The following is a 57,671-nucleotide window of genomic DNA, read 5'->3' on the forward strand; positions in this document are numbered from 1 at the left end:
AGCCTCTGATTTCGGCGCGTCGGTTATTGAAGCACTTTCCGGTCAAATCACGCGGGCTTTTTCAACCGAAAAAAGTCGTGCGCGCCGTTGATGGTGTCGATTTCGACATTCTCAAGGGCGAAACCCTTGGCGTGGTGGGCGAAAGCGGATGCGGCAAATCCACCACGGCACGGTTGTTGATGCAGTTGATCAAGCCCGACCAAGGCGAACTGCTGTTTGACGGTGAAACGGTTGGTGGCACCCTGCCACTGACGGACTATCGCCGCCAGGTCCAGATGGTGTTTCAGGACAGTTACGCGTCACTAAATCCGCGCCTCACCATGGAGGAATCCATAGCGTTCGGTCCTCGAGTTCACGGCGTACCGATCAACAAGGCCCTGGCGCGTGCCCATGACCTGCTACACCGCGTCGGACTTGAGCCCAGCCGTTTTGCAGGACGGTATCCGCATGAATTGTCAGGCGGTCAGCGCCAGCGTGTCAACATTGCCCGCGCCCTAGCTCTGGAACCGCGTCTGGTCATTCTCGATGAAGCCGTGTCCGCGCTGGATAAATCAGTCGAAGCGCAGGTCCTCAATCTTCTGCTCGATCTGAAACGTGATTTCGGCCTGACCTACCTGTTCATCTCCCACGACCTGAACGTCGTACGCTTCATGTGCGACAGGGTCATGGTCATGTATCTGGGTAAGGTTGCTGAAATCGGCAGCCGCGACGCGATTTTCGACAATACCAGACACCCTTATTCTGCCGCCCTTTTGGCATCCATGCCCAAGATGGACCCCGCAGAACGAACAATGGAGACACCACTGGCGGGTGATCCGCCAAACCCGATCGACCCACCGTCAGGCTGTCGTTTTCATACACGCTGCTCCCTCGCTGAAGAGATCTGCAGTAAATCCGTTCCGCCGCTCGCAAATGTATCTGCGCAACAACAGGCCGCCTGCCTCATGTCCCTTTCGGGATCGGGACACAGCAAGGCCCACGCCATGATGGAGGCATGAGATGGTTAGTCCGATGATCGATATCAGCAATCTCTCGGTGACGTTCAATCGCGGTCGCCGGCCGGTGAAAGCGGTGAGCGGCGTCAGTCTTTCGGTGCAATCCGGCGAAGTCGTCGCACTGCTGGGTGAATCCGGCTCTGGCAAAAGCGTAACGATGCGGTCGCTTTTGCGGCTACATCCTAAAGGCACAACCATGGAAGGCTCTATGGTCGTCGGCGGCCGTGACATCACCTGCCTTTCAAAACGGGAGTTGGGCAATTTTCGTGGCGCGGTCGTTTCCATGGTGTTTCAGGAACCCCGCCTGGCTCTGGACCCGGTCTACACACTTGGTCACCAGATAGAGGAAACCATCATGCGCCACGAGCGAGTTTCCAGAAAGGAGGCTGCAGAGCGTGCGCTCGCCCTGTTTCAGAAGGTAAAAATCCCTTCGCCTGAACGCCGCCTGCAAAACTATCCGCATGAAATGTCGGGCGGAATGTTACAACGATCAATGATTGCCATGGCGCTGGCCTGCAATCCGAAGGTTCTTCTGGCCGATGAGCCAACCACCGCGCTGGATGCAACCGTGCAGATACAGATCCTGCTGCTGATCCGCGAGTTGCAGAAGGAATATGGACTGTCGGTCATTTTCGTGACCCATGATATCGGCGTTGCCGCAGAGGTCGCAGACCGGATCGCCGTCATGTATGCGGGTCGCATTGTTGAAGAAGGCACCGTCAGCGAGATTATCAAGAACCCTCGACATCCCTATACCAAGGGGCTGCTTGGCGCACGCGTTGAGCTTGCCCATGGCCGCGACCGCCTGATCACCATTCCCGGATCACCGCCGGACCTCGCTAATATGCCACCCGGCTGCTCCTTTGCACCACGCTGCTCGCAGGCGGTGCAAAGCTGCCATTCGACGGTGCCCAGTTTGGTTGGCACTGACGCCAACGGGCAGGTTGCCTGCCTTCAATACACCTAGCGTTTGCCTTATCGTGTTCCAAAAATAAAAATGAACAAGGGAGGTGGGCGTCCCTGTACCGGGCGCCCCTAATGACATGACACATATAACCCTCATCAACCCCAATACATCAAAGCACACGACGGCAATGATGACGGAGATTGCCCGTGGCCAGTTACCACCTGGTGTGACGATTGATGGCGTCACCGCAGAGCGTGGTGTGCCGATGATCATCAATGATCGGCAACTTGCCGCATCCGTCGCCGGCGTGGTGGAAATGGGGCTCGCCGCGGCCTCCCACTCGGACGGCATAATCATCAGTGCCTTTGGTGATCCCGGTATCGACCAGTTGCGGCCATTGGTCGATATTCCCGTGGTTGGCATTTGCGAAGCGGGCATGCTGGAAGCGTCGAAGGGCGGACGCCGCTTTGGTATTGCCACCGTTACACCTGATCTGGTGGCGAGTTTTTCCAGCAAGGCAACCGGTCTTGGCCTTGGCCATCTTTACACTGGCACCCGTCTGACTCCTGAAGACCCGCTTGAACTTGCGTCCAATGCCACCGCCCTTGAAGACGCACTGGCGATAACCGTGCAGCAGTCTCTCGAGCTGGATGGCGCTGAGGCCGTAATTATTGGCGGCGGCCCCTTGGGTCAGGCGGCTGTCGGGCTTGCCCCTCGCTTCAAGATACCGGTTATTGCACCGATCAGTACTGCCGTTGAACAGTTGTTACGTCACATGGCAGACAGATCGGGCAACATGTGCGAGGCATGCTCGTGAGAGCCCCCTCCCACCGCCATTCATCATCCAGAAGCATTTTGGTTGCTAATACCGCCACGCCTGTCAAAACTGCGACAGCAGATAATCTGGTGGAGTTAGGTGTGCCGAAAGAAAAGTCGTTTCTGTTTCGCGTAAGACAGGCGCTTCCCGACCTTCACCCCGCAGAACGCCGGCTTGGTGAGTTTGTTTGCGATTTTCCCGGAGAATTGGCCAGCTATTCTGCACAGGAGCTTGCGGCGTTGGCCCATGTCTCGAAAGCTACTGTTTCGCGTTTTGTGCAGCGGTTAGGCTACGACAATTACGAGGAAGCCCGCCGGCATGCACGCACCGAAAAACAGACGGGATCGCGGCTGTTTTTGACAACTTCGACGGATGCATCATCCACCCAGTCGGTCAAAGCACATGTGGCTCAAGGCATCGTCAACATCGAGGCAACATTTCTGTCGATCACCGACCATCAGATCGATGATATTGCCGAGGCAACATTGGCGGCAAGAAAGGTCTGGGTCATCGGCTTTCGCAGCAGCCAGCCGTTCGCAGCCTATATGCAGTGGCAACTGACTCAGGTGATCGAAAACATCGTCGCCATCCCGGGGCCCGGACAAACGCTGGGAGAGCATCTCGTCAGTTTCCGACCCGATGACGTGGTCATTCTGTTTGGTCTTCGCCGTCGTGTCGCAACCATGGACACGCTGCTGGAACAAATTGCAAAATCAAAGGCAAAGCTCGTCTACATCACTGATGAAGGCGCTCCGCTGCTGACCACGGCAGCCTGGCATCTTCACTGCCAGACGTTAGCGCCCGGTCCCTTGTTCAACCACACATCGGTCCTCGCGCTTTGCCACTTACTGATTACCAGATGCCTGGAAAAAGCAGATATCACAGGCCGCGCCAGACTGCGCAGCATCGAGGCATTGAACGACAGTCTGGACGAGCTTTAACCGGACAGCACTTCAGCAAGTCCGCCCGGTATCATTTCGATGGCTAGGCCGAGCGGTCGATCATCTTGATCCATTCGGCGGCACGCCGTGCCGCATTCGCAAGCACCGGCTTTGGTGCCTTGTACCACTCATCTTCCGGCAACTCGCGGCGCGCGCGCACATGGTCGATTGCCGCTTCCAGTGTCGGAAACTCATCCGGTAGAGTCAGGTGTAGAAACAGCGAAACCACGGCAACCGAACGGGATCGGCCACCGCGGCAGTTTACCAGCACGCTGCCACGTTCCCGACGGGGATAAGAGGGTTTGTCTGGAAGTATCTGCTCCAACGCCGCCCGGAAGATATAATGAGCCGCCACCATCTGCGTGTCCGGATTGCCATCGCCATCGATTAAGCCAATCTTGTAATAACGGATTTCGCCCGGCCCATAGACGCTGCCTTCGTGGTCCGACACGACCTGCGGCTGACGGACATAGTTGAAGTCGAGATTTACAGCGCAATTGACGACGGTGGTAATACCGTTGCGACGCAAAAGATCGAGATCGCTTGCACCTTCCTTGCCCGAAATAAACAGATCGATCCCGTAGGTCGGGTGACGTTCATAGATCATGCTGAGTTTCGGCAGTTCACGGCTTTCCGGTATCTGCGGTTTTCTGGTTTCAACGTGCTGCATATTGTCCTCCGCAAATGACGGCTTTCCTTTTTCGCTTTAACCCGATTATCCGACCCGGGTCGATGTCTGTATCTGGCCAGCCTTGGCGACGCGGGTCTCCGAGATGGAACGGGCAATACGCTCAAGCGCCGGATAATTCGCGCCCTCGCCCGTGGCAATGTAACCGGGGCACAGAAAATCGAGTGAGCCAGACGCCACCTTGCCCAGCGTCAGCGGCTCATACCGGCCACCGGCATTTTTCAGAATAAGCGTGGCCGCTGCCACGTCCCAGGCATTGACCCCAAACCCGGTGGCGGCGTCAGCCCAACCGGCTGCGACATGGGCGATACTAAGGGCCGCACTGCCCGGACGGCGCAGCGTCGAAAAGGTCTCGACCAGCACCCCAAAATTGGCGAGAGCTACCTCCTTACCATCGAGACGGAAGTCGCGCGAAACCGGATATCCGGTAATCAGGGTTGCCTTGGCCTCATCGGCAACCGAACGGGAACGGATCGCCTCATCATTGAGATAGGCAAATTCAAGATCGGCGGCAAACATCAGATCCGCCACCGGGTCCAGTATCGCGCCGGCAACCACCTCACCGTCAATGACTGCAGCAATCGATACGCACCAGAATGCCAGACCGCGGGCAAAATTTGCGGTGCCATCAATCGGGTCGACATACCACTGGATGTCGCCTGAACCGATCTGGCCACCTTCCTCACCCATGATAGCCGAATTCGGCTCACGCTCCAGAATGAAGGCACGGATCGTCGCCTCGGCCCTTTTGTCATGGACAGTAACAATGTCATGCAGATCGACTTTGTAATCGACCGTCATGTTCGACCGAAAAGCCTCCAGCAGCGGCGCGCGAACTGCAAGCGCCGCTGATTTCGCAAGCGCCATCAACCGTCGGGATCGGGCAAGTGCGTCCTCTGAAGCAGACTGCGGGCTGGTCGAATTATTGTCGGTCGGCATGTATGTTTTACCTCTTTGCGATGGAAAAGCCGGCGCGGCCAAAACCGCGCCGGGCCATGTTATTTCTTGTAATTGACCCGCCAGAAGTCCTGCCACTCTTCACGACGATCAAAGTCGTCGAGGCCGGTTGCCGAACGATAGCCGAGAAGCTTATCGGCGACCTTTGCAAGACCCGATGGCTCATCATCCGGCACCTTGATGTCGGTATTGGTCGGCATTTTCCCGTCCTTCATCTGCGGTGTAATGCCTTCTTCCGTCAGAATGTAATGGACAAAAAGTTTTGCGGTGTTGGGACTTTTCGTTTTGGAGGCAATGAGACCAAGCTTGATGTAGGTCCAGCCCACCCAGGGATCGAGGTCGGCACACACGCCGAGCTTATAACCCTTGTCTCCATTATCGCGGAACTTGGCGGAGCTTAGCAGCCCAATGAATGGTTCTTTCTGGCCAGCGGCGCCGACGGCTTCAGCCACCGGGTCGTCACCATCTGTCGCAAGTGGCGCATTTTGTGCCAGTGCCTTGATCCATGCGGCAGCGGCACTTTTCTCAGACGTTTCCAGATCCTTGCCAAAATGTGCCTTGTAGGCAGCTGCAACCTTGTCGTTGCCGTGTGTTTCAAGCTGGTTGAACCAATCGGTATAGGTGCCCTTGGTAAGCGGATCGACCAGAGCAACCTTGCCTTTCCACTTGGTCTCCGTCAGTTCCCAGATATTGCTGACCGGGCACTTGTCGTAAGCTTCGGTATTATAGGCCCAGACGTTGGCATTGGTCGAAATGGCCAATGGGTCCTGAAACTCCTTAGGAATTTTTGACGCCATATCGCCGGGCAGATAATTCTCGACAAAACCTTCCGGCAAAAGCTGCGCAAGGGCAGCCGGTGCGTCGGTGATCAGCACCACATCGCCCTGCACATTGCTGGACTGGCTTTCACGAATGATCATTTCGAGCTGGCTGTTGGCAGAAACCTTCATGCCGGTCACTTTCAGCCCGTATTTGTTGCTGAAGTTCTCGGCCATCTCGACGATCTTGCCTGTACTGTCGTAGATGTTGATCGGTTTTTCCTGCTTGGCCGCAGCAACCAGGGCATCGAGATCAAAGGCTTCTTCGGCCCGCGAAGATCCCGCTGAGACCCCGGCCAAAAGGCTGGTGGCCAACAGCACCCGCATGATATGCTTTCCACTGCGCATGACTTCCCCTCCCAAGGAAAATAGGGCAGGCCTCCCGCCTGCCCCGTGCTTCATTTTTTGTAGTTGACCCGCCAGAAATCCTGCCAGCTTTCACGCTTGTCCAGGTCCTCAGCGGCAGTGCTCGCATCAAACGCCATCAGTTCGTCGAGATGCTTGGCGATACCCGATGGCTCATCTGCTGGCAGGCCAATCTTCGAGTTGCCCGATACCTTGCCGTCGGCGATTTGCGGAGCGATGCCTTCTTCAGTCATCAGGTAGCGAACGAAGAGTTTTGCGGCATTCGGGCTCTTCGTCTGGCCTGCAATCAGGCCAAAGCCTGGATACAGAAAGCCGGTGAAGGGCTGTACGCCAGTGCAAAGACCAAGCTTCAGGCCCTTGGATTCATTGTCACGGTATTTTGCCGTGGACGTGATCACGAAGAAAGGTTCGGCCTGTCCCGGCGCCCCGGCAGCTTCTGCCACGGTCGAAGAATCCGACAATAGCGGCGCATTTTCCGCAAATGCCTTCACCCAGGACGCCGTCGCCGTCTGATTGGTCGTATCAAGCGGTTTGCCGTAAAGCGCTTCATAGGCCTTGGCGACATCCTCATCGTGATGGGTCTCAATCTGGTTGAACCAATCGGCATAAAGCGGCTTGTCGAAGAGGTCGAGCATAGCAAGCTTGCCCTTCCACTGCGGTTCCGTCAGTTGCCAGATATTGCTGACCGGGCACTTGTCGTATTTTTCGGTGTTGTAGGTCCACACATGCGGGTCGGAAACGACAACGAGCGGATCACGCAGCTTTTCGGAAATGTCGTTCGTCAAATCCGGTGGCGCCCAGCTGCTGACGATACCCTGCGGCAGCAACTCGCCCATGGCGGAGGCTACATCGGTGGCGACACTGACGTCACCAACGATATTACCGGCCTGGTGCTCGCGGATCATCAGTTCGATCTGCGTTGCTTCGTTCACCTTTTTACCGCTGGCCTGAACACCATACTTTTCGGTGAAAGACTTCGCGGTATCAACGATTTTGCCGGTGACGGCATAAACGGTGATCGGTGGTTCCTTTTTAGCCGCATCGATCAGCGCATCGAGATTAAAGGCATCTTCAGCATGGGCCGCGCCACTGAGAGCTGCCGCGAAAATTAGGGCAACTGCAGAAACAGTCGATTTGCGCCGATCAAGCTTGGTTCGTTTGGTTTGGGTCATGATATCAACTCCACATCCGCCATTCATTTTCGGTAATTCATCCGCCAGAAGTCCTGCCAGTCCTCGCGCGCATCCCAATCTTCGAGAGCGCTTGCCATGCTGTACGGCAGCACCTGATCAAGAACCGCACCAATGCCGGACGGCTCGTCCGAAGGCAGGCTGACGTCACGGTTGGTGGACATCTTTCCGTCGATTGCCTGCGGCGCGATGCCTTCAGCAGTCATCACGTAATGCATGAAGAGCTTGGCGGCGTTCGGACTGTCCGTGCCCTTGGTGATCAGACCGACGCCAGGATAAAGCCAGCCGAGCCAGGGTTTCAAATCCTTGCAGAGGCCAAGTTTCATGTCCTTGTCGGCGTTGTCGCGGAACTTGGCAGAGCTGATCAGCCCCATGAATGGCTCAGACTGGCCCGGTGCACCCACCGCATCTGCAGCCGCCGCATCGGCATCGGTCAGAAGCGGAGCATTTGCTGCGAGCGCCTTGATCCACGCTGCGGTTGCCGTTTCGTCGCCCTTTTCCAGGTCCTTGCCGTAGAACTCCTTATAAGCGGCTGCGACCTTGTCATCGCCGTGTTTGGCCATCTGGTTGAACCAGTCGACATAGGACGCCTTGCCGAGCGGGTCCTGCATGGCGACCTTGCCCTTCCACTTTGGCTCGGTCAGTTCCCAGATGTTGGTGACAGGGCATTTGTCGAACAGTTCAGTGTTGTAGGCCCATACATTGGCGCTGTTCACCACGGTCAACGGCGACTGGTATTCTGCCGGGATCTTGTCTGCGAGATCCGGTGGCAGCCAGCTCTCCGCAAATCCTTGAGGTATCAGCTGCGCCATGGCGGCTGGAGCATCGCTGATGATCGACACGTCGCCCTGAATATTGTTGGCGCGCGCCTCACGAATGATCATCTCAAGCTGTGCGGTTGCCTTGACCTTCGAACCCTCGGCGGAAAGTCCGTATTTTTTGGCAAAGTTTGCAGCCATTTCGACAATCTTGCCAGTGCTGTCATAGACAGTGATCGGCTTTTCTTTTTTTGCGGCCTCAACCAAGGCATCGAGGTTAAAAGGCTCCTCCGCCTTCACCACGCCCCCCAGCGTTGTCAAAACCGCGGCCGTTAACAAAAACCGGCCCATGCATCCCTTCACGTCACGCTTCATACTGCTTCTCCTCCAGCAAGCGCCCCAATGATCAGTGAATTTCAGTTGTAACTATTCTTCCGCAGCAACGTGTCTGCCTCGTTGACCCGACGCCCATCCCCGTTGAAGACATGCAAGGCTTCCGGCGGCGCGTGCACAAATACCCGCTCGCCGCTGTCGATCCGTGGCAGGGCATGCGTCGTCAAAAACAGCGTGTGGTTCTGGCTCTTCAATTCGAGGATCCAGCTGCCACCGGTTGGCAGTACGCCAGTAACGGTCATCTCCACACCGAAATTGTTTTCCGGCACAGACTTCTGTTTTAAGGTGTATTCCAGCGCTTCCGGTCGGATACCAACCGAACCGATACCCCGCAGTTTCGGGTAATTCTTCGCGAAATAGGCTTCGGCCTTGTCGGCAATGTCAGACACGCCCGGTTTGCCGAAGGTGAGAATATTAATTGGCGGACTGCCAACGAATTCGGCAACGAAACGGTTTGCCGGACGATCATAGATATCGTTTGGTGTACCCATCTGCTGCAATGTGCCTTCGTTCATCACAGCAATCGTCGTTGCCAGTGTCATCGCTTCCCACTGGTCATGGGTCACGAAAACAATCGTCGTCTTGAATTCGTTGTGCAGGCGTTTCAGCTCGGCACGCATTTCAAGACGCAGGCGCGCATCAAGGTTGGACAATGGCTCATCGAGCAAAAGCACGCCCGGATTGACCGCCAGCATACGGGCCAACGCAACACGTTGCTGCTGACCACCGGACAGCTGCGACGGATAACGATCACGATACTTGGCAATATCGAGAGCCTGCATGACACGCTCTACCCGCGCTTCGCGTTCGGCCTTCGGCAAGTTGCGCAGTCTCAGACCAAAATCGGTATTGCGCTCGATCGTCAGGTGCGGCCACAGCGCATAGCTCTGGAACACCAGACCCATTTCACGCTTTTCCGGTGGTACAAAGACACCCTGCTGTACGGAGTCGACCACCCGTTCGCCGACCCTGATCTCGCCGCCCGACAGGTTTTCCAGCCCCGCAATCATGCGAAGGGTCGTGGTCTTGCCGCAGCCAGAAGGACCGAGCAGGCACATGAATTCGCCGTCGCGGATTTCCAGATCAAGATCGGCAACCGCGTTTGCGGAGTTCACACCATAGTTTTTCTGCGCGCCGCGCAGGTTGATTGTAGGCATTAGCTTCCAAGTCCTTCTGCAAGATTTGTGCGTGTCAGCTTCTGGGCCAACAGCGTGCCGAAATAGGCAATTGCGGCAATGATCAGCACCACGGCATTGGCTGCCTGTGTGTAATGGTAGTCGACCAGTCGCAGGGAAAAGGTGGTCAGAACATCAGTGCTCGGTACCGCCAGGATCACGAAGAGGCTGAGGCCCTTGATGCCCGAAATGAAAGGCAGCAGCACGCCGGTGACCAGTGAACCCTTCTGGATCGGGATCACGATGGAGATCATGCGGCGGAACCAGCCGGCACCAGCAACCTGTGCCGCCTCTTCCGGATCCTTGCCCAGCTGCGTCATGGCGGAAATACCGGCACGCGACGCATAAGGCATCTGATCGGCAATCAGCGCCAGTATCAGGATGGTCACAGTGCCATAAAGCGCAGGCATGGGACCACGCGGTACCGCAAACAGCGACAGATATGCTGCCGCGAAGGCAATGCCCGGCACCAGGTACGGCAGGAAGGTTACCTGACGCAAATAGACCGAAAGGCTGCGCACTGGTGTACGGATAACCACGTAACCGACCAGCAGACCAAGAACACCTGAAGTCAGTGATGCGAAACCAACGATCATCATGGTGTTTTTGGCAGCTGCCCACAGATCAGGGCTCAACAGCACGCCTGTTTGCAGCGCAACGGTATGCAGGTTGGTGCCGATCCAGTAATCGAGGGTGAAGTTGTCGAAGGTGAAACGCGCAGGCACCTTCATAATTGTCGACAGAACCAACGTGAGCAGCGGCATGCCAACGCTCAAGATAAAGACGGCCGCAGCAAAACCGGTTGCCGGAAGGCGAAGTTTGCCGAGGCGGTTCTGGCGGTTCATTGATCCCTTGGAACCGATTGTCACGAAACGACGTGCTTCACGCACCAGCCGTGCATCGATCATCAGCGTTATGATACCGATTAGCATGATCGAAGCTGCAACCACACCGGCAACGCCCGTCTGGCGCGAGGCGATGCTGCGGAACAACGACGTTGACAGCACTTCGAACTTCACAGGCAGACCCAGAACGTAGGGCACACCAAACTCGCCAAGGCACTTTGCAAAAATCAGCACCATCGATGACAAAAGCGCCGGGCGCATCAGCGGCATGATGATCTGGATGGCAACCTGATAACGACGCGCACCGAGAATACGGGCCGAGTCTTCAAGCTGCGAGTCAAACCGGCGCAAGGCAGAGCCAAACAACAAGATCACAAATGGCGTGTAATGAAGCGCCAGAATGATGGTAATTGGAAAACGCCCATAGGCAACCCAGTCTGGCGGGGTCAGGCCCATGGCCTCAAACCAGCCCGGCTGGCCACCAACCGTGCGGTTTTTGAACAGAGTTGTCCAGGCCAGCGCAAATGTCCATGCAGGCAGCATGTAAGGCACGATCAGCGCAGTCGCGAACCAGCGCCGGCCAAACATATCGGTGCGGCTGATCAGCCAGGCCAGCACGGTGCCAATCACCAACGACAGGGAAATTGCGCCTAGCGCCACTGTCAGCGTGTTGGCAAGCGGCCGCCAGAACAGGTCCGTTGCGACCGGCGAAAAAAACGCCCGGTCGAGATAATACATCGTGAGATCGCCGACATCCTTGCCGAGCCGACGCTCATGACCGAACTGCACCCGCACAGAATCCAGCACGATCGATATGATCGGCACGACAATGAGATAGGTGAACAGCAAGGCGGTCAAAACGCCGATCAATGTCGTCGGCTCTCGCAGCGCGATCTTCAGCCGATAGCGCCAAGCCTGCCACGCTGAAGGTGCGCCTATGGCGCGTTGCTTCACCGCATCGGCTTTGTTTGTGTCACTTAGAAGAGCCATCATTCCTCCCCAGGCCTTCCATTGCGATGTCATGCGTTACCCGATGAAAAGCGCGCAAAAATCCCTCCGCCCAAATCGCGTCAAGACGATTTTGGGCACTGTGGGCATCAGCAATGTATTCAATCCTCCCGACGGGACTCCCGACCCGCCAGCCTTGGTAAACGCCCGATCAGGGGCGCTCCTGCATATCCAAGGCATGGATTTTGAGCCCCGCTACCTTCGACTATGGTTGGATGATCAATCCTCATGAAGGTTTTGTCAATCATAAAATTGCACACGTGATCAATATTATAATTTATTGATTTTGTTTGATTATTTTATGTATATTTTGGATATTTATTGCACACGTGATCAGAGAGAAAGCCTGTCAGATAAAAATGACATCAAGCGTGTCTGTGACAGGGTTGAACAGAGACGTCACAATGGACGTGCCGGACTGCGCGTTGCGAGAAATTCTCGCACCACAAACGCGTGTTTCGACATTTTGGGGATTGGAAAAATCCCAACTTTGTGGCCTGTGATGAAGTGAAAAATATCAGGGGGAATGCATGGCCCGAGGCTTTGTAACGGCGGAAGAAGTGGCAAAACGGGCTGGCGTATCTCGCTCGGCCGTATCACGAACATTCACCCCGGGCGGCAGCGTGTCGAAAGCGGTACGCAAGAAGGTTCTGAAAGCGGCGCAAGATCTTGGCTACCGCGTCAATCGTCTGGCGCAGGGTTTGAACAATGATCGCTCCAATCTCATTGGTGTGGTCGGTGCCAATCTCAGTTCGCCGTTCATTTCCAAACAACTCGATGCTTTAAGCCTTGCGCTTTTGCGTCGCGGTTCACAGTGCCTTCTTTTGAACGCCGCGGATGCACGCAAAGATATCGCACCGCTGATCGAACTGCTTTTTGAGTTCCGTGCGCAGGCAATCGTTGTACTGTCCGGTGAACCACCGGCCTCGATCGTGGATGAATGTATTGCCAACGGCGTGCGTCTTATCCTGATCAACCAGAGCATGGACCGCACCGACACCAATATCGTTCTCAGTGACGATTCACACGGCGCCGATCTGGCGGCAATGCGGCTGCGGGCTGCGAAATGCAAAAAGGTCGCCGTCGTCACTAGTGGCAGCCAGACCCCGGCACAGCTTCGCCGCGCCAAGGCTTTTACCAAACGTATGGACAGCGAAGGCATTGAAGTTGTCAGTTGGTCTAACGGTCCAACCAGTTATGACAGCGGTTATCAGGCCGGTTGTGAATTGCTGAAAGACAAAGATATAGATGGCGCATTCTGCGTCACCGACCTGCTGGCGCTCGGTTTTCTCGACGCTGCCCGATTGGAAATGAAGCGTCGCGTACCGCAGGATCTTTCGGTTGTCGGTTTTGACGACATCCCCCAGGCCGGCTGGAAAAGTTATCAGCTCACCACCATCGCCCAGTCCTTTGATGCGCTGACTGAAAAGGTTCTGACCGCGCTCGACAGCGACGAGCCTGAAACCAGATTGCAGGTCGTACCGGTCAGCATGGTAGAGCGGACAACCGCCCGTTAACTGGCTTTCATGCCTTAATTGACTTGCCGGATGCGGCTTTCGTTAAGCAGGCCGCTATCATCGAGAATGGGAAGCGCCACCGCCACGACATGCGCGTTGATGCGCTTGAGGTCTCGCAACAAATCGAGATGCAGAGAACTCGTCTGGATACTGTCGGCTCTGCCGTCCCGCAGGCGCTGCAAATGGCGGGCGGATGACTGCTTTTCCAGTCGACGTACATCTTCCTTCACTTCAACCAGACGGCGCGCCAGTTCAGAATTTTTCGTCGAAAAAACCGTCTGTGCCATGCGCAAATTGTCGAGCGTGATGGTGAACAGGCGCAGCAATTCCTGCTGGCCGTCTTCAGAGAATGTCAAACCAAGGCTAACCTTCTTGGCAATTTCCGGCCGGATGCCCTTTTCGATGATGTCGCCGATATGCTCAAGATTGATTGCATATTCAACGATATCCATTGAACGGCGATAATCCTCATCGCTCAACTGCCCCTGCCCAACCCGCGACACGAACACCTTGATTTCATGCTGAATTCGGTCGACGCGCCCTTCAAGGGCACTGATTTCACTCAGTTGCGAAAGGTCGTTACGGCGCATTGCTTCTGCGGCCTGACGCAACATACGCTCAACCAGATCGCCAACCAGCATCACTTCGCGGCTGGCACCGGCAAGAGCTGCAACCGGCTGGTCGAGATCATGGCTATCAAGGAAGCTGCGATGATCATCGCCGGTTTTTTTGTCCGGCAGGATGGCCGTCGTCAGTCGTAAAATGAACGGTGACAATGGCCAGGCAATCAGCGCCACGGCAATGTTGAACAGAAGATGCGCATCAACTGCGAGCTGCTGGTGCGAAAAATAGGGAAGTTCCAAAATCGCGGCACCATAACCGGCAAGTGGCATGGCAACCGCGCAACCAATGGCGCGAATGATGAGGTTGCCAATCGTCACGCGCCTTGCGGCAATCGATGCCTTCATGGTCGCCAGAACTGGCGGGACGGCACCGCCGAGATTGGCGCCAAGCACCAGCACAATCACCAGACTGGAATCGATACTGCCGCTCGCAGCCAATGACAGGATCAGAATAACGACCGCGAGGCTGGACGACGCCAGCACAGCAAGACCTGCTGAAAACATCAACGCAACCGGCCAGGCATTACCCAGCATGGTGATGAAAAGATTGAGCACTGGCGACTGACGCAGCGGGTCGGTGGCCGCAGACAGCAAATGCAGCGACAACAGCATCAGACCGACACCCACGAGTGCCGTGCCAGCGCCCTGCTTGGCTGACGAGGTCATGCGCATCAACACGACACCAGCCAGGATCAGCAGCGGCGACAACCAACCGAGCCCCAAGGCAACGATCCACGCCGTGGTCGCTGTTCCTATGTTCGCACCAAGCATCACGATCTGCGCCATTGCTGGCACGATCATGTCCTTCTCAACGAAGGATGCGACCATCAGGGCGGTGGCTGTCGAGCTTTGCAGCGCAACGGTTGCAAGGAAACCTGCAGCAAATGATCGAGGGCCGCTTCGCGTGCCGGCAGCAAGGCCGGTCCGCAACTTTGCACCCAGCGCTCTAGACATGCCGTCCTTGATCTGACGCAGACCAAAGAGCAGCAGAGCGACTGCGCCAAACAGGTTGATGCTTACGATGGCCGATTCCATGCACTCACCTCATATCGACAATTATGCCGGCACGACGTCGCCAACCGTCGGCATCGACAGAACAAGATTCTGCGCTCCTCCTTCGGCACGATCAAGAAAAAGCCCGAGAGCCCCGAAGAATATCCCAAGGAAACTCGAGAGAGAGCCGTCATGAACTCCGGGAGCCCGCCCGAACCTCAAGGCCAGCGAACGGTAGAGCATCAACCTTTCCGGCTCGATATGCGACAAGGCAAGCGACGCGCCCTGTCGCAGACAGTACCAATCTGCAATCAATTCAAACATCGGCAGGTCAGCCAAACCATCAAACCGAACAGGTATGGTCTCATCCATCACAACAAGTGAGGAGACCACGTCCGGCACGGGCCTGTTGCCGATTGCCGCAACGATCTCTGCAGGCCATTCCTTGACGAAATAACGATGCCGCACCAAAGCGCGTTTGTGCTGCCGCAGGAAGTCGCCATAGTGACCGGCGGTAAAGGCCGGATCACGCTGTTCGCCGCGGATATCGGACTCTCGACCATATCCTTGCGATATGAGGTCGTTCACGGGCAAGTCTGACATTTCAACGGTTTCGACCGCAATCTCGGTCATCGAGGCATGTACAATCTTGAAGGCTGGCGGAAAAGCCACCAGTGACGGGACCGCAACATTGGTCAGGTTCGGACCGGAGGCTCCTCGTCTCGTCACACCTTCCACATGCAGATGGCCACTGAAATGAACCGTGACGCCCGCGGCGATCAATGCATCCTCGACAGCCTTTACAGGCGTGCGCCGTACAACATTGGTTTCGCCAAATAATACCGCCTCGGCACCGGAGGCTCCGTCAAACGGATCGAGCACCGGATAATGCGAGAACGCCAGAAGCGTCTTGCCCTGCTGCTTTGCCCGTTGGCTGACGTCTGCAATCCAACTCAGAATGAAGCGTTTGGACCTGAGCATCGCATTCCAGCCGCCAGACGTGCTGTCGGTAAAGGCAGCCTCTTCGCCGCGCTCGAACTGACCGTCCAGCGGCTCAAATACATTGGCGTCGATCATCAACAACCAAAGGCCCGGCTCCGGTTCAACAAGATAGGACGCGTCCATCAAGCGATAGACATTGCTACCATCAGGCGAGGTCGCGGTATAAACCCGGTCCTCAGCAGCATCGCTTGTGCCGAATGGCGTCTCCCAGTGCAGATATTCCGGACGACGAAAATAACCGAATGCCGCCATCGGGTTCAGACCCGACGGATATCCTTCACAATACATGGCATCGCTGAATGCCACACCGTCATCAATCACGGCCGGATTGCTTGTTATCGACAGGCTGTGCCCCGTCTCCCCTAAGAATTCCTTTTGATGATGGCGACCTTGTGGACCAAAAATGTCGTGGTTGCCCGGCAGGGCGTAAAAGGCGGTGCCATGGGTATGGGTATGGTCCTGTAGCAAACCGCGCAACGTTTCCGTTGTGGCACGCTGGCCATCATCGGTATAATCGCCAAGCAGCACAACATGCCGGATGTTGCGGGCAGCCACCTGATCGAGGGCAGCGCGGAGCGCGTCAGCGCTTTCGTTAAAAACGCGGGTCGATTGGCGTGTATCTGACCAGCTTCGCATGGTCAGTTGCTGGCCATCCACATTGATACCGGTAAATCCAAAATCTGCCGACGTATCATGAAAATGTGCGTCTGCGATAACAGCGACCGGCGAAAAATGTCTTGCACCCATGATCAAGCCTTCTTTCGGCCTTCGACGAGATCAATCCAGTCGGATGCGCGGCGCGCCGCTTCATAAAGGCTCGGCTTCGGGGTTTCAAACCATTCGTCCGGACGCAATTCGCGGCGCTCACGGATGGCTGCAACGGCATCATCAAGCGTCGGATAAAGTTCAGGCTGTTGTTTATGGAGAAACAGCGCCACCAGAGACACCGACCGGCTACGACCACTACGGCAATTGACGAGTACATTGCCGCCATCGGGGAACGGATAAGTCGCCCGTTTCGGCATGGTCTGGCGCAGAGCCCCATCCAGAATGTAGTAGGCACCCAGCATCATCGTATCCGGGCTTCCCTCCCCGTCGATCAGGCCAAGTTTGTAATAACGGATATCGCCGTAACCTGTGGCGAGAAGATCACCGTCCTCGTCGGCGCCCCGCACCAGATTGATGTCCAGATTGACGGCGCAATTGACAACCGTGGTAATGCCGTGGCGACGCAGCAGACCAATATCGCGCGCGCCATCACTACCACCGATATAAAGCGTGGCATTGTGCGGCCCGAGACCTTCGGCAATCTTGCTGATTGCGGGTCTGGCATAAACCGGTCCGTCCATAATCCATTCCTCCAAACCGGCGCTTGCGCCGTCATTCATCACTGCAAATTTATTCAGGCGACCGACGAAACCGGTCTCGCGCCGCTCGCTTCAATCACCGCCAGCGGAATGGCGGATGCCTTGCTTACGCCTGCTGCGACGCCACGCGCGGCGGCCAGAACTGCCCCGCCATCACGAAGGCTGCCAATTTCCAAGAACGGGCAGACATCGCCTCCAGCCTCACTGACCAACAGCAGTCCGGCAAGGCAGTCCCAGGAATTCATATGTAGTTCCAGATAACCGTCTGAGCGGCCATCCGCGACATAGGCCAGAGCAAGCGCGCCTGATCCAGCACGCCGGACATTGGTCCCCATATCGAGCAGATTTTTGACGACACCGAGATAGGTGTCGTTGGATACCCGTGTCGACCATCCCATTTCGATGGACGCGGCATCGAAACGCTGGGTTCCGGATGCACTGATCGGCTTGCCATTGAGTGTCGCGCCTTCGCCGCGAACGGCGAAATATAGTTCATCGAGTGCCGGGTTATAGATGGCACCGATTTCTGTTCGACCATCTTCAACATAGGCAATCGAGATGCAGAAATGCGGAATACCCCGCGCAAAGTTGGCAGTTCCGTCGACAGGGTCCACGACCCACACTTTGGCACCGATATGTCCGCCACCCTCTTCACCAAAGAAGGTGTCATCAGGGAAATGTTTTTCAATCATGCTGCGGATATGCGCCTCGGAAGCAGCATCCGTGACGGTGAGAAAATCCTGTGGACCTTTCATCGAAACACTGCGCTCGGCCTCACCATGAAAACCCTTAAGAACCAGCTCTCCGGCAGAGCGGATGACCGCACGGCAGAGATCGGCGCGAGCCTGAAGCGTATCGGCGTAATGCAAGCTTTCCACGAGATCACCATCAAATCGATTTGAACACGCGTGCAATATTGCACACGTGTTCATTGATTGCAAGCAACAGGCGGCGCTTGATATCGCCAATCCTGTGAATGACTATCTCCCGTTCGGCGCTACGCGACGGCTGTGGCAGGCGTGACGTAGCACGTGTTGTGCAGCACTATCAGCTCATCATAGGCAGAGACATTGCCAGCCAGAACCGGATGGCCGCTCAGCAGCGCTTCACCTTCTGCCGGGAATGGCATGAAGCGGCCACCGGCTTCTTTCACGAGGCAAAAACCGGCCATGCAGTCCCAGGCGCGCATATAAGGTTCGTAGTATCCGACGAGGCGTCCGGCCGCCACATACGCCAACATCAGGGCACCCGAACCATTGCGGATAAAACTGCCGCCACGGGCGAGCAGATCGGTGATGATCGAGCCAACCAGTTCCGGCGTCACCATGGTGTTGGAACTGATACCAGTCATTGAATTCTGGATGGTGCGGCTTGGATCAAGCTTGAGGGATTTACCGTTCAAGGTCGCACCCATGCCATCCGCCGCGGCGTAGGTTTCGTTCATGCAAGGCACCTGAATGACACCGATCACTGGCACACCGCCACGCAACACGGCAATCGATACACACCACGTTGGCAGACCGTTGACGAAAGGCGCCGTGCCATCGATCGGATCAACCACCCAGGTGTAACCAGATGTTCCGTCCTGCAGGCCAAATTCTTCACCCAGAAAGCTGTCTTCCGGAATGGCCGCGAGCACCCTTTCACGTAGAAAGGTTTCGACATTACGATCCGCAATCGACACGACGTCCTGAAGATCGCGTTTGGTCTCGACAACAAGTGTATCGCGTTTGTTGAAGTAGTCGAGTGCCAACGCACCCGCTTCTGCGGCCAGAGACTTCGCCAGTTCGAAGCGTTGATCGAAGCCGATATCATGCTTGGTCATTTCATCATTCCTATGCACTTGGTTGAATTCAAGATTGGATCAAGGCGATGCCGCGACTTTTGAACCCGAGCGTCACGTCACTTGCCGGCGGAAGGCTGGTTTCAACCGCATGATCGATAATGAACAGCGTGCCGACATCCGTCTCGACTTCGTATTCGACATGGCCGCCCAGATATGCGCTGTGCAGCACCCGACCAGCCAACCCTTGACCGCCGGGTTGCCCGATCGAAATAGAACCGGGGCGGACCGCCAGTTGTGCCGTTCCGGTTTTTGCATCACGAGCCGGTACACGATGGTCGACACCACCAACGCGGATCAGCGCATTTGGACCTTCGATGCCAACCACTTCGCAACCAATGACATTCGCTTCACCCATAAAGTCGGCGATGAAGGATGAGGCCGGCGCTTCATAAAGCTCGCGTGGAGAGCCCGATTGCGCGATCTCGCCATCTTTCATCACGATGATGCGGTCGGAGACCGCAAGCGCCTCATCCTGATCATGCGTCACGTAAACGGCCGTGAAACCCAGACGCTGCTGCAACTCGCGAATTTCAGTACGGACCCGGCGGCGCAGACGCGCATCAAGGTTGGAAAGCGGCTCGTCAAGCAGCAGCACCTGTGGTTCAAGCACCAGTGCGCGGGCAACAGCAACACGCTGTTGCTGACCGCCTGAAAGCTCGGCTGGAAGACGGTGACCCATACCCGCAAGACCCACCAGTTTCAGGCCTTCTTCGGCCTTTTCCCGCGCCTCTGCTTTACGTAGCCCTGAGGATTGCAGGCCATAAGCGACATTGTCGAGCGCGGTCATATGCGGGAACAGGGCATAGGACTGGAAAACCATGGAAACGTCACGTTCATTGGCGGGCAGCATGGTGACATCCTTGCCGCCAATCAGGATGCGTCCGGCGGTTGGGTGTTCAAGACCAGCCAGCATGCGCAGAGTTGTCGTTTTGCCGCAACCGGATGGACCAAGCAGTGTCACCAGGGTTCCCGGCTCAATGGTGAGAGACAGGTCTGGAATGGCAACGAAGGAACCAAAGGTCTTGCGAACATTCTGAAAGGTAACGGAACCGGGCTTTACGGAAATCATGCTGTTTTCTCCTGAGAGAGAGGAACGGAGTTTGCTGGCTGCAGGCCTGCGACGCGGTTTTCGCGTCGCAAACGACGCTCGCCGACCAGCAGCTGGAAGCCGGTAATGACCGTGATCATCACCACGATGAGCATTGAGGAGTAGGCAATGGCCACGCCATATTCACCGTTCTCAACGAGACCGACGATGTAGGAGGTTGCCATGTTGTATTCCGCGCTGACGAGGAAAATCACGGCGCTGATCGAGGTGATCGCACGCACGAAAGAGTAGACGAGTGCCGCCGTGATGGCCGGACGCAGCAATGGCAGGATGACCTTTCTGATGGTGCGGAAACTGTCGGCCCGCAATGTCAGCGACGCTTCATCAAGGCTCTTGTCGAGCTGGCTCATCGCCGCAATGCCGCCGCGCACGCCAACCGGCATGTTACGGAAAACAAAACAGGCAATCAGCACCAGAGCCGAACCGGTCAATTCCACCGGTGGCAGGTTGAAAGCCATGATGTAGCTCACACCGATGACCGTGCCGGGAATGGCAAAACTCATCATCAGGGCAAATTCAAAGACATTGCGACCGGCAAATTTCTGTCTGACGATGATATAGGCTGTCAGCAGGCCAACAGCAGCAGTCAGCGGCGCCGAAATCAACGCAATCTCCATTGTCGTCCAGAACGAATTCCAGGCGACACCTGTCCAGGCGATGGAGCCGTTTGCAAAACTGACCGAAAAGGCACGGATATAGTGTGCGAAGGTCAGAGAGTTATCGAGACCCCAGGTCTTCACGAAACCACCGACCAGGATCATGCCGTAAACAACGATGGTGAACAGCATCCACGGAACGACAACCGCGTGTACACCAATCGACAGGCCGCGCGGCAGGGCAATATGGGCACCGCTGTCGCCCTTTCCGGTAACCGTTGCGAAATTTTTGCCCGAAAGCCAGAAACGCTGGGCAAGGAAAGCCGATAGTGTGAAGCAGAGCAGGATGATCGCCAGAACGGCTGCGCGTGACGGGTCGTTCTGCGAACCGACCACCGCAAAGAATATTTCAGTCGACAGAACGCCATGACTACCGCCGAGCACCAGCGGATTGCCGAAATCGGCCATGCTTTCGATGAAACCAATGAGGAAGGCGTTGGCGAGGCCAGGCTTCATCAGCGGCAGCGACACGCGCCAGAAGGTGCGCCAGCGATCGGCCCGCAGCGTCTGCGACGCTTCTTCCATCGATGGGCTTACACCCTCAACAACACCAATCAGCACAAGGAATGAAATGGGGGTAAAGGACAGAACCTGGGCAATCCAGATGCCGGTTAGGCCATAAAGCCAGCGACCCGGCTCTATGCCAAAAAGATCAGACAGTCCCTGCGTGACAACACCGGCGCGACCGAACAGAAGCGTTAGCGCAAGACCGATCACAAAGGGTGGCGTGATGATCGGCAATACCGTCAGCAGACGCAGCCCCCTCTTGAACGGAAAACGGGTGCGGGTTGCGACCAGCGCAAAACCAAGCCCAAGCACGGTCGAGCCGAACGCAGTCATCAGGGCGAGGAACAATGTCCGCCAGGCGACGCCGCAGCGTTCTTCCCCGAGCACACAGCCGAGGCTCCAGATACCTGGATCCTGGATATTGCGGATAAAACCATCGGCATTAAAAGAACCGTCAAAGTCCTGAACCGAGGCAATCAGCATGCTGCCAATCGGATAGAACACGAAGACGGTAACGAGGAAAACCAGCACCGAAATCGAACCGACGACAAAGGCATCACCCTTCATTACGCCGCGTTCGGCAAGACCGAAAGCAAACAACAGCACAAAGACCAGCGACATCAAGACGCCACCGGCACCAATCGACGGCTGACCATCGGCCAGCTGGCCAAACAGGGTCTCGCTAATGGTCCATGTCCAGCCGGTAAAACCGATCGCCAGCCCCTGTAGGCTAAGGAATAGCAGACCTATCGCACCGATCCATGCCAGCAGCTTGCCGCGTCGCATTGGATCCGCGATTGGCCTGACAGCACATGCACCAACGAAAATCAGCGCAATGCCAATCAGCCACGGCTTGCCGTAGACAAGAATTTGCAGAATACCTGGCGCGTTACTGGACGCGGAGAAGAACTCCGAAAACCAGCGAAAACTGTAGAAGCCGCCTTCGATGCGGTACCAGGGGAGAAGAAACAGGGCCACTGCCCCAAGCATCAGGACAACGTCCAGCCTGCGATTGCCACGCGTCATGGCCAACCTCGCTATTTTCATGCTGATAATGAACTTGAGGCCGACACCCAAACCAAAGGTCGGGGCATCGGCCGTCACGTCTCGGATCAGTTGGCGACAGCGCCGACTTCACGATCCCAACGCTCCAAGAGAGCCTTGCGCTTGGCAGGATCGCCATAGGTCTTGAAGTCGTAGTCAATCAGCTTGATGTCCTCGAACTTCGGCGCTTCCTTCGGCACTTCAGCCGTCTTGTTGGACGGCAACTGGAAGGACTTGGCATCCTTCATACGAGACTGCACGTCCGGCTGCAGCGCCCAGTCGTACCAGATCTTCGCGTTGTCGAGGTTGCGGGCACCCTTGATGATCGACATGGAGCCGATCTCATAACCGGTACCTTCACACGGCGCGATCGATTTGACCGGGAAGCCTTCTGCCGTCTGCGCCACCGCATCATGCATGAAGACGATGCCAACCGCAGTTTCGCCACGCGCAGCCGCCTTGACCGGTGCGGAACCCGACTTGGTGTATTGCGAGATATTGGCGTTGAGCTTCTTCAGGTAATCGATGGCCTGGTCTTCACCCATGATCTGCACCAGCGAAGCAAGTGCCGTGTAGGCCGTGCCGGAGGAATTAGGGTTGGCGATCTGGATTTCGCCCTTCAGTTCCGGAGCCAGAAGATCAGCCCAGCACAGTGGCTCCTTGTAACCCTTGGACTTGAAGATTTCTGTGTTGTAGCCCCAACCGAGCGCACCGGCGTAAACGCCAACTGTCTTGTAACCGGTGCTTTCCGCCTGTTTCACGGCCCAATCCTGCAACTGGTCGAGGATTGGCGATTTGTATTCCAGCGTCAGGTTTTCAGATGCAGCCTGCATATGTGGATCGCCAGTACCGGCCCACCAGATATCGGTCTTCGGGTTGCGCGCCTCTGCACGAACCTTGGCATAGGTTTCGCCCGACGACAGGCGCACCATGTTGACCTTGATGTCATGGGACTTCTCGAAGTCGCCCTTCATCTGCTCGCAGATGACAACGTCAGCAGAGCAAATCAGGTTAAGCTCGCCTGCGGCCTGAGCACCGGTGGTGGCAAGTGCAGTACCGGCAAAAAGCAGGCTGGTCAGTATAGTCAGTCGCATGGGTATCCTCCTATAGCTTGCGTCTGAATGGGGGACAGCGTTTGAACATGGCGCTGCCGTTCGCAGCACTTGCAGTGCTGCGCTATTTGTTTTTGTTGTTTGAATTGCCGACCCTATTGCGTCGGGTGGATTTCATTGTCGAAGCGGGCTAACAGCCTACTTCGTTCTTCTGGCAGACCGAAGGTGGCAAAGTCATAATCCACCATCTTGATCATCGATATGTCTGGCGCTGTCAGCGGCAGGCTTGCCTTGGCATTGGATGGCACCTGGTTTTGACCGGCGCTAAAACCGGTTGCCTGCGCTTCCGGGCTCAAGGCGTAGTCGACAAAGGCACGTGCAAGAACCAGATTGGCCGCGCCCTTGATGATGCTGGCCGCACCAATCTCATATCCGGTCCCTTCACAGGGCGCGACGATTGCCAGCGGAAACCCTTCAATCTTCTGCGTCACCGCATCATGCATGAAGGAAATTCCGATCAACACGTCTCCCCGGGCGGCGGCCTTGACCGGAGCTGAACCTGCCTTGGTGTAGGCAACGACGTTGTGATCGAGTTTCGCCATGAAGCTGAAGGCTTCGTCCTCGCCAAACAGCTGCACAAGCGTGGCAAGCAAGGTGAACGCCGTGCCCGACGAATTCGGATTTCCAGACTGGATATGGCCGCGATAAATATCCTTGGCCAGATCCTTCCAGCAGGTCGGCGCTGGCAGCCCCGCCTCGGCCAGCAGTTCAGTATTGTAAGCAAATCCCAGCGCACCGGCATAGATTCCTGCCGAGCGCGACCCTGACATTGCATAAAAATTCTGTGCCCAGGGCAACAGGTCATTCGGATTGGCGGGGTGGTATTCTTCGAGCAAACCTTCCGAGCTGGCCTGCAAATGGGTATCGCCAGTACCGCCCCACCATACGTCTATGGTCGGATGTTCACGTTCGGCGCGTATCTGATCGAGAATTTCGCCAGTGCTCTTGCGAACCACCGAAATCTCGACACCCATCTTGCTTTCGAATGCTTTTTGCATGGTCACACACCAAGCCTCGTCGACGCCGCACAGGACGTTCAACTTCGACTCGGCCATGCCATGGCCTGCGCCGCACAGCCATAAGACCATGCTTGCCGCAAAAGCGGTCACTGCTCTCAATTGAGCCTCCCTGCTTGGAACCTCCCCGTTCCAATCTCCGCATATAGCATGTCAGATACTGCCGCCGCCGCAATCGAAGAATGGTTACCAATCTTTCACCAAAGCGCCCAACAACATGACATTTATTACAAATATGACATTTCCGATAATCACCGAAGCTTTGAAGATCGCAAAGAGCGTGCTTATGATAGCTGCGGGAGGAATACGCAGTGCTCAATCAGAAGGTAAAGATTCTGATCGTCGAGGACGATCCAGACATGTCCGAACTTATTGCCGATCTGGTCGAGGCTGAGGGTTGGGTGCCGACCTGCGCGCGATCTGCCGAGGAAGCGGACGCAATTTTGGCAACGGACACCATGCAGCTCGTGCTAGTGGACCATAACCTGCCCGGCACATCCGGTCGGACCTTTGCCCAGCGGCTGCGTACAAAGGTCGATATCGGTATTGTCATGGTAACGGCAGCGGGCAGCGCCATAGACAGGGTGCTCGGCCTTGAAACCGCCGCTGACGACTATGTGGTGAAACCCTTCGAGCCAATCGAACTGACTGCGCGCATCAAGGCGGTGTTGCGCAGGACCATTCCATCGTTGAAACACGAAAAAGACAGCGAACGCGATCACAGTCGCTCAGCCCTACATCTCGGGGACTGGGTTTTTGATCATGATGCCCATCAGGCCGTTTGCCTTGTTGATCGAAGCAAGACTTTGACAACAGCGGAATTTGCGCTGCTTGAAATTCTGGCGGAAACACCGAACCAGCCGGTCAGTCGCACACAAATCCTCGACCGCCTGGGCTCCGAAAGCGACCGCTACATTGACCGGAATGTCGATGTGCTGGTTCTGCGCTTACGCCGCAAAATCGAACGAAACCCGGACTTGCCGCGCCATATCAAGACAAGACGTGGCAAAGGATATGTGCTGCATACCGACGAAGCCGAGCTGTCCCCGTGATCAATCGTTCATTTCTGTCGTCGATTGCGTTCCGCCTGCCTTTTGCGATTGTGTTTATCTGCGTTCTGGTCTTCAGCCTCTCGGCAATCGCCATATATGGTTTGCAAAGGGCCCGTGATGAGATGGCCGCTTACGGTGTGCAGGCATTTTCCAGCCTCGGCAAGGTATCGCTGGTTTCGCGGCAGGTGTCGGATCTGGTGTCAAGCGCACCCTTCTTGATGAACGCCGCCTCGCCCTACCGGGTATCCAGCGAAAGCCGCTCGGTGGTGCAGCAGGTCGACAGCCTGCTCTCCATGATAACACCGAAAGAGGACGAGCGACGCATTCCGGGGTTTGCCAGCGACCGAATTGCGGAACTCTTGCAGCAAATTCGCACACAGACGCTCGATCTGGTCAAGGATGCTGATGCAGCGCAGGTTCACAAGGCAGATGCTGCCGCCGCACTTGGCGAAATCGCCACCGGCAAAGGCATTCTAGACCCCAATCTGCGCCAACGCATGAACGGCATCGTGCAAGCCGCCTCAACCTCTGACAGCCTTTTCCAGCTCGGCGAACTGCGCCGTCGTTATGTCTCGGAAACAACTGCCCGTCAGGAAGGATATCCGGGCCAACGCCTTGCCGCCTTCGAACTGCTGCATTATGAGCGCGTCTTCAAGGCACAGACTCAATATCTCCTTGAAATGTTTGCAATACGCGCCTCGGTCGCCAAACTTCACACCGTGTCGCGTGACCTTTCCCACGCCACCGAAACCCAAAGCGATGCAATTGCCCGTGGCCTGAACGAGGATTTGCTTTCCACGTCCGATGCGCTCAGCCGTCTGCTGGTCATCGTCGCGCTTGCGTCCTTCCTGGTGCTGGTCATGGCGGTTTTCTCCATTCGCTCGGTCATGCGTGTCTCACGCGGCATCGTCACGCTGTCGAATGGCATGAACGCGCTGGCCAAGGGTGATAAGGATGTTGGCCCGCCATCTTATCGCGGGCCGGAAACGGAACTGATTCAGCTGCTCGACGCATTTCGCGCGTTTCATGACAGCGTTGATCGTGTCTCACGGCTGCGCCGCACCGCAGAGGCTGCGGCCCGCACCATCCGCTCAACCTTCCGCAACATGAATGAAGGCATCGCGCTGTTTGACCCGAGCGGCCGGCCGATTACCATGAACCGCCGGATTATCGAGCTTGTTGGCCGCTCAGGTTCCTCTCGCAAATTGCCATTGCGACGTTTTGTGGAACCCATTCCGGAAATCGATCCGTCCTTGTTGCCATCAGATAGTGACCGCGGCGCGTTGATAGACCGCATCTTTATCCGGCATCGCGTTGACGGGCAGGTCATTGAAATCTCACTCTCACGCCAGCCGGACGGCGGCATCGTGATGCTGGCGCGTGATGTCACCGCTCTGGACCGCCAGGAAGCAGAAGCCGTAAAGGCCCAGCGACTGGATGGCATCATGCGTATGACCCATCAGGTCAGTCACGAGGTCGGAAACATGATCGGCATCATAACGGGCAGCCTCGGCCTGCTGGAACGCGAGGCCGGTTTCAATGACCGTCAGAAACGCCATATCACCCGTATTCGCAAAGCCGCCGACCGCGGGCGCTCACTTGCCTCGAGCATGTTGACGGTCGGCAGCCAGCAACCGATCCACGCGCAGCACATCGATGTCACCAGCCTGCTGCGTGGCATGGCGGATATTCTGGAGATTGCGGTTGGATCGAAATGCCATATCACACTTCATCTCAACGAGGAATTGCCAACCATTCCGCTTGACCCCGCCCTTCTTGAGCAGTCGATCCTCAACCTTTGCCTGAATGCCGCCGCCGCAATGCCAAAGGGTGGCCTGATCTCCATCGGCGCATCATCGGAAAAAGATGTACTGATCATTGATGTGACCGATGAAGGTATCGGAATGGCACCCGAAGCCGTCGACAAGGCTTTTGAACCCTATTTCACAACCCGTGAAGAACATGGTGGAGCGGGCCTTGGCTTGGCAATGGTTTATGGGTTCGTTCGCCAAAGTGGCGGAGAGGCCCATATCCACTCAACCCTTGGACAGGGCACCTCGATCAAATTGATTTTCCCCCTCACACCCTCTCAAACCTTGCAGCCAAGCATGACGCCGTAGAGGCGGTGGCGGGAATTAGACACGCAATGCCTCGATAACCACGCGCAATCCCGCAGCCATATGCCTGCGGGATGGATAGTACAGATATAACCAGTCCTCGGGCGCGCTCCATGAGGCAAGGCATTCCACAAGCCTCCCATCGGCAATGTAGGGGCGCGCTCGTTCCTCCCAGACATAGGCAAGACCTGTCCCAGACAAAGCCGCCTCAACCATAAGCTCGTGGTCGTCAAGCGAGAGCGATCCGGTCGGTTGAAACTCAATTGTCTTACCCGCCTGGCGAAACTCCCAGGCATAAGGCGTGCCATTGGGGTAGATATTGCGGATGCAAAAGTGATCGCTCAAGTCATCCGGGGAGTGGGGCAGCGCATGCCGCGCAAAATAATCGGGAGACCCGACGACGGCAAAACGCAGGCGCGGCTTAATCTTTACTGCGGTCATACCATCACGAAGACTCTCGCCAAGGCGAATACCCGCATCAAAACCTTCTTCCACGATATCAACCAATTGATCGGTCGCCACCACCTCCAGTTCAAGGTTGGGATTCTGTGCGATCAACGGTCCAAGGACAGAGCGAAAAACAAATGGCGCGACTGAACTTGGTGCATTGATGCGGACCTTCCCGAAAGGCGTATCGCGAAATTGGTTCAACGCATCAAGTGCAGATCCGATATCACCAAAGGCAGGCGACACTTGTGCAATCAACATGGCGCCGGCATCGGTCAACGAAACACTGCGTGTGGTTCGATTGAGCAAGCGCAACCCGACTCGTGCCTCGAGGTTGCTGACCGCATGACTGATTGCCGAAGCGGTAACCCCGCGTTCTTCTGCTGCGCGCCGAAAACTCTTGTGTCTTGCAACAGCATCAAAGGCAGACAATTCCGATAGTTCAGTAGCGCGCATTGATGAACCTCATTCATCATTGATGAGAGTATTATCTGTCTAATCGAACTTATAAAAAAGGTCCAGATTTCTCCTCGTAAACCGGTGCTGTTGCCGGCGCGTCAAGGAGATCCGATCATGACTGACTTCATCCCTCCAGCCAAAAACACCGCCTCCCCCTTTGCCGATATGCGCGGCCATCACGTCGCTGTCCGCACTCCTGACCTTGAAACAGTCAAGCGGTGGTACGTCGAAAAACTTGATTTCCGGGTTATTGCGGAATGGGATTATGCCGACGAAAAACTGGCATATCTCGCCCCCGCAAACGACGATCATTTTTACCTCGAAATTTTGGGCGGAGGCGATCCTTCACCAGTTGATGTCCGCCCCTATACCGACCTTGGCGATAGCCTGAAATATGCCGGTTACCATCACTTTTGCCTCACTGTCGGAAGTGTCGACACGACAGTGCAAACGCTACGTGCCCGCGGCGTTACCATCATCACCGAACCTTTTGACCTGCTGGCGATCAGTCGCCGCCTCGCATTTTTCTGCGATCCGTACGGCAATTTGATCGAACTTGCAGAAGTGCTTCCCTGATCCAGCCAACGGAACTGCAAGCAACAACATCCCCACAATCAAAAAAGGAATATCACCATGAAAATCTGGTTCATTACAGGCGCATCCCGCGGCTTTGGCGCTCTTATCACTGCACAGGCTCTGGCAAAGGGAGACGCAGTCGTTGCGACAGCCCGTAACTCCAAAGCGATCACTGAACGTTTTGGAGAACATCCCAATCTGCTGCCCGTTACACTGGACGTAACAAGCCAGGAGCAGGCAACTGCCGCCGCCAAAACTGCAATTGAACGGTTCGGCCGCATTGATGTACTTCTCAACAATGCAGGTTTTGGCCTGATGGGCGCGGTGGAAGAAGCAACACCTGCAGAAACCGAAGCTGTTTACAGAACCAATGTATTTGGTCTGCTGAATGTAACGCGCGCAGTATTGCCCCATATGCGCCAGGTTCGTTCCGGGCGTATCCTCAATATATCGTCGATTGGCGGATACCGTGGCGCGGCAGGGTTTGGTGTTTACTCATCGAGCAAATTTGCAGTCGAGGGTTTGAGTGAAGCATTGCATGACGAACTTGCTCCCCTGGGCATCCACGTCACTGTTGTGGAGCCAGGCTATTTCCGCACAGACTTCCTTGATGCGTCCTCGCTGACATCAAGTGGTGATATTATCGCAGATTATGAGGCAACAGCAGGAAAAGTCAGAGCGCTAGCAGCCAACCTCAGCCACAATCAACCTGGCGACCCAAACAAGCTGGCACGGGTGCTGATTGCCTTTGTAGACGAGCCTCGTCCACCAGTACGCCTGCCACTCGGTAGTGATACCGTTGCAGCGATCGAGGAAAAACATCAAAAAGATGCGGCAATTCTCAAGGAATGGCGTGCCATCGCAGTCTCGACGGACTTTATCACGCGCTGAAACGTTTAAATCACGGCAGTGGCTGGGAAAATCCAGTTACTGCCGTGCCTCTTTTTCTCTGACAGACAATTCAAGCGGCGAGAAAACCGCCATCGACATTGATAACGGCACCATTGACCATGGCCGTATCGGGCGAAAGTAGCGTGGCGATGGTGCGGGCAACGTCATCGGCCTCGGCAAAACGGCCGATCGGATGACGCACCATCATAGGTGCAGACTTTTCCGGATCGCTCCAGGCAGCCATTGCAAGTTCTGTCAGAGTGATGGTTGGCGCAACGGAATTGACCCTTATGCCATAAGGGCCAAACTCCTTGGCCAGCACCCGTGTTGCACCTTCAAGACCGGCCTTGGAGGCCGCGTAACACAAGTGTTCGTTAAAACCGCGATGTCCGGCAATCGAGGTTATGTTGACGATCGCACCGCCACCGCCAACGGCACGGCGGGCACGGCCAAACTCCTGACTGGTGATCAGGGCCGCCCTCAAATTGATGCCCATCACCGCCTCATAGCCCGCTTCGGTCATGTCAAAGCTTGTTTCGAGAACATTGATACCGGCACTGTTGATCAGGAAGTCAGCAGTGCCGGCCTCCGCCATAGCCTTGCGCGTTGCAGCCGGGTCAGCCAGATCAACCGTAATCGAACGACCACCAATCTCGTCACGCAGGCTGTCGAGATCCGACGTTGTCCGGCTAACGGCGATGACTTCGGCACCGCGTTCAGCCATGATACGGGCGCAAGCCCGACCGATGCCTTTGCCCGCGCCAGTGATGATGACCGATGTCCCTGAAAACTGCATGCTGGTTCCTCCCTGATATATGTGCCTGCCACTTAGCCCGAGGCTGCGGGCAACAATGGCTCAATGTCTTTTCGCACCTCACGGGCGAGTGTCTGTATTCTCAGAAATGCTTGGTAACGTGCCTCGTGCAGCGCCCGCGCCGCATCACGCACCGGCTCGCTACGCCCAGCCACAGTGGACATGGCGGGCATTGCGGCCTGCAAATCGGGGTAGAGTTTGGCGGCAACGGCCGCCAGCATGGCTGCGCCCAGCAAAACCGGCTCAGAGCAGGCCGTGACCTCAATGGGAATTCCCGTTGCGTCAGCGAGAATCTGCCGGGTTAGCGGATGTGTTCCCGCCCCGCCGGAAACAGAGATCGTGGAAACGGAGACGCCGTTTCCGGCCTGCGTTTCGATGATCTGGCGCAGTCCATAACCAAGCCCGCAAAGCCCGGCGACGTAAAGTGCGGCAAGATTGTCCGCACCGCTTTCCATGCCAAGCCCCATCACAACGGCGCGTGCATATGGATCGGCAAAAGGTGCGCGATTGCCGAGGAATTCTGGGACTACCTGCAACTGTCCGGCAAGATTTACCGCATCTGACGGTCTGTCGACGCCAGCCAGCACCCGCGCCGCAAGCCATGGCGCCAAGCTGGTACCATCCTGTTTTGCCTCCTGCGACGCCTTGCCCGCGTAGGGATGCAGGTTCAATAACTGATCGATGGCCGCACCGGCGGCCGACTGACCACCTTCATTCAGCCACATGCCGGGCACCATGGCGGAAAAATACGGGCCCCAGACACCCGGCACAAATGTCGGCTCGGCAGTCGTTGTCATGGTGCAGGACGATGTGCCAAACACGTAGCCAAGGCAGGATGATGCATCCTGCAAGCCACCTTTTGCCGCCACAGTCCCAACGCCACCGGCATGGGCGTCAATTAATCCTGCCCCGACAGCAATGCCAGCGCGCAGTCCCATCGCATCAGCCGCTTCCTGGTTCAGGCCGTTGCCCAATGGCGTTCCCGGGTGCACGACACTTTGACCAATCCGGCGAAAACCGTCATCAGGAAGGTCATCCAGCCCTATCGTACGGAAATAGGTCTCGTCCCACCTGTCCTCATGCGCCAGATAGGTCCATTTGCAGGTCACGGTGCAGGAAGATCGCTCCAATGCGCCGGTCGATTTCCAGGTCAGAAAATCCGTCAGGTCAAAGAAGTGCTTGGCACTGGAATACACCTCAGGCAGATGTTCCTTCAGCCAAAGCAGTTTCGGCGTCTGCATTTCCGGAGAGATAACACCGCCGACATAAGACAGAACCATATGTCCTGTGGCATTGATCCGCCGTGCCTGTTCAAGCGCGCGATGATCCATCCACACGATGATATCGCGTTCAGGATGCGCAGGATCGCCCACTCCGTTGGATGCGCCCTGCACCACCAGTGAGCAGGTAGCATCAAATCCGATCCCGGCCACGGCCGAGGGATCGATCGCCGCCGATGTGACGGCATCACGAACAGCCGTACACACCGCATCCCAAATCTGGGCGGTAGACTGCTCGACATGCCCCTCATCATTGCGAAAGATAAGGATGTCATGTTTGGCGGAGGCTAAAAGCGTGCCAACCGCATCAAACACGCCAGCGCGTGCCGAACCTGTGCCAACATCGACACCGATAAAGTAACTGCTCATACGATCCTATCCCTCGCCGGAGTGAAACAGCTGGCCGTGCTGTTCAAAGCACGGCTCGGCAAACTAGTCCGACCAGACTCAAACCCGGTCAAAGTTGGTCGGCAAGACCAACATATCGCGGATCGTGACGTTGCGGTTGCGGGTAAGCATGTATTCCACAGCATCTGCAACTTCGCTCGCTTCAATGATGCTGCCGGATTCCTTGGCCTTGCGCAGGTTTTCTTCCGGCCAGTCAGCAAGCAGGGCCGAGAGAACGGGCCCGGGGGAAACCTGGGCCACACGAATGCCATGCGGAATGAGCTGGCGGCGCATGGTCTGAACGAAGCAGGTCACAGCCCATTTCGAACCGGCATAGACCGGTTCCCAATAGGTCGGGAAATGGCCGGCAATCGAGCTGGTGACAATGATGTCACCGGTTTTGCGCGCACTCATATGCGGTACAACTGCATGCACATTCTTCATCACGGCATTGACATTGAGGTTGAGCATGCGGTCGATTTCGTCGGCTGAGGTCTCTGTCAGGTCGCCACCGATGTAGGTTCCGGCATTGCAATAGAGAATGTCGATATGATCGACCTTCTCGAGAATTTCGGGAACCATCGCAGCGCAACTGTCGGCATCCAGCAAGTTGGTGACCTGAGGAATGGCATTTTTACCAAGCTTGGCGACCAGGTCGTTGAGCGCTTTTTCGTTCCAGTCGACCATGACGACCGTGCAGCCATTGGCCAGAAGCTTCTCGGTCGTTGCCAGACCGATGCCGGAAGCGGCGCCTGTTATAACCGCGATTTTGCCTTCCAGTGATTGAGCCATATTATTCTCCTAACGTTATGAAAAGCTGTTGAGATTTCGTCAGCGCCATTCGCGGGCGATGTAGATAGCGAGCAGGATGATGAAGCCACGGATGATGTCCTGCAGATAGGGGTTGATACCCATCAGATTGAGGCCGTTGTTGAGGATGCCGAGCAGGACAGCACCAATCAGCGTACCGAGGATGAAACCCCGGCCACCGGCAATTGCAGTGCCGCCGAGCACCACGGCCGCAATGGCATCGAGCTCGAAACCAACGCCGGCATTGGGCTGGCCCGACATCAGGCGCCCGGTCAGAATGATGGCTGCAAGTCCCGCCGTGAGGCCGGAAATCGAGTAAACCGCAATTTTGATGCGACCAATCTTGACGCCCGACAGTCGTGCTGCCGTTTCATTGCCACCAATGGCATAGACATGGCGACCAAATGCAGTCCGCTCCAGCAGCAGCCACGCCAATGCGTAGATGATGACCATGGCGATGACAGGAACCGGAATAATACCAACACGACCGACGCCGAACCAGGAAATCCACGATGGCAGGCCCGAGATCGGGTAGCCGCCGGAATAGATAAGCCCAGCTCCACGGGCGATACCCATGGTGGCGAGAGTGACGATGATGGCCGGCATGCGGCCCCATGCCACCAGAATTCCGTTGAAAAGGCCAAGCCCGATGGCAATAGCGACGCCGGACAGCAGTCCGGCCCAGCCTGGCATGCCGAAATGTACCATCAGCCCCGCCGCCATGGTGCCGGCAAGCGCCATCAGTGCTCCGACCGACAGGTCGATACCGCCGGTTAAGATGACGAATGTCATGCCAACCGCCAGAATGGCGACGATCGATACCTGTCTCAAGACATTGAGAATGTTGGAAACGGAAAAGAAGTTATCTGAGGCGAAACCCATCAGGATCGAAACGACGATCAAGCCAGCCAGTGGCAAGGCCAAAGGCGACTGTATGATGGTCTTCCAGATCGGCGTGGCAGAGGCCTCCGCCTGAGCGCCTGTAAGAGCGTCCGCGTCATGCGACATGTTGTGTCCTCCCGGTTGTTGCATGGGTCATGATCTGCTCAGAGGTGATCGCATCGCCTTCAAGCGTTGCGACAATCCCGCCTGAGCGGAAAACACAGACCCGGTCGGACATGCCGATCACTTCAGGCAGTTCCGACGAAATCATGATGATGGAATAGCCACGGGCGGTGAATTCGCGCATGAGCTGGTAAATTTCGGTTTTGGCGCCAACATCAATGCCGCGGGTCGGCTCGTCAAAAATCAACACCTTCATGTTGTGGTTGATCCAGCGGGCAATCACCACTTTCTGCTGGTTGCCACCAGACAGCGTATCGACGCGCGCATGCGGGCTTGACGCCTTCACTCGCACCCGCTGCATGGCAGTGCGGGTATCAGCGAGCTCACGCGAGCGGTTGATGAAGAAGTGGCCGATCAGGTATTTGCCGTAATTGTTCAGCGAGACATTGTGCATGATCGGGAAACTGGTGATCAGCCCCTGCTCCTTGCGACTTTCAGGAAGCAGACCGATACCCGCCTCCAGTGCCTGGGACGGATCGGCAAACCGTATCTCGACACCATTGATCAACAGTTTGCAGCGCGCGGCCCGATAGGCACCAAGCATCGCCAGAACTGTTTCGGTACGACCCGAACCTACCAGACCGGCAAAACCGAGGATTTCTCCTGCTTTGAGGTGAAAACTGGAAACCGGTCCGCTTCTGGTGAGCTTGACCTCTTCCACCTCAAGAACAGTCTTGGCATCGGCAGGACTGACAGGTTTTGGCGGGAAGCTGTTTTCGATCCGGCGACCAACCATCATTTCGACCAGCCGTGCCTGATTGACGTCGCTGACAGCACAGGAGGCCACAAATTCACCGTCCCGCAACACAGTGATGCGGTCGCAAATCTCAAAAATCTCTTCGAGATGGTGCGAAATGAAGATGATCGCGACACCCTGTTTCCGAAGGCTGCGCATGACGTGAAACAGATGTTCGACTTCGGCCGGCGTCAACGTCGCTGTTGGTTCGTCGAGCACAAGAATACGGGCGTCGAGTGCCAGTGCCTTGGCAATCTCTACAAACTGCTGTTCGGCAACCGACAAATTGCGGATTGGCACATTCAATGGAATGGAGATACCGAGTTGTTTCATGATTTCGGCGGCGCGCTTGCGCATCGCCGATCGTTTCATGAAACCGAGCCCGTTGCTGAGTTCGCGCGCCAGAAACATGTTTTCGACCGCATTCAAATAAGGAACGAGCGAAAACTCCTGAAACACCACACCGATACCGGCATCGATCGCTTCATTATAGTCACTGAAGTGGCGAACCTCGCCGTTGATGCGGATTTCGCCTTCACTGGGTTTCACAATCCCGCACAGGATTTTCATCAGTGTCGATTTGCCAGCACCGTTTTCACCCAGTAGCGCGTGAACTTCACCCGCCTGCACGGTGAGATCCACCCCATGCAGAACCTCGATCCTGCCAAAGCTTTTTTTGATGCCGTTCAACTGTAGCATCTGTTCCTCCCGTGTTTGATTGGAAAAGTCGCCCCCGCCGTTTCCGGCGAGGGCGCTCGGGAGGCGCTTACCAACTGAAGTCGGCAGCGTTTTCTTTGGTGACTGGACGGACGTCGATTGGCACTTCCTTCGGCACGACGCGCGCACCCCACTTCTGTGCCAGCGCCATGGCAAGGCCTACGCGGATCTGGTCACGCGGAAACTGTGCGGTGGTCTGGATGAATGGCGTACCTTCGGCGATCGCCTTGACGGCTTCCGGTGCACCATCAACCGAGGTCAGCTTGACGTCGCGGCCCGAGCCCTGGATGGCGGCAAGTGCGCCCATGGCACCACCGTCGTTGACCGAGAAGATACCCTTGAGGTTTGGACGTGCCTGCAACATGTTTTCGACAACGCCGAGTGCAATCGAGCGATCCTGACGACCGTTCTGCGTATCGACCAGCTTGATGTCCTTGAATTCGGCAAGCGCTTCCTTGCAACCTTCCACGCGCTGCAGGATCGGAATAACCGGGATACCGTCGAGAATTGCGACTTCGCCTTCGCCGTTCAGCGCCTTGCCGAGAGCCTGGCAAGACTGGTAACCGGCATCCTTGTTCTTGGAACCAACGAATGTATCAACCGGGCCGTTGGCATTGGCATCAACGGCAACAACAATCACATTCTGTGCCTTGGCTGCATTGACGGCGGCCTCCACGCCGGCCGAGTCTGTCGGGTTGAGAAGCAGAATGTCGATCTTCTGCTGCAACATGTCTTCAACGTCGGAAATCTGCTTGGCAACGTCATGGGCGGCATCTGTCACTATAACCTGCGCACCGAGGGATTTCGCTGCCTCGTCCAGCGCTTCCTTCATCGAGACGAAATAAGGGTTGTTCATTTCCTGAAATGTCATGCCGATCTTCAACTTGGCGTCCTGCGCCAAGGCAGGCACCGCGGTCAGCGCGACGGTGGCGATCGACAATGCTGTCAAAGCTCTTTTCATGTCAGTTTTTCCTCCCTTTGAACGGCAGGCAAAGCCCGGCCGTTTCCGGAAAGCACCATGCTTTCCGAATTCTATTGTCCCGGTACGGGATATGGATCGTGGCGCTTATCCGGCGGCTTTAAATGCTCCGTTGGCTTTAAAGGTCGCGCGGAATTGCGAAGGCGACATTCCCTTCAGGTTCTGGAAATGCCGGTTGAAATTCGAAATATTGGAAAAGCCGATCTCGTAGCAGATTTGGGCAATCTTGACTTCGGGACGCGTCAACAGTGTCAGACAGGCCAAATCGACACGCAGCTGGTTCTTGTAACGAACTAGCGTTGTTCCGGTATGGCGTTTGAAAGCCCGTGAAAAGGAACTGGCGGTGTGCCCAACCATGTCAGCGAGATCGCGCTCATCAATATCGTCGGTCAGATGTTCACGCAGGTGCGCGATGGCCCTGTTAATGCCGCTTTCATTGATATTCGACAGGTCCAGTTCATAGCTCAGACTGGCCAGCACTTCCGGTTCGGGCGCATTTGCCAGGACATCAAGGATTTCCCAAAACAGTGCCAACCGCATGATGCCGCGTGTCTCGATCAATTTCTCGATCAAAGGGCGCACCTTGTCACTCGTGACGTTGTCGAACAGCAGGCCGCGATGGCTGCGCTCTAGAAGCGGTGCAATGGCTTCCATCTCCGCCATGCCGGCAACACTGTCGTCGACAAATTTCTGCGGGAACTGAAGAACCAGCGAGCGGGCAGGCACGATTTCGTCAGGCTCGATATCGGAAATCCAGTTTTGAGGCAGATTGGGGCCGGTCATGATCAATTGGCCGGGTTCAAAGCGACCGATGTGGTCACCGATGTAAAAACGACCGGAGGTCGCAACAACAAGATGAATTTCATATTCAGGGTGATAGTGCCAGCGAACCGTGCGAAACGGATAGCCGTGTCTCCACGCAGCGAAGCTTTCGCCTTTGCGGATATGGACCAGTTCCAGATCGGGTTGCACAGCGTTTCCTCCCACCGAGCGCACAATGTCTGCGGCAAAATCTGCAAACCTCCAATTTGCAAATTTCATCATTAACAAGACCATAACCCCTGAAATTCAAGGCATCTACATCATGGCGAAAATTAAACCGATACTTTTTTGACAGCAGTTTTGCCGTGAGCGTTGATGATGACAGCCGAATGTACAAGGACAGAGACGACACGCTGTCGTCTCTGTCGCACGTTTTTTATCGGTAGGATTTGCCTGAAACTGCCCCTCTGAAGGACGGACTTTCTGCGGCTCCGCAAGCTGTTTAGACCGTCAGAACCTGTATGTCAGACCAACTTTGACACTATGGTAATTGAGCGAGTTAGAGGCATTGCGTCCGTTGATAACGCCCGAGGAGCCGGTGTGATCGGTATATTCGTAAATCGGAGATTCGTCGGCATCGCAAATTGCCGGATCGATGTCGCAGAGCCAGGACATGGTCGAACCCGTGGCTTACATCGAAGGCTCAAGCAACACAGCGACACAGCGACACGCCGTTTCAGCATCGATCATCAGGGAGCAATTACCAAAAAAATCCGGCTGTACCGCACAGTATAAACATGATAATAATAGTCATGTTTAAGTGACCCAATTTATCGCCCTGCGGTCGTGCCAGCCGCACACGCCAATCTGACTCAATCAATATGCAACGACCCGCATCAGCAACCAATCCCCCGGACAGCGGGACCAGCCCGCGCAGACTTTCCTGGCGGCTCGGTGTCTGGCTGTCGCCTTTGCCGCCAATATCGGCACTTGTCGTGTCTGCCATCGTTCATGCAGGCGCCAGCGGCGCGCTGCTCACACTCGGATATTCCGTCGACATGCCCGTCGCGGAGCCGGAAACAACAGCCATTGCGGTTGAGATAATTCCTGAAACCACGCCACAGGCCGAAGCACCTACCCAGATAGAGAAGGGCGAACCGGATACTATCGTCGTCGAAGAACCAGTTGCAGAGCCCATCGAAGAAGCGGCCCCTTCCGAACCGTTGGAGGTCGCAACACTACAGTCGGAGGTCGAGCTGCCGGATCTGGTGCCAATGCCGGTCCAAAGGCCGAAAACCCCGCCTCAACCCAAAAATGATAAGGCGAGCGAAAAGTCCAGAAAAGCAGTACCAAAAGGTATCGAGCACGAGCCTGTGCCGGATATCGCGCTGAGCGACAAGACAACCGAGGTAAGAACCGCGCAAATGTCAGGGCAATATGCGTCGCTTGGCAGCGAGACCCGCAACGTTCGGGCCGAGCAGCGTTGGCTGGGCCAACTTGCAGCCCATCTGGAACGGCGCAAGCGATACCCGCAGACGGCGCAATCGCGTCGGCTGGAGGGCACAGTTCGCGTACGTTTTCTTGTTTTGCCCGATGGTACTGTGACAGAAACTGAACTGCTCAGTTCGTCAGGCATTGTCGAATTGGATGACGAAGTGCTGAACCTGCTGGATCGCGCCTCACCTCTTCCAAAACCACCCGCTGATGTTAATCCGTTGATCACAGTTCCGGTTAATTTTTCCATCAAACGGTGACGGTGCAACAGACATTATGACTGTTATCATAACCTTCGGTGTCTGCGGCGAGCGCGAAAACTTTTGGAACTGATGGCACGCATGGACGTTTGTCTAACTCCAAACAAGAGGAGAAAACGACCATGGATCACACTAATCACGTTCGTCTCACGACCACTGAACTCACGCCAGCAGTTCTGGAAGGCGCGACAGTTTACGGTGCTGACGATCACAAGGTTGGCAAGGTCGACCACATTCACGGCGTAGGCGCAGGCGGTAAGGCCATCATCGACGTCGGCGGCTTCCTCGGCATCGGTGCAAAACCTGTCGCGGTTCCGCTCAGCGATCTAGATTTCATGCGCGACGAGGACGGTGACATCCACGCGGTGACGGCATGGACAAAAGATCAGCTCAAGGACATGCCTGAGCATCACCACTAAATTCCAGTTCGAAGCCCGGCCACCGCGCCGGGCTTTTTACATTAGTTGCTGTTCCCATGAGCGGATATTCCAGATCGGCACATGCTGCATGGGACAATTTGCAACGGTTCACATGATTTTAACAAAATAGATGGATGTCACGCGCTGTTTTCTTGATCAGTTGATCCCAGTCAACTTATAAGGCGCCCATGACATCTGATTCAAAAATTTTCGTCGGCTTAAGGTCAACCAAAAAAACCAAGGCTGCATCAAGCAAGCCGCTTGGCCCGAAGTGCCAATGGGACGGCTGCGAAAACGAAGGCGCGCACCGTGCCCCCGTTGGCAGGGACGGCGAAGGGCTGTACCTGTTGTTCTGTCCGAAGCACACCAAGGAATACAACAGCGGATATAACTTCGCAGTTGAGTTATCCGACCCCGTTGTCGCGCGGTACCAGAAGGAAGCAGCGACAGGCCGTCGCCGCACCTATGGCACACCCGTCAACAAACCGTCGGAAGCTCCGCTGCCGTCGTCCGCGCGGTCCGGTTCCGCCAAAACCATCAATGCCCGCAAGGATGCGGAACAGCGCCAGCGTGAAAAAGCTCAACTTAAGCAGCGCAAGTTGAAGGTGCTGGAAGCAAAGGCTTTCGAAACGCTTGGACTGTCAGAGGATGCAACACCTGAAGAAATCAGGGTCCGCTACAAACAAAAACTGAAAATGCATCATCCCGATGCCAATCAGGGTAACCGCAACTCGGAAGACGATCTGCGTGCAGCCATCGACGCGCACAAAATCCTCAAGCTCAACGGTTTCTGTTGAAGCTATAGGCAATGGGGCGCGCAAGCCGTTGCTCGCGCACCCCATGTTGCGACAGTCCAAAGCCTCTGGGACGCGGCATCAGATGTCATTATTTATCAGCGCTTGCCCAGGTAAACTTGTCTTGCATTGAGCGTGCAGATCAATTTCCGCTCGTCGGCCGACAGGCCCGACAACAGTTCCGTTGTGATATCTACCCAGTTGGCCAAACCGCCACCGACATCAATGACCGGCCAATCACCACCCCACACCATATGGCTCGGGCCAAACAGTTCGAGGACAGTGTCGCTGTAAGGTTTGACACCATCGATCTTCGAACCGGACGGATTGCAATATGTCGGCAAACCGGAAAGCTTCACCCAGAAGTTCGGCAATTCGGAAAGCTTGATCATCTCGTGGCGCCAAGCTGCGAAGTCACCGCCAGCAATATCCGGCCTGCCGCAATGGTCGAGGATGAACACGGTATCGGGATCAGCACGAACCAGATCGTAGGCGATCGATAGCTGCCGCCCATCGAAGCAGAGATCGATGGGATACCCGGCCTTGCCAATCTTGCGAACATTGCGCCGATAGGTTTCGCTGCGGCTGAGATCATCCGGCATGACCTGAAGAATACGACGGAACCCCACCACGTTGAGGTCACCGCATTCTTCCAACCAGGCATCAAAACCGTCATCGGTTTCAGGACGGCAACTGGCGATCACACCCAGCATTTTGGGATAACCCGATCCGACCAGTCTTGACACCAGCCGCGCCTCGTTCTGGTAATCAACGTCATCCACGCCACTTTCCATGAAGATGGTGGCGGTGATGTTGCTGCCTGCAGCTTGCTCGGCGTAGACATTCTGATCAAAAGTGCCGGACGCAATGGCCGGGACCTCTTCGGTCCATGCGTAACCGAGATCGCCACGCAGGATAAGATGCTGATGTGTATCGATCAGGTCTGTTGCCATTTACCCCTCCGTACCGATCGCATGCTCTTCAAATTGCGCCCAAGCCGTCTCTGCTATGGTCTGGTCGAAAAGTTCAACATTACGCAGAAGGCTGGAAGGTTTTGCCGTGCCGATCAGTACGCTCACCACCAGCGGATTTCGCAGCGGAAAATGCAAGGCGGCGGCAGCAAGTGTCGTCCCGGCCGACTGTGCAACGACTTCCATAGCCTGCACTTTTTCCATCACATCGGCCGATGCCTCGACGTAATTAAAGGTAGCGCCCGGCCGGGCACCGGTTGCAAGAATGCCGGAGTTGAAAACGCCACCGATCACAAGACGCGTCCCGGTTTCCTCGCAACGCGCCAGCAACTCGGCTTCTGCCGAACGGTCAAGCAGCGTGTAACGACCGGCAAGCAGGATGACATCCAGCGGCACCCGCGCAAGAAGGTTGAGGCAGGCTGGCACCTCGTTCACGCCAAGGCCAATGGCCTTGATTGCGCCGCTTGCCTTGAGTTCCTCAAGCGCACGTGCACCACTTTCGACAAAATCTGCAAAATGGCGATCATAATCCGCACCAAGCGTGGTCGCTTCGAGATCGTGGATGTAAAGAATATCAATGCCATTCAGCCCGAGACGGGCAAGGCTGTCCTGATAGGACCGCCTGATACCGTCATAGGTATAGTCATGTACCTGCGCGAACGGCAAAGGACGGACAAACCCGTGATCGGGAATGTCCTCCTCCGCGACCGGTTTCAGCAACCGGCCAACCTTGCTCGACAGGACATAGGACCCCTTGGGTTTGTCGCGTAAAAAGTCGCCTAGCCGACGCTCCGAAAGGCCGTGTCCGTAATGCGGAGCCGTATCGAAATAACGAATACCGGCCTCCCACGCCGTTTCCAGCGTGGCCATGGCATCTTCGCGCGATACTTCGCGGTAGAGGTTGCCGATACCGGCGGCTCCAAACGAAAATGTACTGAGTTCAAGACCTGTGGTTCCAAGTGGCCGCCCGATCATGCTGCCGTCCCCTCTTTGTCGAGTTGGCGCTCGATTGCGCGGATCGCGCCACGAAGCTCACCCAGGCCTTTGACGCGGCCGATATAGGAGTAACCGGGGTTGGTCTTCTTATCGATATCGTCACCGAGCAGATGTCCGTGGTCTGGGCGGAGTGGAATTGCACGGCGGGTATCACCGGCTGCCGCGCGACGGCGTTCCTCACGCAACAACGCCTCGACAACACCGACCATGTCGGTACCACCATCCAGATGGTCGTCTTCAAAGAACGAACCATCCGCCTCGACGGTAACATTGCGCAGATGCGCAAAGTTGGTACGCGGTGCAAATTCCGTCGCCATCGCAACCAGGTCATTATCAGGACGTGAGCCGTAAGACCCGGTGCACAGTGTAATGCCGTTGTAAGGGCTGTCGACCGAAGACAAGATGCTTCGAACATCTTGCGGCGTCGAGACAACGCGCGGCAAACCGAAAAGCGAGAATGGCGGGTCATCCGGGTGAATGCCGAGGTAAACGCCATGCTCCTCTGCAACCGGCACCACTTCTCTCAGAAAGGCCAGCAAGTTGCTCTGCATTGTCGCGGCATCGATACCGCCGAAGGATTCCAAGAGTGTATTGATGGATTGCCGTGTCTGCGCAAGTGCACCGCCCGGCAGGCCCGCGATGATATTGCGCTCCAGCAGTAGTTTTTCATCGTCACTCATAACCTTTGCCCGCTGTTCGGCACGTGCGACGACGTCAGCATCATAGCTGTCAGCTGCATTGGGACGCTTCAGGATGAATACGTCATAGGCAACGAAATCAGTCATCTCGAAACGCAGGGCCAGTCCAGTACCACGTTCGGTGCGCCAGCGAAGGTCAGTACGTGTCCAGTCAACCACAGGCATGAAGTTGTAGCAAACGGTGGGGATACCGGCACGACCGAGATTGGCTAGGGTTTCTTTCCAGCGAGCGATCGCCTTGGGTGCATCCGCGTCACCGCGTTTTACGCATTGTTCCATCGGAATAGATTCGCAAACGCTCCACTCAAGACCGGCCGCTTGGATCATCTCCTTGCGTTTGATGATTTCTTCAAGCGGCCAGGATGTACCATCGGGAATTTCATGAAGTGCCGTCACTACGCCGGTAGCACCGGTTTGGCGGACATGTTCGAGCGTGATCGGATCGTTCGGGCCGTACCAGCGCCAAGTTTCCTGCATGTATTCCTCCCTTAGATAATGTCGTCAATGGCGCAAAGAGCGCCTTGTGTGTTGATGGCGTTGCAGGCGGAAGCCAATGTTTCGGCAAAACCGGGCTTGTTGCGCCATTCAGGTGTGAAAACTCGATCGAAACCCAAGAACCGCTCGACCACCTGTTCGGCAGACAATGCGCGTTGGTCGACGGCTGGCCATTCGTTGAAGGCCGGATCATTGATGATGATCGGCGCATCCTGTTCATTACGTGCGGCGCAAGAGCAGATCCACAAGGCAGCGGCCATCAGCACCGCACCATGCGGTCTGCCCTGATCCATTAGTTCAGCAAGTGGCGACAATATGCGTTGCGGCACCTTCTGCGAGGCATCGGACGCAATCTGCACCGCCTTGTGCCGCAGCGAAGGATTGGCAAAACGCTGACGCAGACCACCGACATACGTCGCACCATTGAGATGCGATGGCAGTGTCGGGTCTATTTCGCTCCAGTACCGATCGATGAACCGGCGCACACGCGGATCTGCGTAGACATCGGCAACCGTCTCGAGTCCGGTGATCTGGCCAATGGCGGCAATCGCTGTATGAGCCCCGTTGAGCATCCGAAGCTTCATGTGCTCATAGGGTTCGACATCGTCGACAAATTCGACGCCTGAGGCTTCAAGTTCCGGGCGACCATGCGGAAAATGATCCTCAATGACCCATCGGAAATAGGGCTCTGCAACAACCGGCCAGGCGTCATCTACACCAAGCGCCTGGTTTACTGCAGCACGATCCTGATCTGTGGTCGCTGGCACGATGCGGTCTACCATCACGCAGGGGCAGGATACATTCTGCACTATGTAAGCTGCGAGATCTGAATCGGTCAGGCCCGCGAATTCCACTAACAGCGCATTCAGCACCTTGCCATTGGATGGCAGGTTGTCACAGGAGACAAGCGTCAGCGGCACAGCTCCTTCAGCACGGCGACGTCTGAAGGCGGCGATCAGCACACCATAGATCGAGCGCGGCGCCTTGGTAGCGTCTAGATCGTTTCGCACATCCGGATGGCTGCGCAGCAAAGTCCGCTCGGACAAATTGGCGAGATAGCCTTTTTCCGTCACGGTCAGGGTTACGATACGCACACGAGGATCGCTAAGCCGGTCGATCAGCTTTGACGGATCTTCCGGTGATACCAGAATTTCGAGAATTGAGCCGATCACCCGGTAGGTCACGGTCTGTCCGTTGCGTTCGCAATAGGTATACAGATTGTCCTGCGGTGCGAGCGCATCACGCGTATCGGCACTGCGCATGGAAGCGGCGACAATGCCCCAATCCGTCTCACCACGTCCGAGGCAATCATCAACAAAGACCGCCTGATGTGCGCGGTGGAAAGCGCCAACCCCGAGATGAACAATACCCGGTGTTACTTTCGACCGGTCATAGCCAGGAACCGCAATATCGGCTGGCAGGGCGGCTAGCGCTGTTTGTGAGAGACGGTTTCCCGGCACTGTATTTCCAATCTACAATAACAAGATTATGTCCTGAATGGTGCGAGTGCAGGCACGCGATATCAGCCGGCACGCCTGCTCAGCCGAACTGCAAACCGCCGTTCATGTCGATCACCACGCCGGTCATGAAACCGGACAGAGGGGATGCGAGGAACCGCACGGCATGGGCAACCTCTTCAGGTTCGCACAGGCGCCCAACCGGGATCTGCGCCAGCTGACGATTGCGATCTTCTTCCGACAATTGTTCCATGATCATGGGTGAAACGACGTAGGCCGGCGCAATGGCATTGGAGGTAATTCCAGCAGAGGCCAGTTCGCGCGCCGTGGAATAGGTCAGGCCGACAAGTGCCGCCTTGGACACCGCATAACCCGTTCCCGCAGTAAGACCACCGGATTTCCAGGCATAAGACGAGATGTTGATGACGCGTCCCCAACCATTTTCTTTCATCGCAGGAATGGTTGCCTGCGTCAGCAGAAGGGCAGCATCCAGATTGATGGCCATCAACCGGTGCCATTCCTCCAGCGTGGTGCCCACAAGTTTGTTCGGCGAAAGTATGCCGGCATTGTTGACGAGAACATCCACGCGACCATGGCGTTCAAGCACATCCTTCATCGCATGCTGAATGGCGGCAGGGTCCGAGAGGTCAACGATAACAGGCTCGCAAATTGGGCCCAATTGTTCGACCGCAGCGGCATCACGATCGACCGCGAGCACATGGGCTCCGGCCGCAGCCAGCGCTTTTACGATAGCGCGACCAATACCACCTCCCGCACCGGTCACCAGTGCGATCCTGCCCTTCAATTCCATTGAAACTGCCCTCCACTTGCCGTTATCAAACGGCGAGATTTTTTCTTTGCTGCTCGGACATACGTCCGAAAATGACGAAAATCATATCAAGATGCGTGACAAGTGCCTGCTCGGCGGCAGCACCATCACCACGATCAAGTGCGTCCACAATTGCCAGATGTTCAGCGATAACATCCGGCAGACGCTCGGCCGTCTGCCACAGGCGATGGAAACGCGTCAGCGTAACCTTGGCACTCAGCACGGCCTGCCAAACCCCTTCGCGCCCGGCAAAGGTGCCCAGAAGGTGGTGAAACTCCTCATCGGCGCGGAAAAATCCATCACCGTCACCAGCGGCGATAAATTGCTCTTGTTCACGGATCAACTGACGCATCGCGCGGCTCATTTCCGACGTCCATAACGGCACGACTTCACGCAGCAGCGCAATTTCCAACGAGCGCCGGACAAAATGGCTGTCCTGAAGACCAGCTAGCCGGATCGGCGCCACGAAACTGCCGACCTGCGGATAAACATCCACCAGCCCCTCTTCAGACAATCTCTGGATAGAGGCGCGCACAGGTGTGCGAGAGATGGCAAACTGCCGACAAATCGAGTTTTCGCTGATTGGACTGCCAGGCGCGAGGCGGACTTCGATGATGGCGCGACGCAACGCAGCATGAACCTGATCCGAGGCGGAACGCTGACGATCCAGAACCAGCTCAAGCCCTTCCAGACCGGCAGATCCCAGGGTTACGCTCTGCAAGGAGCCTTGATCATCCACCTGCGGCAACTCGGTCAAAGTGCGCTTCATCTCACCTCATCCTGAAAAACGACGGCCGCAAAGATTCCATTTGCAGCTTGTATACAAGTATTATAGTGTCCAAGTCGTTCTTGCAAGTGGCTAGTTGGGAGCAGCCCGCTTTTTGGGCGCTTAATCAGACACCTGACAGAGTTGAGGAGGTTTCAACACAATGAGGAGGAAACTCATGTTGAATGGATTGCGTAGCTTTGCGGCTGTGACTGCATTGGGAATGAGTGTCGGCCTGGCGGGTATAGCGCAGGCAAGCGACACGACTGTTGCACTGGTGCCGGGAGGCCCACACCCTTATTTCGCAGCCTGGGAACAGGGCGGCGCTGATGCGGTAAAAGAATTCGGCCTGCAGTCGGCTGACTACAAGGTGCCGCAGAAATGGGAACTCGCCCAGCAGAACCAGTTGCTCGAAAGCCTGCTTTCCCAGGGCTATAATGGCTTCGTGATCTTCCCAGGCGATCCGGTTGGATCCGTTTCGACGGCAGAAGAACTGACATCCAACGATGCAACAGTGATCGCGGCAGGTGGCTGCTTTAAAGATCCATCGTCTGCAGCCTTCTGCCTGGGCACCGACACCGGTAACTCCGCCTATATCGGCACCAAGGAATTGGCCCGCATCATGGGGCCGGGCAAAAAGCGCATCCTGCATCTCACCGGCTTCCTGGTCGACCCGAATACGCAACTGCGTATCGACGCCGTGAAGAAAGCCGCGGAAGAAACCGGCAATGAAGTCGTGCAGGTTATTGCCGACATCGACGCGCCGGAACCGGCTGAAGAAAAGATCAACGCTTACCTCGCAGCGCATGCCAGCGAAGTAGACGGCGTTATCGCAACTGCCTGGGTACCATCGGTCGTTGCCGCCAATGCCCTGCGCAAAATCGGCGACAAGCGCATCAAGATGGTTGGTATCGACCATGACCAGGTTGTGCTTCAGGCCATCAAGGACGGCTTCGTCGACGGCACCATGCTGCAGAACCCGTATGGTCAGGCTTATGTCGGCTCCTACGCTGTTAACAAGCTGCGCTCGGGTTGCACGATCAAGGCAGACGCACCATTCAAGACCAACGCACTGACCAGCAAGTTCATCGATTCCGGCACCGCCTTCATCGATGCCAGCCAGGTTGATAGCTATGTCAATTCGATGCGTGACGAAACCAAGAAGCTGCTCGAAAGCTTCGACGCCACCTATCTGAGCTGCAACTAAGATTTTTGAGTTCGAAGGGGGAAGAGGCTTCTCGAAGCCTCTTCCTTGCGTCGACGGAGCGTCGTCTGACCTGCCCCGTCCGGCACAGGCGTTTGCGCCTTGTCCCCACGACCGGAATTCGAAGGAACACCCATGTCATCGCAACAAATTCCAGCACCCTCAGAAGTCGGCACAAGCCGTCCAGCCTTCGGCACGGGAACGTCCCGCACCAGTATTTTTGTCTCCAACGAATTCGGGTTGATCTTGCTGATCGCCATCTTCGTCCTTGTTTTCAGCCTGACGACGAAGGGTTTCCTAAGCCCTTTCAATCTTTTCACGCTTGGCCGTAACACTGCTGTCAACATCATGATCGGTCTGTCCATGATGACGGTGATCGTCACCGGCGGATTGAGCCTCGCGGTTGGCGCCATCGGCGTTTGTGCCGCCATGTTTACCGGTTACGCCATCGAGATCCTGCAACTTCCATGGCCACTGGCCATCGTGGGCGGCATTGGTCTGGGTGCAGCGCTTGGTTTCGTCAACGGTTTCACCGTTGTTCGCACCGGCTTGCACAGCTTCATCATCACACTGGCCACCATGAGCATATTTTTCGGTGTCATGGTGTTCCTGACCAGAGCGGAAGCCTATCGCAATCTGCCGCCTGAATTTGCCGCCTTCGGCAAAATGAAATTTCTCACCTACTTCTCGCCACTGCTGCTGATAACCATCACCGTCGCCATTGCGCTGACCTGGCTTTATCACCGCAGTGTTCTCGGTCGTGAAATGTTGGCCGCAGGTGCGCGCCCGGAAGCTGCAGAGCTGTCCGGCGTTCGTGTTGGTCGCATCACCGTTCTGTGTCACATGCTGTCGGGGTCCCTTGCCGCAATCGCCGCTTTGATGCTCATTGCCCGCAATGGCGCCGCCATTCCATCGATGGCTGGTCAGCTGGGGCAGGACTGGTTGCTGCCAGCCTTCCTCGGCCCTGTACTGGGTGGCGCACTGCTGAACGGCGGCAAGGCACCTGTTTTGGGAACTTGCCTGGGTGCCGCCCTCGTCACGTTGTTGACCGGCGGCCTGCTACTACTTCAGATCGGCGATTTCTGGGTACAGACCTTCCTTGGTCTTCTCCTTCTCGTCGCAGTGTTCATGGACAAGGCGCGTCGCAGCTACCTTGCCTATCATAACCTTGCCTGAGGTACGATCGATGACAAATTTCAAACTTTCCCGCCTCGCCAAGGCAGACTGGTTCGGACCACTGCTTGCAACGGTGATTGCGATTATCGTGATCCGTAGTTTCAGTCCGAACTTCCTGTCATCCTTCAACATTCAGACACTGCTGCTGGCCATTTCCATCAATGCCCTGATCGGGTTTTCGCAGATGATCATCATCGCCATCGGACAGATGAACCTGTCAGTTGGTGCTATTGGCGGTCTTGCAGCAATCTCCTTTGCCGGACTGATGGAAATATGGGGGCTTCCGGCCCCGATTGCAGCCGTTCTTGCACTTGGGATCGGTGTCCTCTGCGGCATGCTCAACGGTGTATTGATCAGCATTACGGGCATATCCGCCTTCGTGATTACGCTTGCGACACTGTCTATTTACAAGGGCATCAACCTCGGCATTACCCGTGCCCAGCCGTTTTACGGCATTCCTGACAGCGTCAAGGAACTTGGTTCAATGACATTGTTTGGCGCAATACCCATGCTGGCACTGCCAACTGTCATCGTCGCCATCGGCCTTTGGTATCTGCTCAATCGTCTGCCAATCGGTCGTTTCATTCTGGCGGTCGGCGGTAACGAACACGCAGCGTCCCTGTCGGGCATTTCGGTCCGCACCGTCGTGGTCGTTGCACACTCGATCTCGGGTTTGCTTGCTGCCTGTGCCGGTATGTTGCTGGTCGCACGTCTGCAGATCGGCCAGCCGTCGATTGGTGATGACTGGCTTATCCTGTCCTTTGCCGCACCGGTCATTGGCGGTGCAGTTCTGGCGGGCGGTCATGTCAGCGTCACCGCAACCTTCCTTGGTGTTGTCGTGGTTGCGCTGATCACTCAGGCATTGGTGCTGTTTTCAATCGACCCCTTCCTTGTTCAGGTCGTGTTGGGAGCACTCATTCTTGCGGCCGTTGGCGTCAACAAGCTGCGCGGCACGGCCCCCGTATCGAGAAAGGCATGACAATGACCGTCACTCCCGTATTCGAAGCCATCAATATCGAAAAACGTTTTCCAGGCGTGAAGGCGTTGGACGGCGTGTCCCTTTCCCTTATGCCAGGCTCGATACATGCCCTGCTTGGTGAAAATGGTGCTGGAAAGTCGACACTGATCAAGGTGATCACCGGCGTTCATCGCCCAACATCTGGCCAGCTTCTCGTCAACGGACAGGATGCCCAGTTCTCCAGCACACGCGATGCCGTGGCAAAAGGCATTGGTGTTGTTCACCAGGAACGCAATCTCATTCCGCGGTTTTCGATTGCCGAAAACATCCATCTTGAACAAACAACCCGTCACGCGCTCAAGCCAATTGATTATGCCGAACTAAACCGTTCGGCACGCAGATGGCTGGATGCACTGGAATTCGACATAGATCCGGCAACACCAGTCATGGACCTGTCAGTTGCACAGATGCAGCTTGTCGAAATTGCCAAGGCGCTCTCCCTGCAAAGCCGCGTTCTCCTGCTCGATGAGCCGACAGCATCACTGACATCAAATGAGACGAAAACGCTGTTTGCGGTTCTGCGCAGATTGCGCGACAATGGCGTCAGTCTGGTTTTCGTCAGTCACAAGCTCGAAGAGGTTCTGGAGATTTGCGACCGCGTTACCGTGCTGCGTGATGGCGTTAATGCCTGCCAGAGCCAGTCACTCAAAGGCCTCGGCCGTCAGGATCTCGTGCGTTTCATGATTGGCCGCAACGAAAGCGCTGGCGGCTGGCAAAAGCGCGATACGTCAACCAACCCGGTGGCCCTTGAACTGAAAGACGTGTCGACAGCCATCGGTCACAGCAATGTCGACCTGACAGTCCGTAAGGGTGAAATTCTCGGCCTTTACGGCTTGATTGGAGCCGGACGCAGCGAACTCGCCAAATCGATCATGGGACGAATTCCGGTCACCAACGGCGAAGTGCTGATCGATGGCCAGGTTGCCCGTATCTCCTCGGTCGGCGATGCTATCCACCGATATGGTTTGGGCTACGTCAGCGAAGACCGCAAAACGGAAGGCCTGCTATTGCCGCATTCGGTTCTCGCCAATGCCGGCATTGTCGTCTGGAAACGTTTGTCCGGCCTGTTTGGAAGCCTGTCCGACGCCAAGATCCGCAAGGCCGTTGTCCCATTCCTCGAAAGGCTGGAAGTCAAAACACCAAGCCTGGCACAAACGGTCGGCAACCTGTCCGGTGGCAACCAGCAAAAGATCAGTGTCGCCAAATGGCTGGCCGCCGGCATCAAGGTCCTGATCATCGACGAGCCCTCCGTCGGCATCGACATCAAGACCAAGGCCTATCTTCACGATTTGCTGCGTGAGCTTGCCAATAATGGCACCGCCGTCATTGTCATTACCAGTGACATGCCGGAAATGGTCGCGCTGGCAGACCGGATTGTGGTGATGGATAATTACGAGGTGCAGGGTGCACTCGAAAACGACGGTGTTTATGAACGCATGAGTGAAGCGATCATGAACCTCATCCACAAGGTCAAACCAGAACCGGTTAGCGCCACAGCCTGACTGCTTGCCCCCAAGTATCGTCGTTTAAAACGGCTGATATCAACAATTATCTGGCCGACACCGGCCAGGTAATCTGCCGGAACGGCAACCTTGGGTGCCTTGCTGGCCGCTGTAAAAAACGCGGTGCCCAGCATCCTGCATATTATACTTCGGCGTTGTGGGTAATTTATCCAAGCCGATGACAGTCGCGCTCAATATCATTATCAACAACACCCGGTGCGGATGCGTCGAATCGACGCCAGCACAGTGACATATCGAGACAATGGTAATTTTACTTCACGCCTGCGACCTGCTGCGGATGATCTGCGTGCGGTTGCACGGCGCGCATCAAACAGAGCGGGGCGAGCAATGAGCGAGACTGGCGGGTATTTTCCACGTTGGCGACTGAAGACGGAAGGGCGCATTCTGCCCGATGAGAGGTTGCCGACCGGGCAAACAGTCGTGTTGGGTTTTCAGCATGTTGTGGCCATGTTCGGTTCCACCGTCCTGGCACCTATTCTCATGGGGTTCGATCCAAACGTATCGATCCTGTTTTCTGGCATTTCGACGCTGATTTTCTTCATTGCCGTGGGTGGTCGGGTACCGAGCTATCTCGGTTCGTCCTTCGCATTTATCGGCCCGGTGCTGGTTGCAACTGGCGCAGCCGCTGGAGCGGTTAACCCTGACATTTCGCTGGCACTTGGTGGCATCATTGCCGCAGGCGCGCTTTATACCCTGATCGGCCTGCTGGTGATGTTTGTTGGCCATCGCTGGATCGAGCGGCTGATGCCGCCAGTTCTGACGGGAGCTATTGTGGCTGCCATCGGACTGGTTCTTGCGCCGATTGCCGTATCAAACGCCTCTGGCTCCGGACCCGCAAGCCCCGATGGCGACCAGCTTTCCCGCTGGATTGCCATTACGACCTTTGTTGCCGTCGGCGTCGTCGCGGTTTATGCGCCGGGCATGGCGCGCCGCCTGCCAATCCTGATCGGTGGTGCGGTGGCCTATCTCGCCTACATGGTCGTCACCAACGGGTTCGGCCTTGGCGCACCGGTTGATTTTTCCGGCGTTGCGGCGGCCGCATGGTTCGGCTGGCCTCATTTCACCGCACCAACCTTCTCTGCCTCGGCAATCACACTGATTGCCCCTGTCGTGATCATTCTGGTTGCGGAAAACCTCGGACATATCAAGGCAATCGGTGCAATGACCGATCGCGATCTTGACCCCTACCTTGGCCGCGCCTTTATCGGTGACGGTATTGCCACGATGTTTTCCGGCGCATTTGGCGGCACCGGCATGACCACCTATGCTGAGAACATGGGCGTTATGGCGGTAACCCGGATCTTCTCGACACTGGTTTTCCTGGTTGCTGCGGCTGTCGCCATCATTCTTGGCTTTTCACCGAAATTCGGCGCGCTGATCCAGACCATTCCCGGTCCTGTGATCGGTGGTCTCTCGATCGTTGTTTTCGGTCTGATTGCCGCAACTGCAGGCCGTATCTGGGTGGAAAACAAGGTCGATTTTTCCGAACCACGCAACCTGATCACTGTTGGTGTCGCACTGGTTCTGGGCGCAGGCAATTTCAAGCTACAGGTCGCAGGCTTCACGCTTGATGGTATCGGCACAGCAACGATCGGTGCAATTGCACTCTACCATCTGCTTGGAATGACAAGCCGCCGCGCCTGATCAATGCTGATGCAATTCCTTCCCGCTTCGCCGCAAGGCAGGCGGGAGGAAGACAACCTCGCCAGCAGCGCTGCGCAGTCAGACCTTCAAGTTCTTTGCCTGACCTAAGCGTTCTCAAGCCAAGTTGCGCGGCACGAGATGGCCGGGAAACGATTGCTTTGTCGCTCGGCATCGGGATCGGTTATCGTGGATATGGCGAGATCGAGTGCGGCAATACCCATTTCCTGCAGGGACGTCCGACGCTGGAAAGCGGTGGCGTCAGCATATCTGCGATAGAATGGTCAAAGCCGATAACCGAGACATCATCCGGCACCCGTAATCTCGCCTGATGCAATTCCTGCAAAACGCCGGCCGCAAGCGTTTCCCTTCGATATCGTGATCTGATCATCAAGGACTGGCATGCTGACACGGGTTTGTCCCTATTTGTCACAAACGCCAATACCGGAATTTGTGCTGGCGATGACGTTGTGCAGGTCGACCTTGCAGCCGGTGAGGACAAAGTGCTGAACGTGCTCGTGGACGCAGAACGATTTAAAAACTGGAACCCCGACTGCAAGCGCTTCGAGCATTTGACGCAGTCATTCAAGGTAATGGTCGGGCGATCTGCCCATGACATCCGTCTGGTCAGTCAGGTAAACCTGAACGACTACAGCTGAGAGTAAGAGAAGGTCGCGAGCCCCTCTTTCCTCCTTCACGACAGCTGCAAATCTGTTTCTTTTCTCATCGGGATGCTTTTTTGGCTCCCGGCGCGTGAACAGGCGAGCCCAGCGGCAACAGATGCTCTTTCCATTGCGGCTTTCAAGGACAGGCCGCGATCGAGCGCTGATGCCAGGACACCGACAAAACAATCGCCAGCAGCTGTCGTATCCTTGACGTCGATCTTCATCGCGGCAACGCTGACATAGTCACCAAACGCAGATGCCTCGGCACCCTCGCCTCCCAGTGTCCGAAGTACACCCGTATTAAGGCGGGCAGCCAAAGCTTCCGCCGACGAACCACAGTCAAGCCATCCGGCCAGCGCCTCAGCCTCGTCTTCGTTCACAACAATCAGATCGCACAGTGACAACACTTCCTGCGACAGAGGAAATGCCGGTGCAAGATTGAGGATCGACATGGCTTTTGCTGAATGTGCGCGGCGGATCAGCGTTTCGACCGCCTCGACATCATTTTCCATTTGCATCAGGACAATATTGGCCTGATGCAGCAGGTCGTCTTCCACCATTTCTGACGCAGCAACCAGATTGGCACCGGCGGCAACCACGATCATGTTGCGACCCTTGGCATCGATATAGATCGAAGCGCTTCCAGTCGGTTCTGCCACACGTGCGACTCGGGAGATATCGGTCGCCGTCGTCAGGTTCTGCAAGCCGATCTCGGCCAGCCCATCCTGGCCAACCGCACCAACCATCACCACTTCGGCCCCGTCACGGGCGGCCGCCAGCGCCTGGTTTGCCCCCTTGCCACCGGCTTCCGTACGGAAACCTCTGGCAAGCAGGGTCTGCCCGGGTTGCGGCATCTCTTCAACTTGATAAACACAGTCGACGTTGATGGAGCCGAACGTAATAATCATGGCAGTTTTTCCTCACGCGACCTGAACGAAGTGGCCTTCGCCGGCTTCTTCGTAAGTGCGTTTCGGCGGCACGTAATCGGCAGCGCGGAACGGGCTTTTAATCTCATCATTGGAGATACGGCGGGTCTGCCGGCGCGACGGATCAGCAATTGGCACGGCCGCCATCAGGCGTTTGGTATAATCATGCTGCGGGTTTTCGAACACGGCCTGACGCGGCCCGATTTCAACGATCTCGCCGAGATACATGACCGCAACCCGGTGGCTGATACGCTCGACAACCGCCATGTCGTGGCTGATGAACAGGTAACCGAGGCCATATTTTTCCTGCAGATCAAGCATCAGGTTGATGACCTGAGCTTTTACCGACACATCAAGCGCCGACACGGATTCATCGGCAATCAACAGCTTCGGTTCAAGCGCAAGCGCACGGGCAATACAGACACGCTGGCGCTGACCACCGGAAAACTCATGCGGAAAACGGTCTGCCATCGAAGCGGAAAGACCGACACGCTCCAGAAGCTCACCAACCCGTTGGCGTGCTTGCGATGCGGGCACCAGACCGTGGGTTATGATCGGCTCAGCAATGGCCTGACCGACACGTATGCGCGGGTTCAAGCTTTCAAATGGATCCTGAAAGATCATCTGGGCTTCACGGCGGATGTCTGTCAGTTCCGATTTCCCGGCCTTCAGAACGTTTTTGCCGTCGATTTGCACCTCACCGGACACCGGGTCAGTCAGACGGATGATCGAACGGCCGGTCGTGGATTTGCCGCAACCGGATTCACCGACCAACGACAGCGTTTCGCCCTGGCGCAGTTCCAGCGAAACACCTTCAACCGCGTGGATACGACCAATTGTCTTGCGCAGGAAACCCTGCTTGACCGGAAAGCGGGTGACCAGATTGTCGACCTTGAGGATTGGCGGCTGGTCGCGCTTGACGGTATCTTCGGTTGGCTTGACCGGTTGAATTTCACCGGTTGCCATGTCGACATGCGGGAAGCGAAGCGGACGATCTTTGCCAGTCATCGAACCGAGTTGCGGTACGGCCGACAAAAGTGCACGGGTATAGGGATGCTTGGCCCTGGCAAAAAGATCGTGCGTGGTGCCGGTTTCGACCTGTTCACCGCGATACATCACAACTGTGCGGTCGGAAATCTCGGCAACCACCCCCATGTCGTGAGTGATGAAAAGAACCGACATGCCCTCTTCATCCTGCAAGGTCTTGATCAACTCCAGAATCTGGGCCTGAATGGTCACATCCAGCGCCGTTGTCGGTTCGTCGGCGATCAAAAGCTTTGGATCGCAGGCAAGGGCAATCGCGATGACGACGCGCTGGCGCATACCGCCTGAAAAGTTCATCGGATATTCGTTAAGGCGCGACTTGGCCGAGGGAATACGCACCTTCTCCAGCAGTCGCACGGCTTCCGCCTGCGCCTGGGTTTCTGACATACCGCGATGGTGGCGCAGCACCTCGGTGATCTGTTCACCGATCTTCAACACCGGGTTCAGCGACGTCATCGGCTCTTGAAAAATCATGCCAATGCGGTTGCCGCGAATTTTCTGCATATTCTGGAGCGGGATGGACAACAGGTCCTGCCCCTCGAACTCGATTTTTCCGGTGACGCGAGAATTGCCGGGCGACAAAAGCCGCATGATCGACATGGCGGTCACGCTTTTGCCGGAGCCAGACTCACCCACAACGGCGACGGTTTCCTTGGGCGCGATATCGAAACTGACATCATGCACCACATTGCGCCACTCACCTCCCACACGAAACGCCGTGTTGAGATTGGAGATTGAAAGAATAGGCCTGTTATTCAGAATATTATTGGTCATGATCTTAGCCCTCACGACGCGGATTGAGGATGTCGCGCAGGCTGTCGCCGATCAGGTTGATCGCGACGATGAGCAACAGAAGGGCAATGCCCGGGAAGAAGCTGATCCAGTAGTCGCCAGACAGCAGATATTCAAAGCCGTTTGAAATCAGCAGACCGAGCGATGGTTCTGTCACCGGAAGGCCAATTCCAAGGAACGACAGCGTCGCTTCGAGCATGATGGCATAGGCAACACGCATCGTGGCAACGACAATCAGCGGCGGCAGGCAGTTCGGCAGGATATGACGAAATAGGATACTGCGATCCGGCAGCGCCATTGAACGGGCAGCATCGACATAGGCGCGCTTGCGCTCAACCAGTGCGGAACCACGGATCGTGCGGGCATAGTATGCCCACTGTGTCACCACCAGCGCCAGAATGATCTTGTCGACACCCTGGCCGAGAATAGCCAGAAAGATGAGGGCAATCAGGATGGCCGGAAAGCTGAGCTGGATATCGACGATGCGCATCAATACGGAGTCGAGGCGACCACCGACATAGGCACTGGTAAGACCGATCGAGGCGCCGATAACAAGTGCGATAGCCGCGCTGGACAGACCAACGAGGATACTGGTGCGCAGGCCATAAAGAATGGCGCTGAACAGGTCACGACCCTGCGTATCGGTACCAAGCAGATAGGTCATGCCCGACATGCTTTCCGAACCTGGTTGCAAGCGGCCATCCATAATATCGAGTTGAGCCAGGTCATATGGGTTCTGCGGCGCAATCAGTGGCGCGAAGA

52 protein-coding genes (2 of these 52 only partly in view) are annotated in these 57,671 nt (G+C 56.2%); 18 read left to right on the top strand and 34 right to left on the bottom strand.

What is annotated here, in order from left to right:
• From IB237_RS16890 to IB237_RS16905, 4 genes are all read left to right on the top strand, one after another.
• Positions 1 to 998, top strand: the 3' portion of a protein-coding gene (locus IB237_RS16890) for an ABC transporter ATP-binding protein (protein ID WP_192489840.1). It extends 55 nt beyond the left edge of the window; the window shows 998 of its 1,053 coding nt (coding positions 56–1,053); the start codon falls outside the window, past its left edge; it ends in the stop codon at positions 996 to 998.
• A gap of 1 nt (position 999) precedes the next feature.
• Positions 1,000 to 1,962, top strand: coding sequence for an ABC transporter ATP-binding protein (locus IB237_RS16895; RefSeq protein WP_192489841.1), 963 nt, complete (start codon positions 1,000 to 1,002; stop codon positions 1,960 to 1,962).
• 76 nt (positions 1,963 to 2,038) lie between these two features.
• Positions 2,039 to 2,719 carry an aspartate/glutamate racemase family protein gene (locus tag IB237_RS16900; RefSeq protein WP_192489842.1) on the top strand — a complete coding sequence of 227 codons (681 nt, stop codon included), beginning with the start codon at positions 2,039 to 2,041 and terminating at the stop codon, positions 2,717 to 2,719.
• A 101-nt stretch (positions 2,720 to 2,820) separates the two neighbouring features.
• A complete protein-coding gene (locus IB237_RS16905; protein WP_371815340.1) occupies positions 2,821 to 3,660 on the top strand; it encodes a MurR/RpiR family transcriptional regulator in 840 nt (279 codons plus the stop codon).
• Between the two features lie 43 nt (positions 3,661 to 3,703).
• Here the strand turns inward: IB237_RS16905 and IB237_RS16910 are convergent, their stop codons facing one another.
• Genes IB237_RS16910 through IB237_RS16940 form a run of 7 tightly spaced genes read right to left on the bottom strand, consistent with a single transcriptional unit; the run spans position 3,704 to position 11,840 of the window.
• Complete coding sequence (locus tag IB237_RS16910; RefSeq protein WP_192489844.1) at positions 3,704 to 4,330, bottom strand: dual specificity protein phosphatase; 627 nt, start codon at positions 4,328 to 4,330, stop codon at positions 3,704 to 3,706.
• Between the two features lie 45 nt (positions 4,331 to 4,375).
• Positions 4,376 to 5,287: an inositol monophosphatase family protein gene (locus IB237_RS16915; RefSeq protein ID WP_192489845.1), complete on the bottom strand. Its 912-nt coding sequence runs from the start codon at positions 5,285 to 5,287 to the stop codon at positions 4,376 to 4,378.
• Between the two features lie 59 nt (positions 5,288 to 5,346).
• Entirely contained in the window at positions 5,347 to 6,471 is a 1,125-nt protein-coding gene (locus IB237_RS16920) for an ABC transporter substrate-binding protein (protein ID WP_192489846.1), read from the bottom strand.
• 50 nt (positions 6,472 to 6,521) lie between these two features.
• Positions 6,522 to 7,661: an ABC transporter substrate-binding protein gene (locus IB237_RS16925; protein WP_192489847.1), complete on the bottom strand. Its 1,140-nt coding sequence runs from the start codon at positions 7,659 to 7,661 to the stop codon at positions 6,522 to 6,524.
• A 23-nt stretch (positions 7,662 to 7,684) separates the two neighbouring features.
• Entirely contained in the window at positions 7,685 to 8,812 is a 1,128-nt protein-coding gene (locus IB237_RS16930; RefSeq protein WP_192489848.1) for an ABC transporter substrate-binding protein, read from the bottom strand.
• A 41-nt stretch (positions 8,813 to 8,853) separates the two neighbouring features.
• Positions 8,854 to 9,987 carry an ABC transporter ATP-binding protein gene (locus IB237_RS16935; protein WP_192489849.1) on the bottom strand — a complete coding sequence of 378 codons (1,134 nt, stop codon included), beginning with the start codon at positions 9,985 to 9,987 and terminating at the stop codon, positions 8,854 to 8,856.
• Positions 9,987 to 11,840 carry an iron ABC transporter permease gene (locus IB237_RS16940; protein ID WP_192489931.1) on the bottom strand — a complete coding sequence of 618 codons (1,854 nt, stop codon included), beginning with the start codon at positions 11,838 to 11,840 and terminating at the stop codon, positions 9,987 to 9,989. The genes IB237_RS16935 and IB237_RS16940 overlap by 1 nt, the downstream gene beginning before the upstream one ends.
• Before the next feature lie 548 nt (positions 11,841 to 12,388).
• On the opposite strand from IB237_RS16940, the gene IB237_RS16945 reads away from it, so the two are divergent.
• Positions 12,389 to 13,375: a LacI family DNA-binding transcriptional regulator gene (locus IB237_RS16945; protein WP_192489850.1), complete on the top strand. Its 987-nt coding sequence runs from the start codon at positions 12,389 to 12,391 to the stop codon at positions 13,373 to 13,375.
• 14 nt (positions 13,376 to 13,389) lie between these two features.
• On the opposite strand, the gene IB237_RS16950 is transcribed toward IB237_RS16945, so the two are convergent.
• From IB237_RS16950 to IB237_RS16990, 9 genes are all read right to left on the bottom strand, one after another.
• On the bottom strand, positions 13,390 to 15,033 hold the full coding sequence (locus IB237_RS16950; protein WP_192489851.1) for a Na/Pi cotransporter family protein: 1,644 nt from the start codon (positions 15,031 to 15,033) through the stop codon (positions 13,390 to 13,392).
• A 21-nt stretch (positions 15,034 to 15,054) separates the two neighbouring features.
• Entirely contained in the window at positions 15,055 to 16,740 is a 1,686-nt protein-coding gene (locus IB237_RS16955; protein WP_192489852.1) for a metallophosphoesterase, read from the bottom strand.
• Positions 16,741 to 16,742: 2 nt separating this feature from the next.
• Positions 16,743 to 17,342, bottom strand: coding sequence for a dual specificity protein phosphatase (locus IB237_RS16960; RefSeq protein ID WP_192489853.1), 600 nt, complete (start codon positions 17,340 to 17,342; stop codon positions 16,743 to 16,745).
• A 53-nt stretch (positions 17,343 to 17,395) separates the two neighbouring features.
• Positions 17,396 to 18,238, bottom strand: a complete 843-nt coding sequence (locus tag IB237_RS16965) for an inositol monophosphatase family protein (protein ID WP_192489854.1) — start codon at positions 18,236 to 18,238, stop codon at positions 17,396 to 17,398.
• A gap of 119 nt (positions 18,239 to 18,357) precedes the next feature.
• Entirely contained in the window at positions 18,358 to 19,185 is an 828-nt protein-coding gene (locus IB237_RS16970) for an inositol monophosphatase family protein (protein WP_192489855.1), read from the bottom strand.
• Positions 19,186 to 19,213: 28 nt separating this feature from the next.
• On the bottom strand, positions 19,214 to 20,275 hold the full coding sequence (locus tag IB237_RS16975; RefSeq protein WP_192489856.1) for an ABC transporter ATP-binding protein: 1,062 nt from the start codon (positions 20,273 to 20,275) through the stop codon (positions 19,214 to 19,216).
• The gene (locus tag IB237_RS16980) at positions 20,272 to 22,503 is read right to left on the bottom strand and encodes an iron ABC transporter permease (protein WP_192489932.1); all 2,232 of its coding nucleotides are present in this window, start codon (positions 22,501 to 22,503) and stop codon (positions 20,272 to 20,274) included. The genes IB237_RS16975 and IB237_RS16980 overlap by 4 nt, the downstream gene beginning before the upstream one ends.
• A gap of 86 nt (positions 22,504 to 22,589) precedes the next feature.
• The gene (locus tag IB237_RS16985) at positions 22,590 to 23,615 is read right to left on the bottom strand and encodes an ABC transporter substrate-binding protein (RefSeq protein WP_192489857.1); all 1,026 of its coding nucleotides are present in this window, start codon (positions 23,613 to 23,615) and stop codon (positions 22,590 to 22,592) included.
• A 113-nt stretch (positions 23,616 to 23,728) separates the two neighbouring features.
• Positions 23,729 to 24,721 carry an ABC transporter substrate-binding protein gene (locus tag IB237_RS16990; protein WP_192489933.1) on the bottom strand — a complete coding sequence of 331 codons (993 nt, stop codon included), beginning with the start codon at positions 24,719 to 24,721 and terminating at the stop codon, positions 23,729 to 23,731.
• A 239-nt stretch (positions 24,722 to 24,960) separates the two neighbouring features.
• Here IB237_RS16990 and IB237_RS16995 point away from each other — a divergent pair, with 239 nt between their 5' ends.
• The gene (locus IB237_RS16995) at positions 24,961 to 25,701 is read left to right on the top strand and encodes a response regulator transcription factor (protein WP_192489858.1); all 741 of its coding nucleotides are present in this window, start codon (positions 24,961 to 24,963) and stop codon (positions 25,699 to 25,701) included.
• Entirely contained in the window at positions 25,698 to 27,821 is a 2,124-nt protein-coding gene (locus IB237_RS17000) for an ATP-binding protein (RefSeq protein ID WP_192489859.1), read from the top strand. Before IB237_RS16995 ends, IB237_RS17000 begins: the two co-directional genes overlap by 4 nt.
• Positions 27,822 to 27,836: 15 nt before the next feature.
• Here the strand turns inward: IB237_RS17000 and IB237_RS17005 are convergent, their stop codons facing one another.
• Entirely contained in the window at positions 27,837 to 28,721 is an 885-nt protein-coding gene (locus IB237_RS17005; protein WP_192489860.1) for a LysR family transcriptional regulator, read from the bottom strand.
• 117 nt (positions 28,722 to 28,838) lie between these two features.
• Here IB237_RS17005 and IB237_RS17010 point away from each other — a divergent pair, with 117 nt between their 5' ends.
• Both IB237_RS17010 and IB237_RS17015 read left to right on the top strand, forming a co-directional pair.
• A complete protein-coding gene (locus tag IB237_RS17010; RefSeq protein ID WP_192489861.1) occupies positions 28,839 to 29,300 on the top strand; it encodes a VOC family protein in 462 nt (153 codons plus the stop codon).
• A gap of 57 nt (positions 29,301 to 29,357) precedes the next feature.
• Positions 29,358 to 30,191, top strand: coding sequence for an oxidoreductase (locus tag IB237_RS17015; protein ID WP_192489862.1), 834 nt, complete (start codon positions 29,358 to 29,360; stop codon positions 30,189 to 30,191).
• 70 nt (positions 30,192 to 30,261) lie between these two features.
• Here the strand turns inward: IB237_RS17015 and IB237_RS17020 are convergent, their stop codons facing one another.
• The 7 genes from IB237_RS17020 to IB237_RS17050 form a co-directional block, all read right to left on the bottom strand.
• The gene (locus IB237_RS17020) at positions 30,262 to 30,987 is read right to left on the bottom strand and encodes an SDR family oxidoreductase (RefSeq protein WP_192489863.1); all 726 of its coding nucleotides are present in this window, start codon (positions 30,985 to 30,987) and stop codon (positions 30,262 to 30,264) included.
• Between the two features lie 32 nt (positions 30,988 to 31,019).
• The gene (locus IB237_RS17025) at positions 31,020 to 32,654 is read right to left on the bottom strand and encodes an FGGY-family carbohydrate kinase (RefSeq protein ID WP_192489864.1); all 1,635 of its coding nucleotides are present in this window, start codon (positions 32,652 to 32,654) and stop codon (positions 31,020 to 31,022) included.
• Between the two features lie 78 nt (positions 32,655 to 32,732).
• Positions 32,733 to 33,464, bottom strand: coding sequence for an SDR family oxidoreductase (locus tag IB237_RS17030; protein ID WP_192489865.1), 732 nt, complete (start codon positions 33,462 to 33,464; stop codon positions 32,733 to 32,735).
• A 39-nt stretch (positions 33,465 to 33,503) separates the two neighbouring features.
• Positions 33,504 to 34,490, bottom strand: a complete 987-nt coding sequence (locus IB237_RS17035) for an ABC transporter permease (RefSeq protein WP_192489866.1) — start codon at positions 34,488 to 34,490, stop codon at positions 33,504 to 33,506.
• Positions 34,480 to 35,982 (bottom strand): sugar ABC transporter ATP-binding protein, encoded by a 1,503-nt coding sequence (locus tag IB237_RS17040; RefSeq protein ID WP_192489867.1) that lies wholly within the window; start codon positions 35,980 to 35,982, stop codon positions 34,480 to 34,482. The genes IB237_RS17035 and IB237_RS17040 overlap by 11 nt, the downstream gene beginning before the upstream one ends.
• A 67-nt stretch (positions 35,983 to 36,049) precedes the next feature.
• Positions 36,050 to 36,961, bottom strand: a complete 912-nt coding sequence (locus IB237_RS17045; RefSeq protein WP_192489868.1) for an ABC transporter substrate-binding protein — start codon at positions 36,959 to 36,961, stop codon at positions 36,050 to 36,052.
• Between the two features lie 105 nt (positions 36,962 to 37,066).
• A complete protein-coding gene (locus tag IB237_RS17050) occupies positions 37,067 to 37,951 on the bottom strand; it encodes an AraC family transcriptional regulator (RefSeq protein ID WP_192489869.1) in 885 nt (294 codons plus the stop codon).
• Positions 37,952 to 38,622: 671 nt separating this feature from the next.
• On the opposite strand from IB237_RS17050, the gene IB237_RS17055 reads away from it, so the two are divergent.
• The 3 genes from IB237_RS17055 to IB237_RS17065 all read left to right on the top strand — a co-directional run bounded on the left by IB237_RS17055 (position 38,623) and on the right by IB237_RS17065 (position 40,711).
• Complete coding sequence (locus tag IB237_RS17055) at positions 38,623 to 39,495, top strand: energy transducer TonB (protein ID WP_192489870.1); 873 nt, start codon at positions 38,623 to 38,625, stop codon at positions 39,493 to 39,495.
• A 122-nt stretch (positions 39,496 to 39,617) separates the two neighbouring features.
• Positions 39,618 to 39,914, top strand: a complete 297-nt coding sequence (locus tag IB237_RS17060; RefSeq protein ID WP_192489871.1) for a PRC-barrel domain-containing protein — start codon at positions 39,618 to 39,620, stop codon at positions 39,912 to 39,914.
• A 188-nt stretch (positions 39,915 to 40,102) separates the two neighbouring features.
• Positions 40,103 to 40,711 (top strand): J domain-containing protein, encoded by a 609-nt coding sequence (locus tag IB237_RS17065; protein WP_192489872.1) that lies wholly within the window; start codon positions 40,103 to 40,105, stop codon positions 40,709 to 40,711.
• Between the two features lie 95 nt (positions 40,712 to 40,806).
• On the opposite strand, the gene IB237_RS17070 is transcribed toward IB237_RS17065, so the two are convergent.
• The 6 genes from IB237_RS17070 to IB237_RS17095 all read right to left on the bottom strand — a co-directional run bounded on the left by IB237_RS17070 (position 40,807) and on the right by IB237_RS17095 (position 46,923).
• Positions 40,807 to 41,661, bottom strand: coding sequence for an amidohydrolase (locus IB237_RS17070; protein ID WP_192489873.1), 855 nt, complete (start codon positions 41,659 to 41,661; stop codon positions 40,807 to 40,809).
• Entirely contained in the window at positions 41,662 to 42,654 is a 993-nt protein-coding gene (locus IB237_RS17075) for an aldo/keto reductase (protein WP_192489874.1), read from the bottom strand.
• A complete protein-coding gene (gene uxuA, locus IB237_RS17080; RefSeq protein WP_192489875.1) occupies positions 42,651 to 43,850 on the bottom strand; it encodes a mannonate dehydratase in 1,200 nt (399 codons plus the stop codon). The genes IB237_RS17075 and uxuA overlap by 4 nt, the downstream gene beginning before the upstream one ends.
• A gap of 11 nt (positions 43,851 to 43,861) precedes the next feature.
• Positions 43,862 to 45,328 (bottom strand): mannitol dehydrogenase family protein, encoded by a 1,467-nt coding sequence (locus tag IB237_RS17085; protein ID WP_192489876.1) that lies wholly within the window; start codon positions 45,326 to 45,328, stop codon positions 43,862 to 43,864.
• A 79-nt stretch (positions 45,329 to 45,407) separates the two neighbouring features.
• The gene (locus IB237_RS17090; protein ID WP_192489877.1) at positions 45,408 to 46,136 is read right to left on the bottom strand and encodes an SDR family NAD(P)-dependent oxidoreductase; all 729 of its coding nucleotides are present in this window, start codon (positions 46,134 to 46,136) and stop codon (positions 45,408 to 45,410) included.
• A 25-nt stretch (positions 46,137 to 46,161) separates the two neighbouring features.
• Positions 46,162 to 46,923, bottom strand: a complete 762-nt coding sequence (locus IB237_RS17095) for a GntR family transcriptional regulator (RefSeq protein ID WP_192489878.1) — start codon at positions 46,921 to 46,923, stop codon at positions 46,162 to 46,164.
• Positions 46,924 to 47,098: 175 nt separating this feature from the next.
• Here IB237_RS17095 and IB237_RS17100 point away from each other — a divergent pair, with 175 nt between their 5' ends.
• From IB237_RS17100 to IB237_RS17120, 5 genes are all read left to right on the top strand, one after another.
• Entirely contained in the window at positions 47,099 to 48,127 is a 1,029-nt protein-coding gene (locus IB237_RS17100) for a sugar ABC transporter substrate-binding protein (RefSeq protein ID WP_192489879.1), read from the top strand.
• Positions 48,128 to 48,259: 132 nt separating this feature from the next.
• Entirely contained in the window at positions 48,260 to 49,300 is a 1,041-nt protein-coding gene (locus IB237_RS17105) for an ABC transporter permease (RefSeq protein ID WP_192489880.1), read from the top strand.
• 10 nt (positions 49,301 to 49,310) lie between these two features.
• The gene (locus tag IB237_RS17110; RefSeq protein WP_192489881.1) at positions 49,311 to 50,279 is read left to right on the top strand and encodes an ABC transporter permease; all 969 of its coding nucleotides are present in this window, start codon (positions 49,311 to 49,313) and stop codon (positions 50,277 to 50,279) included.
• A gap of 2 nt (positions 50,280 to 50,281) precedes the next feature.
• On the top strand, positions 50,282 to 51,820 hold the full coding sequence (locus IB237_RS17115) for a sugar ABC transporter ATP-binding protein (protein WP_192489934.1): 1,539 nt from the start codon (positions 50,282 to 50,284) through the stop codon (positions 51,818 to 51,820).
• 348 nt (positions 51,821 to 52,168) lie between these two features.
• Positions 52,169 to 53,485, top strand: a complete 1,317-nt coding sequence (locus tag IB237_RS17120) for a solute carrier family 23 protein (protein WP_192489882.1) — start codon at positions 52,169 to 52,171, stop codon at positions 53,483 to 53,485.
• A gap of 181 nt (positions 53,486 to 53,666) precedes the next feature.
• Here IB237_RS17120 and IB237_RS26570 read toward each other — a convergent pair whose 3' ends face one another.
• Positions 53,667 to 53,873, bottom strand: a complete 207-nt coding sequence (locus IB237_RS26570) for a substrate-binding domain-containing protein (protein WP_192489883.1) — start codon at positions 53,871 to 53,873, stop codon at positions 53,667 to 53,669.
• A 25-nt stretch (positions 53,874 to 53,898) separates the two neighbouring features.
• Between IB237_RS26570 and IB237_RS17130 the strand changes: the two genes are divergently transcribed.
• Complete coding sequence (locus IB237_RS17130; protein ID WP_192489884.1) at positions 53,899 to 54,141, top strand: fibronectin type III-like domain-contianing protein; 243 nt, start codon at positions 53,899 to 53,901, stop codon at positions 54,139 to 54,141.
• 35 nt (positions 54,142 to 54,176) lie between these two features.
• Here IB237_RS17130 and IB237_RS17135 read toward each other — a convergent pair whose 3' ends face one another.
• The 3 genes in view from IB237_RS17135 to IB237_RS17145 are tightly spaced (at most 12 nt apart) and all read right to left on the bottom strand, a layout consistent with a single transcriptional unit that may run on beyond the window.
• Positions 54,177 to 55,055 (bottom strand): ribokinase, encoded by an 879-nt coding sequence (locus tag IB237_RS17135; protein ID WP_192489885.1) that lies wholly within the window; start codon positions 55,053 to 55,055, stop codon positions 54,177 to 54,179.
• A 12-nt stretch (positions 55,056 to 55,067) separates the two neighbouring features.
• A complete protein-coding gene (locus IB237_RS17140; protein ID WP_192489886.1) occupies positions 55,068 to 56,891 on the bottom strand; it encodes an ABC transporter ATP-binding protein in 1,824 nt (607 codons plus the stop codon).
• Positions 56,892 to 56,895: 4 nt separating this feature from the next.
• Positions 56,896 to 57,671: the 3' portion of an ABC transporter permease gene (locus tag IB237_RS17145; protein WP_192489887.1), read on the bottom strand. It continues 163 nt past the right edge of the window; 776 of the gene's 939 nt are visible here — the last part of the coding sequence; its start codon lies beyond the right edge, outside the window; it ends in the stop codon at positions 56,896 to 56,898.

It is taken from the genome of Agrobacterium sp. AGB01 (assembly GCF_014851585.1).
GTDB lineage: Bacteria > Pseudomonadota > Alphaproteobacteria > Rhizobiales > Rhizobiaceae > Agrobacterium.

Excerpts from the sequence above, each read along its gene's own strand:
- IB237_RS16895 (WP_192489841.1), top strand. The coding sequence starts at position 1,000 with ATGGTTAGTCCGATGATCGATATCAGCAATCTCTCGGTGACGTTCAAT.
- IB237_RS16900 (WP_192489842.1), top strand. The coding sequence starts at position 2,039 with ATGACACATATAACCCTCATCAACCCCAATACATCAAAGCACACGACG.
- IB237_RS16910 (WP_192489844.1), bottom strand. The coding sequence starts at position 4,330 with ATGCAGCACGTTGAAACCAGAAAACCGCAGATACCGGAAAGCCGTGAA.
- IB237_RS16915 (WP_192489845.1), bottom strand. The coding sequence starts at position 5,287 with ATGCCGACCGACAATAATTCGACCAGCCCGCAGTCTGCTTCAGAGGAC.
- IB237_RS16920 (WP_192489846.1), bottom strand. The coding sequence starts at position 6,471 with ATGCGCAGTGGAAAGCATATCATGCGGGTGCTGTTGGCCACCAGCCTT.
- IB237_RS16925 (WP_192489847.1), bottom strand. The coding sequence starts at position 7,661 with ATGACCCAAACCAAACGAACCAAGCTTGATCGGCGCAAATCGACTGTT.
- IB237_RS16930 (WP_192489848.1), bottom strand. The coding sequence starts at position 8,812 with ATGAAGCGTGACGTGAAGGGATGCATGGGCCGGTTTTTGTTAACGGCC.
- IB237_RS16935 (WP_192489849.1), bottom strand. The coding sequence starts at position 9,987 with ATGCCTACAATCAACCTGCGCGGCGCGCAGAAAAACTATGGTGTGAAC.
- IB237_RS16940 (WP_192489931.1), bottom strand. The coding sequence starts at position 11,840 with ATGGCTCTTCTAAGTGACACAAACAAAGCCGATGCGGTGAAGCAACGC.
- IB237_RS16945 (WP_192489850.1), top strand. The coding sequence starts at position 12,389 with ATGGCCCGAGGCTTTGTAACGGCGGAAGAAGTGGCAAAACGGGCTGGC.
- IB237_RS16950 (WP_192489851.1), bottom strand. The coding sequence starts at position 15,033 with ATGGAATCGGCCATCGTAAGCATCAACCTGTTTGGCGCAGTCGCTCTG.
- IB237_RS16955 (WP_192489852.1), bottom strand. The coding sequence starts at position 16,740 with ATGGGTGCAAGACATTTTTCGCCGGTCGCTGTTATCGCAGACGCACAT.
- IB237_RS16960 (WP_192489853.1), bottom strand. The coding sequence starts at position 17,342 with ATGGACGGACCGGTTTATGCCAGACCCGCAATCAGCAAGATTGCCGAA.
- IB237_RS16970 (WP_192489855.1), bottom strand. The coding sequence starts at position 19,185 with ATGACCAAGCATGATATCGGCTTCGATCAACGCTTCGAACTGGCGAAG.
- IB237_RS16975 (WP_192489856.1), bottom strand. The coding sequence starts at position 20,275 with ATGATTTCCGTAAAGCCCGGTTCCGTTACCTTTCAGAATGTTCGCAAG.
- IB237_RS16980 (WP_192489932.1), bottom strand. The coding sequence starts at position 22,503 with ATGACGCGTGGCAATCGCAGGCTGGACGTTGTCCTGATGCTTGGGGCA.
- IB237_RS16985 (WP_192489857.1), bottom strand. The coding sequence starts at position 23,615 with ATGCGACTGACTATACTGACCAGCCTGCTTTTTGCCGGTACTGCACTT.
- IB237_RS16990 (WP_192489933.1), bottom strand. The coding sequence starts at position 24,721 with ATGGTCTTATGGCTGTGCGGCGCAGGCCATGGCATGGCCGAGTCGAAG.
- IB237_RS17005 (WP_192489860.1), bottom strand. The coding sequence starts at position 28,721 with ATGCGCGCTACTGAACTATCGGAATTGTCTGCCTTTGATGCTGTTGCA.
- IB237_RS17010 (WP_192489861.1), top strand. The coding sequence starts at position 28,839 with ATGACTGACTTCATCCCTCCAGCCAAAAACACCGCCTCCCCCTTTGCC.
- IB237_RS17015 (WP_192489862.1), top strand. The coding sequence starts at position 29,358 with ATGAAAATCTGGTTCATTACAGGCGCATCCCGCGGCTTTGGCGCTCTT.
- IB237_RS17020 (WP_192489863.1), bottom strand. The coding sequence starts at position 30,987 with ATGCAGTTTTCAGGGACATCGGTCATCATCACTGGCGCGGGCAAAGGC.
- IB237_RS17025 (WP_192489864.1), bottom strand. The coding sequence starts at position 32,654 with ATGAGCAGTTACTTTATCGGTGTCGATGTTGGCACAGGTTCGGCACGC.
- IB237_RS17030 (WP_192489865.1), bottom strand. The coding sequence starts at position 33,464 with ATGGCTCAATCACTGGAAGGCAAAATCGCGGTTATAACAGGCGCCGCT.
- IB237_RS17035 (WP_192489866.1), bottom strand. The coding sequence starts at position 34,490 with ATGTCGCATGACGCGGACGCTCTTACAGGCGCTCAGGCGGAGGCCTCT.
- IB237_RS17040 (WP_192489867.1), bottom strand. The coding sequence starts at position 35,982 with ATGCTACAGTTGAACGGCATCAAAAAAAGCTTTGGCAGGATCGAGGTT.
- IB237_RS17045 (WP_192489868.1), bottom strand. The coding sequence starts at position 36,961 with ATGAAAAGAGCTTTGACAGCATTGTCGATCGCCACCGTCGCGCTGACC.
- IB237_RS17055 (WP_192489870.1), top strand. The coding sequence starts at position 38,623 with ATGCAACGACCCGCATCAGCAACCAATCCCCCGGACAGCGGGACCAGC.
- IB237_RS17060 (WP_192489871.1), top strand. The coding sequence starts at position 39,618 with ATGGATCACACTAATCACGTTCGTCTCACGACCACTGAACTCACGCCA.
- IB237_RS17065 (WP_192489872.1), top strand. The coding sequence starts at position 40,103 with ATGACATCTGATTCAAAAATTTTCGTCGGCTTAAGGTCAACCAAAAAA.
- IB237_RS17070 (WP_192489873.1), bottom strand. The coding sequence starts at position 41,661 with ATGGCAACAGACCTGATCGATACACATCAGCATCTTATCCTGCGTGGC.
- IB237_RS17075 (WP_192489874.1), bottom strand. The coding sequence starts at position 42,654 with ATGATCGGGCGGCCACTTGGAACCACAGGTCTTGAACTCAGTACATTT.
- uxuA (WP_192489875.1), bottom strand. The coding sequence starts at position 43,850 with ATGCAGGAAACTTGGCGCTGGTACGGCCCGAACGATCCGATCACGCTC.
- IB237_RS17090 (WP_192489877.1), bottom strand. The coding sequence starts at position 46,136 with ATGGAATTGAAGGGCAGGATCGCACTGGTGACCGGTGCGGGAGGTGGT.
- IB237_RS17095 (WP_192489878.1), bottom strand. The coding sequence starts at position 46,923 with ATGAAGCGCACTTTGACCGAGTTGCCGCAGGTGGATGATCAAGGCTCC.
- IB237_RS17100 (WP_192489879.1), top strand. The coding sequence starts at position 47,099 with ATGTTGAATGGATTGCGTAGCTTTGCGGCTGTGACTGCATTGGGAATG.
- IB237_RS17105 (WP_192489880.1), top strand. The coding sequence starts at position 48,260 with ATGTCATCGCAACAAATTCCAGCACCCTCAGAAGTCGGCACAAGCCGT.
- IB237_RS17110 (WP_192489881.1), top strand. The coding sequence starts at position 49,311 with ATGACAAATTTCAAACTTTCCCGCCTCGCCAAGGCAGACTGGTTCGGA.
- IB237_RS17115 (WP_192489934.1), top strand. The coding sequence starts at position 50,282 with ATGACCGTCACTCCCGTATTCGAAGCCATCAATATCGAAAAACGTTTT.
- IB237_RS17120 (WP_192489882.1), top strand. The coding sequence starts at position 52,169 with ATGAGCGAGACTGGCGGGTATTTTCCACGTTGGCGACTGAAGACGGAA.
- IB237_RS26570 (WP_192489883.1), bottom strand. The coding sequence starts at position 53,873 with ATGATCAGATCACGATATCGAAGGGAAACGCTTGCGGCCGGCGTTTTG.
- IB237_RS17135 (WP_192489885.1), bottom strand. The coding sequence starts at position 55,055 with ATGATTATTACGTTCGGCTCCATCAACGTCGACTGTGTTTATCAAGTT.
- IB237_RS17140 (WP_192489886.1), bottom strand. The coding sequence starts at position 56,891 with ATGACCAATAATATTCTGAATAACAGGCCTATTCTTTCAATCTCCAAT.